This is a genomic window from Pseudarthrobacter linnaei (assembly GCF_055412825.1).
On the sequence record NZ_JBVAYX010000029.1, the window covers coordinates 1 to 43,721 of the forward strand.

Annotated in this window: 39 protein-coding genes; 18 read left to right on the forward strand and 21 right to left on the reverse strand. The window is 68.0% G+C overall.

Going from position 1 to position 43,721, the window contains the following annotated elements; genetic code table 11:
* The 4 genes from ACZYZ3_RS17365 to ACZYZ3_RS17380 form a co-directional block, all read right to left on the reverse strand.
* On the reverse strand, positions 1–1,066 hold a 1,066-nt coding region (locus ACZYZ3_RS17365; RefSeq protein ID WP_463965050.1), incomplete at its 3' end, for an ABC transporter transmembrane domain-containing protein.
* A gap of 6 nt (positions 1,067–1,072) precedes the next feature.
* Positions 1,073–2,122 carry a cytochrome d ubiquinol oxidase subunit II gene (gene cydB, locus ACZYZ3_RS17370; protein WP_463965051.1) on the reverse strand — a complete coding sequence of 350 codons (1,050 nt, stop codon included), beginning with the start codon at positions 2,120–2,122 and terminating at the stop codon, positions 1,073–1,075.
* 33 nt (positions 2,123–2,155) lie between these two features.
* The gene (locus ACZYZ3_RS17375; RefSeq protein ID WP_463965052.1) at positions 2,156–3,757 is read right to left on the reverse strand and encodes a cytochrome ubiquinol oxidase subunit I; all 1,602 of its coding nucleotides are present in this window, start codon (positions 3,755–3,757) and stop codon (positions 2,156–2,158) included.
* A gap of 138 nt (positions 3,758–3,895) precedes the next feature.
* Positions 3,896–4,099 (reverse strand): aquaporin, encoded by a 204-nt coding sequence (locus ACZYZ3_RS17380; RefSeq protein ID WP_463965053.1) that lies wholly within the window; start codon positions 4,097–4,099, stop codon positions 3,896–3,898.
* Between the two features lie 34 nt (positions 4,100–4,133).
* Here ACZYZ3_RS17380 and ACZYZ3_RS17385 point away from each other — a divergent pair, with 34 nt between their 5' ends.
* The 4 genes from ACZYZ3_RS17385 (at position 4,134) to ACZYZ3_RS17400 (ending at position 6,651) form a co-directional block, all read left to right on the forward strand.
* Entirely contained in the window at positions 4,134–4,325 is a 192-nt protein-coding gene (locus ACZYZ3_RS17385; RefSeq protein ID WP_463965054.1) for a hypothetical protein, read from the forward strand.
* A 37-nt stretch (positions 4,326–4,362) separates the two neighbouring features.
* Positions 4,363–5,112 (forward strand): DUF2252 family protein, encoded by a 750-nt coding sequence (locus tag ACZYZ3_RS17390; protein WP_463965087.1) that lies wholly within the window; start codon positions 4,363–4,365, stop codon positions 5,110–5,112.
* Between the two features lie 147 nt (positions 5,113–5,259).
* Positions 5,260–5,646 (forward strand): BlaI/MecI/CopY family transcriptional regulator, encoded by a 387-nt coding sequence (locus tag ACZYZ3_RS17395; protein ID WP_463965055.1) that lies wholly within the window; start codon positions 5,260–5,262, stop codon positions 5,644–5,646.
* 6 nt (positions 5,647–5,652) lie between these two features.
* Positions 5,653–6,651, forward strand: coding sequence for a M56 family metallopeptidase (locus ACZYZ3_RS17400; RefSeq protein ID WP_463965056.1), 999 nt, complete (start codon positions 5,653–5,655; stop codon positions 6,649–6,651).
* Between the two features lie 159 nt (positions 6,652–6,810).
* Here ACZYZ3_RS17400 and ACZYZ3_RS17405 read toward each other — a convergent pair whose 3' ends face one another.
* The 4 genes from ACZYZ3_RS17405 to ACZYZ3_RS17420 form a co-directional block, all read right to left on the reverse strand.
* Positions 6,811–7,143, reverse strand: coding sequence for a zinc-binding metallopeptidase family protein (locus ACZYZ3_RS17405; protein WP_463965057.1), 333 nt, complete (start codon positions 7,141–7,143; stop codon positions 6,811–6,813).
* A 9-nt stretch (positions 7,144–7,152) separates the two neighbouring features.
* The gene (locus ACZYZ3_RS17410) at positions 7,153–7,737 is read right to left on the reverse strand and encodes a M28 family peptidase (protein WP_463965058.1); all 585 of its coding nucleotides are present in this window, start codon (positions 7,735–7,737) and stop codon (positions 7,153–7,155) included.
* Positions 7,734–8,027, reverse strand: a complete 294-nt coding sequence (locus tag ACZYZ3_RS17415) for a hypothetical protein (RefSeq protein ID WP_463965059.1) — start codon at positions 8,025–8,027, stop codon at positions 7,734–7,736. Before ACZYZ3_RS17415 ends, ACZYZ3_RS17410 begins: the two co-directional genes overlap by 4 nt.
* Positions 8,028–8,317: 290 nt before the next feature.
* A complete protein-coding gene (locus ACZYZ3_RS17420) occupies positions 8,318–10,426 on the reverse strand; it encodes a DNA gyrase/topoisomerase IV subunit B (protein ID WP_463965060.1) in 2,109 nt (702 codons plus the stop codon).
* Between the two features lie 238 nt (positions 10,427–10,664).
* On the opposite strand from ACZYZ3_RS17420, the gene ACZYZ3_RS17425 reads away from it, so the two are divergent.
* Entirely contained in the window at positions 10,665–10,886 is a 222-nt protein-coding gene (locus tag ACZYZ3_RS17425) for a DUF7455 domain-containing protein (protein WP_463965061.1), read from the forward strand.
* A 188-nt stretch (positions 10,887–11,074) separates the two neighbouring features.
* On the opposite strand, the gene ACZYZ3_RS17430 is transcribed toward ACZYZ3_RS17425, so the two are convergent.
* The 4 genes from ACZYZ3_RS17430 to ACZYZ3_RS17445 all read right to left on the reverse strand — a co-directional run bounded on the left by ACZYZ3_RS17430 (position 11,075) and on the right by ACZYZ3_RS17445 (position 16,616).
* A complete protein-coding gene (locus ACZYZ3_RS17430; RefSeq protein WP_463965062.1) occupies positions 11,075–12,409 on the reverse strand; it encodes an RNA polymerase sigma factor in 1,335 nt (444 codons plus the stop codon).
* A 388-nt stretch (positions 12,410–12,797) separates the two neighbouring features.
* Positions 12,798–14,144, reverse strand: a complete 1,347-nt coding sequence (locus tag ACZYZ3_RS17435; RefSeq protein WP_463965063.1) for a DUF4192 family protein — start codon at positions 14,142–14,144, stop codon at positions 12,798–12,800.
* 166 nt (positions 14,145–14,310) lie between these two features.
* Positions 14,311–15,642, reverse strand: coding sequence for an MFS transporter (locus ACZYZ3_RS17440; RefSeq protein WP_463965064.1), 1,332 nt, complete (start codon positions 15,640–15,642; stop codon positions 14,311–14,313).
* A 35-nt stretch (positions 15,643–15,677) separates the two neighbouring features.
* Entirely contained in the window at positions 15,678–16,616 is a 939-nt protein-coding gene (locus tag ACZYZ3_RS17445; protein ID WP_463965065.1) for a proteasome assembly chaperone family protein, read from the reverse strand.
* 291 nt (positions 16,617–16,907) lie between these two features.
* Between ACZYZ3_RS17445 and ACZYZ3_RS17450 the strand changes: the two genes are divergently transcribed.
* The 4 genes from ACZYZ3_RS17450 to ACZYZ3_RS17465 all read left to right on the forward strand — a co-directional run bounded on the left by ACZYZ3_RS17450 (position 16,908) and on the right by ACZYZ3_RS17465 (position 22,494).
* Positions 16,908–18,434: a leucyl aminopeptidase gene (locus tag ACZYZ3_RS17450; RefSeq protein ID WP_463965066.1), complete on the forward strand. Its 1,527-nt coding sequence runs from the start codon at positions 16,908–16,910 to the stop codon at positions 18,432–18,434.
* A gap of 251 nt (positions 18,435–18,685) precedes the next feature.
* The gene (lpdA, locus tag ACZYZ3_RS17455) at positions 18,686–20,071 is read left to right on the forward strand and encodes a dihydrolipoyl dehydrogenase (protein WP_463965067.1); all 1,386 of its coding nucleotides are present in this window, start codon (positions 18,686–18,688) and stop codon (positions 20,069–20,071) included.
* 126 nt (positions 20,072–20,197) lie between these two features.
* The gene (gene sucB, locus ACZYZ3_RS17460; RefSeq protein ID WP_463965068.1) at positions 20,198–21,982 is read left to right on the forward strand and encodes a 2-oxoglutarate dehydrogenase, E2 component, dihydrolipoamide succinyltransferase; all 1,785 of its coding nucleotides are present in this window, start codon (positions 20,198–20,200) and stop codon (positions 21,980–21,982) included.
* Positions 21,983–22,143: 161 nt separating this feature from the next.
* Entirely contained in the window at positions 22,144–22,494 is a 351-nt protein-coding gene (locus ACZYZ3_RS17465; RefSeq protein WP_463965069.1) for a hypothetical protein, read from the forward strand.
* A gap of 107 nt (positions 22,495–22,601) precedes the next feature.
* On the opposite strand, the gene ACZYZ3_RS17470 is transcribed toward ACZYZ3_RS17465, so the two are convergent.
* Complete coding sequence (locus ACZYZ3_RS17470; protein WP_463965070.1) at positions 22,602–22,823, reverse strand: VOC family protein; 222 nt, start codon at positions 22,821–22,823, stop codon at positions 22,602–22,604.
* Positions 22,824–22,936: 113 nt separating this feature from the next.
* On the opposite strand from ACZYZ3_RS17470, the gene ACZYZ3_RS17475 reads away from it, so the two are divergent.
* Entirely contained in the window at positions 22,937–23,365 is a 429-nt protein-coding gene (locus tag ACZYZ3_RS17475) for an OsmC family protein (protein WP_463965071.1), read from the forward strand.
* Positions 23,366–23,512: 147 nt separating this feature from the next.
* Here the strand turns inward: ACZYZ3_RS17475 and ACZYZ3_RS17480 are convergent, their stop codons facing one another.
* Positions 23,513–27,112, reverse strand: coding sequence for a S41 family peptidase (locus ACZYZ3_RS17480; protein WP_463965072.1), 3,600 nt, complete (start codon positions 27,110–27,112; stop codon positions 23,513–23,515).
* A 74-nt stretch (positions 27,113–27,186) separates the two neighbouring features.
* Here ACZYZ3_RS17480 and ACZYZ3_RS17485 point away from each other — a divergent pair, with 74 nt between their 5' ends.
* The gene (locus ACZYZ3_RS17485; RefSeq protein WP_463965073.1) at positions 27,187–28,089 is read left to right on the forward strand and encodes a TIGR01777 family oxidoreductase; all 903 of its coding nucleotides are present in this window, start codon (positions 27,187–27,189) and stop codon (positions 28,087–28,089) included.
* Between the two features lie 56 nt (positions 28,090–28,145).
* Here the strand turns inward: ACZYZ3_RS17485 and ACZYZ3_RS17490 are convergent, their stop codons facing one another.
* Positions 28,146–29,993 carry a serine/threonine-protein kinase gene (locus ACZYZ3_RS17490; RefSeq protein WP_463965074.1) on the reverse strand — a complete coding sequence of 616 codons (1,848 nt, stop codon included), beginning with the start codon at positions 29,991–29,993 and terminating at the stop codon, positions 28,146–28,148.
* Positions 29,994–30,101: 108 nt separating this feature from the next.
* Between ACZYZ3_RS17490 and lipB the strand changes: the two genes are divergently transcribed.
* The 4 genes from lipB (at position 30,102) to ACZYZ3_RS17510 (ending at position 33,123) form a co-directional block, all read left to right on the forward strand.
* Positions 30,102–30,770, forward strand: a complete 669-nt coding sequence (lipB, locus tag ACZYZ3_RS17495; protein ID WP_463965075.1) for a lipoyl(octanoyl) transferase LipB — start codon at positions 30,102–30,104, stop codon at positions 30,768–30,770.
* Positions 30,767–31,774, forward strand: a complete 1,008-nt coding sequence (gene lipA / locus ACZYZ3_RS17500; RefSeq protein WP_463965076.1) for a lipoyl synthase — start codon at positions 30,767–30,769, stop codon at positions 31,772–31,774. Before lipB ends, lipA begins: the two co-directional genes overlap by 4 nt.
* Positions 31,775–31,863: 89 nt before the next feature.
* Entirely contained in the window at positions 31,864–32,625 is a 762-nt protein-coding gene (locus ACZYZ3_RS17505) for a DUF4191 domain-containing protein (protein ID WP_463965077.1), read from the forward strand.
* A gap of 114 nt (positions 32,626–32,739) precedes the next feature.
* Positions 32,740–33,123 carry a DUF3817 domain-containing protein gene (locus ACZYZ3_RS17510; RefSeq protein WP_463965078.1) on the forward strand — a complete coding sequence of 128 codons (384 nt, stop codon included), beginning with the start codon at positions 32,740–32,742 and terminating at the stop codon, positions 33,121–33,123.
* 153 nt (positions 33,124–33,276) lie between these two features.
* Here the strand turns inward: ACZYZ3_RS17510 and ACZYZ3_RS17515 are convergent, their stop codons facing one another.
* Positions 33,277–33,714: an RDD family protein gene (locus tag ACZYZ3_RS17515; protein ID WP_463965079.1), complete on the reverse strand. Its 438-nt coding sequence runs from the start codon at positions 33,712–33,714 to the stop codon at positions 33,277–33,279.
* A gap of 295 nt (positions 33,715–34,009) precedes the next feature.
* Here ACZYZ3_RS17515 and glnA (ACZYZ3_RS17520) point away from each other — a divergent pair, with 295 nt between their 5' ends.
* On the forward strand, positions 34,010–35,434 hold the full coding sequence (gene glnA / locus ACZYZ3_RS17520; RefSeq protein ID WP_463965080.1) for a type I glutamate--ammonia ligase: 1,425 nt from the start codon (positions 34,010–34,012) through the stop codon (positions 35,432–35,434).
* Between the two features lie 93 nt (positions 35,435–35,527).
* Here the strand turns inward: glnA (ACZYZ3_RS17520) and ACZYZ3_RS17525 are convergent, their stop codons facing one another.
* The 5 genes from ACZYZ3_RS17525 to glnA (ACZYZ3_RS17545) all read right to left on the reverse strand — a co-directional run bounded on the left by ACZYZ3_RS17525 (position 35,528) and on the right by glnA (ACZYZ3_RS17545) (position 41,299).
* Entirely contained in the window at positions 35,528–35,728 is a 201-nt protein-coding gene (locus ACZYZ3_RS17525) for a death domain-containing protein (protein ID WP_463965081.1), read from the reverse strand.
* Positions 35,729–35,833: 105 nt separating this feature from the next.
* Positions 35,834–36,349, reverse strand: a complete 516-nt coding sequence (locus ACZYZ3_RS17530; protein WP_463965082.1) for a GNAT family N-acetyltransferase — start codon at positions 36,347–36,349, stop codon at positions 35,834–35,836.
* A gap of 54 nt (positions 36,350–36,403) precedes the next feature.
* Positions 36,404–36,820 carry a VOC family protein gene (locus ACZYZ3_RS17535; protein WP_463965083.1) on the reverse strand — a complete coding sequence of 139 codons (417 nt, stop codon included), beginning with the start codon at positions 36,818–36,820 and terminating at the stop codon, positions 36,404–36,406.
* 117 nt (positions 36,821–36,937) lie between these two features.
* The gene (locus ACZYZ3_RS17540) at positions 36,938–39,949 is read right to left on the reverse strand and encodes a bifunctional [glutamine synthetase] adenylyltransferase/[glutamine synthetase]-adenylyl-L-tyrosine phosphorylase (protein WP_463965084.1); all 3,012 of its coding nucleotides are present in this window, start codon (positions 39,947–39,949) and stop codon (positions 36,938–36,940) included.
* Between the two features lie 9 nt (positions 39,950–39,958).
* Positions 39,959–41,299 carry a type I glutamate--ammonia ligase gene (glnA, locus tag ACZYZ3_RS17545; RefSeq protein ID WP_282383217.1) on the reverse strand — a complete coding sequence of 447 codons (1,341 nt, stop codon included), beginning with the start codon at positions 41,297–41,299 and terminating at the stop codon, positions 39,959–39,961.
* 265 nt (positions 41,300–41,564) lie between these two features.
* Here glnA (ACZYZ3_RS17545) and panB point away from each other — a divergent pair, with 265 nt between their 5' ends.
* Positions 41,565–42,533, forward strand: coding sequence for a 3-methyl-2-oxobutanoate hydroxymethyltransferase (gene panB, locus ACZYZ3_RS17550; RefSeq protein ID WP_463965085.1), 969 nt, complete (start codon positions 41,565–41,567; stop codon positions 42,531–42,533).
* Positions 42,534–42,835: 302 nt separating this feature from the next.
* The gene (locus ACZYZ3_RS17555) at positions 42,836–43,171 is read left to right on the forward strand and encodes a hypothetical protein (protein WP_463965086.1); all 336 of its coding nucleotides are present in this window, start codon (positions 42,836–42,838) and stop codon (positions 43,169–43,171) included.
* Positions 43,172–43,721 lie beyond the last annotated feature (550 nt).

Below are 43,721 nucleotides of genomic sequence, written 5' to 3' on the forward strand. Positions count from 1 at the left end.
CAAGGGAGGCGGCGTCCGCCCCGGTTGCGGCGGCAAGGGAGGCGGCGTCCGCCCCGGTTGCGGCGGCAAGGGAGCCGGCGGAGGCGGCGTCCGCAGCGGGCCCGGCGGGCGCGGCGGGCCGCAGCGGCGTGGGCTCGGGCGCCTCGAGAACGGCGGTGGTTTCGGTGAGCGCGGCACGGCCGTCGTCGCTGGCATGGTGAGCGGTGCCCAGTTCCCGCAGCGGCAGGTAGCAGTCGGGGGCGAGAATCAGGGCCAGCAGCCCGGCTTCCAGCGCCATGTCGCCATGGACCAGCCGGACGCCGATGAACACCGCGACGACGGCCACGGAGATGGTGGCGATGAGTTCCAGTGCGAGGGCGGAGAGGAAGGCGGTCCGCAGGGTTCCCATGGTCCGGTGGCGGTATTCCTCGGAGAGATCCTCGAATGCCTTGCGCTGTGCGGCGGCCCGGCCGAGTCCCACGAGGACCGGCAGGCCCTTGGCGAGCTCCAGCATGTGGCCGGAGAGCCGTGACAGGGCCGACTGGGCTTCCCGGACGCGGTCATCGGTGTAGCGGCCGATCAGGACCATAAAGAGCGGGACCAGCGGCACGGTCAGCACGATCACGGCGGCGCTGATCCAGTCGGCGTACAGGATGCGCGCGCCCAGCAGCAACGGGATCGCGGCGCAGTTCACCAGGGCGGGCAGGAACTGGGTGTAGTAGCTGTCCAGGGCGTCCAGTCCCCGGGTCGCCAGGATCGCGAGGCCGCCGTCGGTGGGGCCGGCGGAGCGGGTGCCGTTGCGCAGCGCACGCTCAAGCAGCTGCGAGCGCAGCTCCTCCTTCACGCCCAGCGCCGCCCGGCGAGACGCAACCGCCTGTGCCCAGACGGTCAGGGACCGCAGCGCCACTCCCGCCACCCCCCAGTACAGCTGCCCGCCCCACGCCGGGTCGCCGGCCATCAGCCCCGCGAGCATGGACGCGACCGCCTGCGCGATCAGCACCAGGGAGAGGGCCTTCAGGGCCGCGAGCAGGCCCAGCAAGTAGAGGGCGGCACGGTTGGCGGGGCCCGGGGGGAACTGCGGTCTCATCGGATGCTAGTCCTTGGGTGCCAGGGCTTTGGCGGCGATAGCGGGGAGGAAGCTGTGGGCCTCGGGGATGTGTGCGTCACTGACCCGGCGCCGGAACACCCAGTAGGTCCACGCCTGGTAGGCGAGCACCAGCGGCAGCCCGATGCAGGCGACGATGCTCATCAGCCCCAGGGTGTAGTCCGAAGAGGAGGCATTGGAGACCGTGAGGTTGAACTCCGGGTTCAGCGTGGAGGGCAGCACCACCGGGAACGCGGCACCGAAGATCGAAGCGCTGCCGAGGAGCAGGAAGGCGCCCAGGGACAGGAAGGCGCGGCCTTCGGCACCGGTGCGGGCGAAGTTCCACGCCAGGACGGCGGCGACGACGGCGGCGACGACGGCCAGCGCGGTCCACACTTCGCCGCTGAGCAGCTGCAGGCTGATCGCCCAGCCCGCGATCGGCAGCAGCAGGACGGGCAGGAGCCGGACGAACCACCTGCGGGCGCGGTGCCGGACGTCGCCGTCGGTCTTGAGGGCCAGGAACGCCAGGCCGTGCAGCAGCGAGAAACCGACGACGGCGAGGCCGCCCAGCACCGCATAGGCGCTGAACCACGCGAACGGGCCTCCTTCGCGGTCGCCGTTGGCGTTGATCGGAAGTCCCGTGGTGGTCAGCCCCAGGGCTGCGCCGATGCCGAAGGCCGCCACGAGGGAGCCGAGGGCGATCGCCCAGTCCCAGCGGGCACGCCACCGGGGGTTGTCCACCTTGCCGCGGTATTCGAAAGCCACAGCGCGGAAGATGAGGGCGACGAGGACCAACAGCAGCGGCAGGTAGAGCGCGGAGAACAGCGAGGCGTACCACAGCGGGAAGGCCGCGAAGGTGGCACCGCCCGCGGTCAGGAGCCAGACCTCGTTGCCGTCCCAGACCGGGCCGATGGTGTTGAGCAGCACGCGGCGTTCGGTGTTGTTCCGGGCAAAGACCTTCATCAGCATCCCGACGCCGAGGTCAAAGCCTTCAAGGAAGAGATAGCCCGTCCATAGCACCGCGATGGCGATGAACCAGATGGTAGGAAGGAGATCCATGCTGAGTATCCTCTGCGTTTTTGGGGTGAAGGCTTAGTAGGCGAAGGCCAGGACGTCGTCGGCGTCCCCGGGCCTGCCGGGGCCACCGGACCTGGGGGTGGCATCCTCGTTCTCGTCCGCGGGCTCGTGCGCCAGTTCCGGCATGGCCGCGACCACCCCGCCGCGGATGTACTTGACTAACAGCTTCACCTCGACCACCAGCAGCACCGCATACACGGCCGTCAGCACCACGAGGGAGGTCAGGACCTCGCCGGCCGAGACGCCGGGTGAGACGGCGGCGGCGGTGAACATAAAGACCTGGTCGATCCCGCTGGGGTCCGGGTTGGGGGCGACGACGAACGGCTGGCGGCCCATCTCGGTGAAGATCCAGCCGGCGGCGTTGGCTCCGAACGGGGCCAGAATCCCGAACACGGCCAGCCGCATGAGGCCGCGGGAGGCGGGCACCGTCCCGCTGCGGGTGACCCAGAGGGCAACCAGCGCGGCCAGGGCAGCCAGTCCGCCGAAGCCGATCATCATCCGGAAGCCCCAGTAGGTGACCTCCATGACCGGGACGTACTGGATCTCCTGCCCGGCCCGATCCCCGTAGATGGGATTGTCCGGCAGGTTCGTGCCGTAGTCGGCCTTGTACTGGTCCAGCAGGCTGTTGACGCCCTTGACCTCGGTGGTGAAGTCACCCTTGGCAAGGAAGGACAGGATCCCGGGGACCTCGATGAGGGCGACGATGTCATCGCAGTTCTTGGAGCCGAGGTTGCCGATGCTCAGGATGGAGAAGCCGGTGCCGTCGTGGCAGGCCGCCTCCGCGGCGGCCATCTTCATGGGCTGCTGTTCGAACATGAGTTTGCCCTGCAGGTCCCCGGTGATCGCGGTACCGGCAAAGGAGATCATGGCGACGACGGCGCCGATCCGCAGGGAACGGATCCAGACGGCGTGGTCGGTGCGGTCCCGGCCGGGGATGGCGGCCTCGCCGGGAACGACTCTGCCGTCCGCGCCGACGGTGTCGATCCCGTCGTGCCGGCGGCGCCACAGGTGGTACCAGGCGATGCCGAGCAGGAAGGCGCCGGCGACGGCGAGGGCGCCGAAGATGGTGTGCGGGACGGCGACGAGGGCCGTGTTGTTGGTAAAGACCGCCCAGGCATCGGTCATCACGGGACGGCCGTTGACCATCTCAACGCCCACCGGGTGCTGCATCCAGCTGTTCGCGACAATGATGAAGTAGGCGGAGAAGACTGAACCGATCACGGCGATCCAGAGGCAGGCCAGGTGGACGGCGGGCTTGAGCTGCTTCCAGCCGAAGATCCACAGACCCAGGAAGGTCGACTCGACGAAGAACGCCAGCAGGGCTTCCATGGCCAGCGGCGCCCCGAACACGTCGCCCACGAAGCGGCTGTACTCACTCCACGCCATGCCGAACTGGAATTCCTGCACGATGCCGGTGGCGACTCCCATGATGAAGTTGATCAGGAAGAGCTTGCCCCAGAACTTGGTCATCCGAAGGTATTCCGGCTTGCCGGTGCGGTACCACATCGTCTGGATCCCGGCGACGACGAGGCCCAGGCCGATTGTGAGCGGCACCATCATGAAGTGGTAGACGGTGGTGATCCCAAATTGCCAGCGGGCAATTTCCAAGGCGTCCAAGGCATTCCTTCTTAGCTAGGAGCAACTTCTACATCACGTAGAAAGGTTCTTCTACAGAGTGTAGAACACGCCTGGATTGTCCACTGCATCCAGAGTCCCACGTCACCCCTGCTGCCGAACGGACGCTCCAACTTCCTGCTAGGGTTGCCCGCCCTTCGCCGTCTCGGTAAAGAGGGCTCCCTGCGCGGCGCCGGAGCCCGACTTGCCGCCGCCCGCGCCGCGCCAAATGAAGGCGAGACCGACGGCGGCCACGGCGCCGGCCAGTGGACCGGCGACATACACCCAGTAGCCCGTGAAATTGCCGCCGGCGAGATCGGACCCGAACGTGCGTGCGGGGTTCATTGATGCGCCGGAGATAGAGGAAGAAAGCCGCGATGTGACACTGACCGCGGTCCGCCCCCACCGGGAAGCAATGGCCCAGTTCGCGCAAATGGGCACGCTGGACATCTGGTACGCCCGGCTGTCCGAGGAACAGCTGCTGGAAACCATCAACCTGGCCGTGTCGACCCAAAAGGGCAAGGGCCTCAAGAAAGCAGCCCAGGGGATGAAAAAAGGCGGCGCGGGCTAATGTTGCCAAAGCCCATACCAGGGACAGCCTGCAGGCTCTGTCCAAGCTCGCCGAGCTTGTGGACGGGAAGTACCGAATCGTCAGCCAGCCACGGATTGTCATCCCGGCCCGGGAGCTCGGCGCATCGTTCAGCCTGTCCGCCGATGAACTTGACCACGTGATCCGCGAGCAGCTCCGTTCCTACCGGGCCACACTGCAGGAGGACCGACGCCACCACCTCGAGCGCTTCGAAATCGTCGGCGTCGCCCGCAAGGTCGTCGGCGTCGGCAGCGTCGGCACCCCGGCGTTCATCGCCTTGCTCCTGGGGCGCGATCAACAGGACCCGCTGTTCCTGCAGGTCAAGGAGGCCACACGATCAGTGCTCGAGGACCACTTGCCAAAGAGCACCTTCAAACAGCCGGGCGAGCGCGTGGCGCAGGGGCAGGGGCAGGGGCAATGGATGATGCAGGCCGCGAGCGACATCTTTCTGGGGTGGACCAAAGGCGCGCAGGAAAACCGGTACCTGTACTGGCGCCAACTGCGTGACATGAAGGGCTCAGCTCTGGTGGAAGGCATGAAACCGCTCGACATGACCTTGTATGCCGGTGTATGCGGCTGGACGCTGGCCCGCGCCCACGCCCGCTCGGGTGACGCGGTCGCGATCGCCGCCTACCTGGGCAAGAATGACAAGTTCGATGTGGCGGTCACCGACTTCTCCGAGCGCTACGCCGACCAGAACGACCGGGACTACCAGGCCTTCGCCGACGCGGTCCGCTCCGGCCGGCTGGAAGCAATCGAGGGCCTCTAGTTCAAAATCGCTCACGACACGCCCGGGCCGGGTACTTCTACCTCATGTAGAAACTATCCGCAAAACACGGTAAATTTGAAGCAGGAGTATTCAACTACCGCCCGGCAGAGTCGATTCGCCGGGCGGCCCTCACGAAGGATGTACGGAATGGCAAGTCTCGGTGAACTGGAACGGGCAGTGATGGATCTGCTCTGGGCAGGCCATGAGGCTGCGACCGCGAACACCCTGCGGGATCTGCTCGCACAGAGCACCCGCCCTGAAAACGGTACTGCAGGCCACGAGGGCAAGGACTTGGCCGTCACCACCGTACTCACCGTGCTCTCCCGCCTGGAGCGCAAGGGACTGGTCGAGCGCGAACGCGGCACCCGCCCGCACCGCTACCAGGCAATCTCCAGCCGTGAGGACCACACCGCTGAGCTGATGCACGAGGTGCTGGGCTCCGCACCCGACCGCGAGGCCGTGCTGGCCCGCTTTATTGGTTCCGTAACCGACACCGAGGCAGAAACGCTGCGCAAGCTGCTGGGACTCAGCTAGCGCCCAATGTTCTGGACCTCATGGTTTCTGGCGGTCCTGGCGATAGCGCTGGCCTGGCCGGTGCCTATCCTGTTGTCCCGCGCCCAGTGGCCGGCACGTTCGCCGTTCACGGCGATGCTGCTCTGGCAGGCGATTGCCCTCGCCGGCGGGCTGTCCATGATCGGCGCCATGCTGGTCTACGGACTGGAACCGGTCGGTGACAACCTGCTGGCCGGCCTTAAGGCCCTTGCCGGGATGGTCTTCAACAATGCCCCCACCACCGCGCTGGGCTTCTGGCACATCTTTGCGCTTTCGGCCGCGGCGCTGCTGACAGCCCATCTGGTCTTCACGCTGCTGCTGACGTACTACAAGATCCAGCGCCAGCGGCACCGGCACCGCGAACTGCTGGCCCTGCTCGCGTCCCCGTCCGCTGACGGCCCGCGGACCATGGTGATCAACGTCGACTCCCCGGTCGCGTACTGCCTGCCGGGAGGGGCACGTTCGGTTACCGTGCTCTCCGACGGGCTTATGGCGGCCCTGGAACCCGCCGAACTCCGTGCGGTCCTGAACCATGAGAACGCCCATTTGGACCAGCGCCACCATTTGCTGCTCTGGGCTTTTGCGGCCTGGCGGCAGGCGCTGCCGTGGCTGCCCACCACGCGGCTGGCGCAGGAAGCCGTCAGCTCGCTGATCGAGATGCTCGCCGACGACGTCGCGCTGAAGACTGAGAGCAAGGCCACCCTGATCAAGGCGATCGCGATTGTGGCGAGCGGCTCCCCCGGCTCGCACACTGCCCGGATGGCCTTCGGCGAACCGGAACTCTCCGACGTGGAGTTCGGCCAGCCCGGCGCTACCGGAGGCGCCGGCGGTGCCGGTTCGGCCCGGACGACGGCGTCCCGCGTCAGCCGTCTGCTCTCGCCGCAGCCTCCGCTTCCGGAACCACTGCGCGCGGCAGTCCTGGCGGCCTGCCTGCTGCTGCTGGCGGTCCCGACGGCCCTGCTGATTGTCCCCGGACTGCTGGGCTGAGCGCCTCCGGACTGCTGGGCTGAGCGCCTCCGCGGCAGCCGGCACCGAACGCTGCCTCTGGCAGCGGCCGAGCCCGGGCGGTACGCGCGCAAGGGCCGGGCCGCCCCACCCGAAGGCGGAGCGGCGCGGCACCCGTCGCGCGGCTGTGGCCGTTGGCTACTAGAGCAGCTTGTTGGCCTTGTCTTCGAGGTCCACGTTGCCGGCCCCTTTGCCCTTGGACGTGCCGTTGACCGCCGAGGTGGTCAGGCCAAAGGTGAGCGTTGTGTGGGCAATCGCGTAGTCGGACCTTCCGTCGAATTCAGTCGGCAAGACGGGCAGGTTCTGGGACTTGAAGTAGTCCAGGAACACCTTTTCCACCAGCGCGGATCCGTTGGGCCCCTTCTCGCCGAACGCCGAGCCGTCGCCGTCGTAGACGTAGCGGACGAAGTTCGGCGAACCGACCATGTCGAAGTTGAGGTCGACGGCATGTTCCTTGACCTGGCGGGCCGTCAACTGGGAGACCTAGTACTCCGACCCGATCAGCCCGGCCTCTTCCCCTCCCCAGAAGGCGAAGCGCACCCTGTTCGTCGGTGCCTGCCCGCTCGCCTTCAGCTGGATCGCGGTTTCCAGAATAAAGGCCGTCCCGGGGCCGTTATCGTTGATGCCGGGTCCCTCCGGCACTGAGTCCAGATGCGCTCCCACGACGACAGTCCGGTCTGCACGTCCGGCGGTATCGGCCAGGATGTTGAAGGACGCAGTCTCGGTTATGGTGGCGCTGACTGCGAGGTGCATCGTCACGTTTGGCAGCGACGCGAGTTCGGCGCCGGTGTCGAAGCTCGTGCTCACCACCGGGATCTCCGGCGGGGGCGCTCCGAGGGTGCCGCCGAAGAGGCCGAGGCGGTCATCCCCCGCGACGACGTTGCCCTGGTTGAAGATGATGGCCCCGGCGGCCCCGGCCGCGGCGGCGTTGTCAGCCTTGATCCGGAAGCTGCAGGTGCCGCGCTGGATCAGGGCGATGTTTCCCGGCGTGAAGCCGGCGAAGTCGCCCGCTTCGCAGCCGCTGGTCGACGCGCGGTCACCGGCGAGGTTCAGGTCGACGGCCGTCACCGGGGGGCGGTGACGTCCCCGTTACCGGAGTAGTCCATGTCCAGGAAGTCGTCGCCATAGGCAAAGACGGTGGGCGTCGGCGAAACCCGCGCCAACGTGGCTCCGAGGGTGGCATACCGCTCGTAGGTGAAAGGTTGGCGGACCGTGGTGTAGCCGGCTGCTATCAGCTTCTGTTCGATGTACTGGGCGGAGGCCTCGTAACCCGAGGTCCCGGCCGCGCGGTTACCGCCATTTGTGTTGGCTATGTCCTGCAGGGCCTGCAGATGAGCCGTGATGATCTGTGCCGTCACCGCGGTGCGCAGGGCCTCCGAGTTAGTGCCGGTTGCTGCAAGCGCCGGCGGCGCGAAGCTGACCGCCAGCCCGATCGTGGCGGCGATGGCCGCGCGCTGGATATTCCGAGTTTGTTTCGTAGGGGTCTCCTGGATTCAGGCTGCGGAATCCGGCCCCGGGCGTCATTGCCCGGGGCCGTGCGACGACACTATCGGATAGAGGCATAGCGGGTTAGAGGGCATTTGGCCACTGGCGTGATCCGGCAACGGCATGGAGAATGCCAGCCGCCACCGCGCCGCCGGGGCCGGGGTCAGGCGTCGATGCGCTCCCGGTCCAGGCCGGCCGCCCCGGCGATGATGAAGTCCTTGCGCGGCGCGACGTCGGATCCCATCAGCAGGTCGAAGGTCTCTTCGGCGTGCTTGGCATTTTCGATGCCGACCTTGCGCAGGGTGCGGTGCCGCGGGTCCATCGTGGTCTCGGCCAGCTGCTCGGCGTCCATCTCTCCCAGGCCCTTGTAACGCTGGATCGGCTCCTTGTACCGCTTGCCTTCCTTGGCGAGCCTCGCCAGCAGGACGTGCAGTTCCGCCTCCGAGTAGGTGTAGATCATCTCGTTGGCCTTCTGCCCGGCGTTGACGACCTCCACCCGGTGCAGGGGCGGGACGGCCGCGAAGATCCGACCCTCCTCGATCATCGGCCGCATGTAGCGGAAGAACAGCGTGAGCAGGAGCGTGCGGATGTGGGCGCCGTCGACGTCGGCGTCGGTCATCAGGATGACCTTGCCGTACCGGGCCGCGCTGATGTCGAAGCTCCGGCCGGAACCCGCGCCCACCACCTGGATAAGGGCGGCGCATTCGGCGTTGGAGAGCATGTCGCCCACCGAGGCCTTCTGGACGTTGAGGATCTTGCCGCGGATGGGCAGCAGCGCCTGGAAGTCGGAGGAGCGCGCCAGCTTGGCGGTGCCGAGCGCCGAGTCGCCTTCGACGATGAACAGCTCCGAACGCGCGACGTCGTCAGTGCGGCAGTCCGCGAGCTTGGTGGGCATCGAGGACGTCTCGAGGGCATTCTTACGGCGCTGGGTTTCCTTGTGGACGCGGGCCGAGATGCGTGACTTCATCTCGCTGACGACCTTTTCCAGCAGCAGCGCCGACTGGGCCTTGTCGTTGCGCTGGGACGAGGTCAACTTCGCGGTGATCTCCTGTTCCACGACCTTCGCGACGATGGCCCGTACCGCCGAGGTGCCCAGGATTTCCTTGGTCTGGCCCTCGAACTGCGGCTCTGCGAGCCGGACGGTGAGCACGGCGGTAAGTCCCGCGAAGATGTCATCCTTCTCGATCTTGTCGTTGCCGGCCTTCAGCTTCCGGGCGTTGGTCTCGACCGCCTTGCGGAAGGTCTTGAGGAGCGCCTGTTCGAACCCGGTCTGGTGGGTTCCGCCCTTGGGCGTGGAGATGATGTTGACGAAGGTCCGCACCGTGCTGTCGTAACCGATGCCCCAGCGGAGGGCGACGTCAACCTCGCAGTCCCGCTCGACCTCGGTCAGCTGGCTGTGGCCCTTGTCGTCCAGGACCGGAACGGTCTCCTTGAACTTGCCGGAACCATGCAGACGCCAGACGTCCGTGACGGCGGGGTCGGCGGCGAGGTACTCGACGAACTCGGAGATGCCGCCGTCGTGGTGGAAGACCTCCTCATGCCCGGCGAACTCGCCCGGGGTACCGGGGAGCTTGCGCTCGTCCCGGACGGTGAGTTTCAGGCCCGGGACCAGGAAGGAGGTCTGGCGGGCGCGGGCGGCGAGTTCGTCGTAGGAAAACTTGGCGTCCGGGGTGAAGATCTGCCGGTCCGCCCAGTAACGGATCCGCGTGCCCGTAACGCCGCGCTTGGCCTTGCCCACGACGTCCAGGACGGATCCGTCGACGAATGGCGAGAAGACCGACGCCGGGTCCGGCCGGGTGCCGGAGTCCTTAAAGCGGCCGGGCTCGCCGCGGCGGAAGGACATCTTGTAGGTCTTGCCGCCGCGGTCCACTTCCACGTCCAGCCGGGCGGACAGGGCGTTCACGACGGAGGCGCCCACGCCGTGCAGCCCGCCCGAGGCCGTATAGGACCCGCCGCCGAACTTGCCGCCGGCGTGCAGCTTGGTGAACACAACTTCGACGCCGCTGAGCCCGGTTTTCGGTTCGATGTCCACGGGGACGCCGCGGCCGTCGTCGTGGATCTCCACCGAGTTGTCCGCGTGCAGAATGATTTTGATGTCATGGCCGAACCCGGCGAGGGCCTCGTCGACCGAGTTGTCGATGATTTCCCAGAGGCAGTGCATGAGTCCGCGGGAGTCGGTGGAACCGATGTACATGCCCGGTCGCTTGCGGACGGCCTCGAGGCCTTCCAGTACGGAGAGGTGCCGGGCGGTGTAGTCAGAACTTGGTGCCACGGGGCGGAAACTCCTTCAGGAACGGGACCGTCGCCAATGGACGGACAGAGCATTTTGGCGCTCTTCCTAGGGTAGTCGGAGTGCCGGCGTCCGGCGTGCTGCCACTCCTCCGGCGCCGCGCACGCCGGAACCCGTTACCGAGACGTGATACGCGTACAGCGAAAGTGGGCCATCCGTGCCGTGGTTTCGCTGCGAATGCTGGTTATATAGGTATATCGATCTACCAAGGAGGCCGAACATGACAACAGCAGTTGCGGACCGCACACTCAGCACCGTCGACCGGTGCGATCGTTGCGGAGCACAGGCGTATGTCCGGGTTGTTCTCGGCGCCTCCGGCGGTGAGCTTCTTTTCTGCGGCCACCACGCCCGCGCCGTAGAACCGACGCTCAGGCCGCTCAGCTCTGACTGGCACGACGAGACGGGCCGCCTTCACGAGAAGCCGGCAGTCCCGGTCGATTAGAGTCCGGTCGCATAGACCACGTGAGAAAGAGCCCCTCCGGTTCCGGAGGGGCTCTTTCCGCGTTATTGACCAATACGGCCTCACTCAAAGAACAGCGCACCTCACTTAACGAACAACGCGGGGTCACTTCCGGCCCAATCCTCCGGGGAGGATGGGCGGGAGGTGACCCCGCGTTGTCTGGTGCGTGCCTAGTCCAGGTAGTCCCGGAGGACCTGGGACCGCGACGGGTGCCGCAGCTTGGACATGGTCTTGGATTCGATCTGGCGGATCCGCTCACGAGTGACGCCGTAGACTTTGCCGATTTCGTCTAACGTCTTCGGCTGTCCGTCGGTCAGGCCAAAGCGCATCGCGACCACGCCGGCTTCACGTTCGGAGAGGGTGTCCAGCACGGAGTGCAGCTGTTCCTGCAGCAGGGTGAAGCTCACCGCGTCGGCGGGGACCACTGCCTCGGAGTCCTCAATGAGGTCACCGAATTCAGAGTCGCCGTCCTCGCCCAGCGGGGTGTGCAGGGAGATCGGCTCGCGACCGTACTTCTGGACTTCGACGACCTTTTCGGGTGTCATGTCCAGTTCGAGGGCCAGCTCTTCGGGAGTGGGTTCGCGGCCGAGGTCCTGCAGCATCTGGCGCTGCACGCGGGCGAGCTTGTTAATGACTTCCACCATGTGCACCGGGATGCGGATGGTGCGGGCCTGGTCGGCCATGGCACGCGTGATGGCCTGGCGGATCCACCAGGTGGCGTAGGTGGAGAACTTGAAGCCCTTGGTGTAGTCGAACTTCTCGACCGCACGGATCAGGCCCAGGTTGCCTTCCTGGATCAGGTCCAGGAACAGCATGCCACGGCCGGTGTAACGCTTGGCCAGTGAGACCACGAGGCGGAGGTTGGCCTCCAGCAGGTGGTTCTTGGCACGCTTGCCGTCGTGGATGACGAATTCGAGCTCACGCTTGAGCTTCGGATCCATGGTTCCGTCGTCGGCGTTGATCTTTTCCTCGGCAAAGAGCCCGGCCTCGATGCGCAGGGCGAGGTCGACTTCCTGCTCGGCGTTCAGCAGGGCGACCTTGCCGATCTGCTTCAGGTAGTCCTTGACCGGGTCGGCGGTGGCCCCGGCGGACATGACCTGCTGCACGGGGGCGTCGTCGTCGTCGGCGTCGGAGTAGACAAAGCCGGAGCCGGTGGTGGCCGCGGCGGCCTTGGCGGGGATTTCCTCCCCGTCCTCGCCGATCTCGACGGCCTCCACGACGACGTCGTCGAGGTCTACCTCGACTTCCTCATCGGTGTCATCGTCACCGTTGGCTTTGCCGGCGGCTTGCGCCGCGGCTTTAGCGCCGGGCTTGGGCCCGCGCTTCTTGGGTTCAGGCTTGGCGACTGCCGATGCGGTGGTGTCACCTTCGGCCAAGGCGGCGTCTTTGACAGCCTTGTTGGCTGCACGCGTGGCGGCGCGCTTGGCGCTCGTCGCCGCCTTCTTCTCCTCGGGGGACAATACGGCCTGGTCGGCGGGTTCCTTCTTCGCGGAAGACGGGGTCACAGAAAACCTTTCTAGCGGCGGTCTGTGGAATCACCATACGGGCAACACCACTATGACCCTGTCAAGTCCGTGTTTCACATCAAGCGCAATCACGACCAGCAGAGCCACTAAGTAGAACTCCTGGGGTGATCGTAATGTTCCCTGTTTCCACGGTCCACTACAAGCACTTAATACACGGACCCAACCGGGTCTCGGCAACCATTGTCTCACGGTTTTCTCAATCGGGTCCGACGCAGCGCGCGGGCCCGCGTTATCCGGCGGCACCCCCGCTGTCGACAGCGTTGGCCCGGCGTTGACCCGGTGGTGGCCCGGCGTTGACCCGGTAGTGGCCGGTGGTGGCCCGGCGTTGGCCGGTGGTGGCCCGGCGTTGGCCGGTGGTGGCTTGGTATCAGGCAACGTCCGGCTCGAACCGCTGCCAGGCCGCTTCCCTCCTGGCCGCCCAGCCGCAGAGCGTCCCGCGGCGGACCAGCTCCGCCAGTAGTTCGGCCAGCCGGTAGCCCGGGAGCTCCTGGTCCGCGCGGCGGAAGAGTGCATCGGCGAAGGACCCTTTGCCGCGGCACCACTCAATCCAACCCCTCCCGGTCAGCGCGGCGGCTCCCGCCTCACCGCCTGCGGCGCCCAGCTGCTCCAGCACCCGGTCCAGGCGCGCCATCAAGGCCCAGTCCGGCAGCGGGGGCGCCAGCCCCAGCAGGACCTCGCCGTACCCGGGAACGTTCTGCCGCGTATGGCCGGCACCGCTGCCGCCGCCTCCTCGCCCGCCACTCCCTCCGCTGCCGCCGCCTTCCCGCCCACCGCCCGCTCCCCGGGTGCCCTCTCCCCTGGGCACAGGGCCGCGCGGCGGGAAGCCTTCCAGCGGGGGCAACGGAGCCAGCGGCAGTGAAGACGGCGCGGTGGCAGGTAAGGGGCCGCCCCCGCCGGGATCCGGGGGCCCGCCGTCGAACAAGCCGAAGTCCTGGGCCCCCCGTTCAGCGGCCTCCGGCCCGGCAGCGGCCATCACCAGCACCGCGTCGCGCCAGGACGGGACGCACAGGGATGCGCGCAGGTAGCCGGTGAGCGCTGTGGACAGTGTCGGCTCGTGGGCCTGCAGCACCCGCGCCCAGACGTCCAGGACCTGGCCGAACTGGTGCCTGTCCCGCAGGTGCGCGGAGAACAGCTGCGCCCAGACCCGCTGGGCCTCCAAGACGGCGGGATCCGGCGGACCCGGCGGCGGCGTGAGCAGGGCGGCGCCGGGAGCCGCTCCCACGGTGCTGCCGCGGTAGACCATCTCGGCATTGAGCCGGCTGTTCCTGATCTCCTCCACAGGACGCCCGGGCGGTGCGCAGCACGACGGGTCCAGGCAGTAAGCGTTGCGCCAATAGTCAGCGCCGACGAGCCAGGCATCCCGCACCGGCATGCCGGCGTCGGCCAGCGTGTTGTCCAGCGCCGCCAGGAGTTCCGCCCACGGCGCGCCGTCCCCGTCGGTTTCGGTGAAGAGGGCCAGCAGCGAGCCGTCCGCCTCGGCGTCGGCCGCCAGGTAGGACGCCACCGAACGGGCAAAGCCTGCCGGCCCGGGAGTGCCGGACCAGTCCGGTCTGCCGCCGCCGCCCGGGAGGTCAACCCGGAGCGTGGCGCCGAGCCGTTTGCCCTGCATGGTCATGGCCACGAGGCTGCGGGCCGGCCAATAGCCCAGCGAATGCGGGATGAAGCCGAGGATGTCCTCCGGGCCGGTGATTCTCAGGTGATCGGGAGCCGTCATGTAGCCAGCTTCGCGGCCCGGACAGGGCGGCGTCAGGGCCTGGTTGTCCTATGTGGACAACCCGGGTGGCAACCCAGGCGGCCAACCCAGACGGACAACCCGGGCGGAGAATCCGGGTGGACAACCTGGCGTGGGCCGCGGCCGGAGTCCGGTTCGGGCACCGCGGTCAGGGCGTGCGGCGCCGGTCCGCACTGCGCCGGCGCTGTTCGGCGAGGGCCGCCAGTAGCGGCGGCACCCGGACCCCCTGGGCCTCCATCTGCTTCCGCACCTTCCGACGGCTGACAACGATGGCTCCCGCCCCTCCGGCCAGCAGCAGGAACTGCACGCTCAGGGCGATCCGGAACGGATCGAGCCCATAGAGCTCGCCCCGCGAGAACCCGGTGGCGTGCAGCACGTCTAGAACCAGGCCGATCAGGTAGATGGCGATGAGGGAGGCGATAAAGCCTCCCACGTTCACAATCCCGGTCGCGGTGCCGATCCGGTGGGCCGGGTTGAAAGTGCGGGCAAAATCGAAGCCGATCATGGAACCGGGGCCGCCGATGGCGAGTACCACCACCAGCCCGGCCAGCAGCCACAGCGGGGAGCGTCCCGGAACGAGCAGCACCGCCGCCCAGGCTGCCGCAGTGGCGGCGGAAATCAGCAGCACCATGGTGGACCGCCGCAGCGGGTGCCGCGCGACGAAGCTGCCCATCAACGGCCCGGCGGCGATGGCCGCGGCCACGTAAAGCGTCATGAGCGCCGATACGGCCGGCGTTTCCAGGCCCTGCGCCGAGATCAGGAAGGGGTAGCCCCAGGTCATCGCGAAGACGGTGCCGCTGAACTGGACGGTGAAGTGGCTCCAGAGCCCCAGCCGGGTGCCGGGCTGCCGCCAGGCGTGGGAGATGGAGATTCCGGTAGCGCGCAGCCCCTGCGACGGTTTCGGTGCCGGGTGCCCGGGCGGCCGGTCCTGCAGCAGGACCAGCACGAGGACCACGGCGAGGACGGACATGGCCGTGAGCGTGAGGAACGCGGGGGTCCAGCCGGCGAGGTGCAGGATCAGGGCGAAAGGCACCACGCTAAAGAGCTGGCCGAGCTGGCCGGACATTCCGGTCAGCTGGGTGAGCAGCGGGACGCGGGCGGGGGCGAACCAGATCGGGATCAGCCGGATCACGGCGATAAATGTCATCGCGTCGCCGGCGCCCACCAGGACCCGGCCCAGCACCCCTCCGGGGATATTCTCGGCAAAGGCCAGCTGGAGCTGCCCCAGACCCATCAGGACGGCGCCGCCGGCGATCATCGCCCGGGAGCCGAAGCGGTCCACCAGAGTGCCGACCGGAATCTGCAGCGCCGCATAGACGAGGAGCTGCAGCACGGTGAAGAAGGAGATTTCCGCCGCGCTGGCGTGGAAGCGCTCCGTGGCCTCCAGCCCCACCACACCGAACGAGGTGCGCTGGCTGACCGCCACAAGGTACGCGAAGACCCCGACGATCCAGATCAGCCAGGCGCGGGGTGAAGTCACTCCCCCATTATGCCCAGCGCAGAGACAAATAGTATTTATTCGCCGGGTTCTTTTCGGGCCAGGTAGGCCTCGACGGCGGCGCCGAGGTCATCGGCGTTGGGCAGCTGGTCGTTCTCATCGGCGAGCAGGGACCGGCGCACGGTTCCTTCGGCGTTCTCGTCATAGCGGGTTTCGAGCCGTGAAACCACCTGCTGCACCTCCTCCGAAGCCTCAATCTGCTCGGCGATCTGGCGCCCGACGTCCCGGCCCGCTTCGCGCAGCCGGTCGGCGGGGAGCATCAGCGAGGTGGCCGCCCCGAGGTGCTCGAGTCCGGCGACGGCGGCGGTCGGGTACTCGGCCTCGGCAAGGTAGTGCGGCACGTGCATCACGTAGCCGGCGACGTTGCGCCCGGCCTCCGTGAGCCGCAGTTCCAGGATGTGGCCGACGGCGGCAGGAACCTCGACGGTCGGTTTCCACACCGAGATGCCCTCGATGAGGTCGGGTCGGTTGCCGTGCACCGTCACTCCGACGGGACGGGTGTGCGGGACTGGCATGGGGATGGAATGGATCCACGTGACGAGGTTGACGTCCAGTTCCTCGACGATTCCCACAACGGCGCGCGCGAACCGCTCCCATTGCAGGTCAGGTTCGAATCCGGCCAGGAGCAGGAACGGGCTGCCGAGCCCGTCGACCATGCGGTACAGCGCCAGGCGCGGCGCCTGGTAGTCCTGCAGGTGGTCCTCGACGAAACTGATCTGCGGGCGGCGGGACCGGTAGTCGATCAGCTGGTCGGCGTCGAATTCGGCCACCATCTCGGAGTCCAGGGTGTCCAGCAGTTCGGCGGTGATCTGCCGGACAACGTGTCCTGCGTCGGCGAACCCGGTGAAGCCCATGACGAGGTTCAGCCCGCGGAGCTCGGGGCTGTGGAACAGCGCGTCATCACGCAGGTAAAGCGACTCGGGGTCCAGCAGGGAGCCGGAAATCCGTTCTCGCACGGCATGTTCCTCTCATCGTAGTCAGTGGGGCAGCCGGACGGGCCCTGCGGGGCGGCGGCGCTGATACTGGGTACAACACAGCGGAGTACCGGGGCATTCCTGACCGGGGTGTGCTCCAGCTCTCATTCAATTGAACACCCGCGCCGCGGAGAGACTACGATCGGAGCTGGCCTTATGACGGCTTGAAGACACTTGGGTTACGTCTCAGACCGGCAGCGGCCCAGGCTCCAAGGCAGGGCGCCGGACATGCAGTTCCTGCCGCAAAAACTCAGAGAATTGAGGACTGTCCTCGTGGTCAAGAATACTGAAATTAAACTTAGTGCAGTCGCAGGGGACCTAAAGAAGTCCCCCAGCGATGCCCTTGTCATCGGCGTCGGGCAGGGCACGGACGGCCCTGTCCTGCTCAGCAATCCCCTGACGGCCAAGGCCGCCGAAGCCCTGGCGGAATCACTGAGTGTTCTTGGCATCACCGGGGCAGCCGACCAGGCCCACCGCCTCCCGGGCCTGAGCGAAACCGGCGCGAAAGTCCTCGTGCTGGCCGGCGTCGGAAAAGTTTCCGCCGCGCAGCCGCTCACCGAAGAGGCGCTCCGCCGCGCCGCTGGCTCGGCCGTCCGCCAGCTGGCCGGCCTCGGCACGGTCACCCTGGCCCTCCCGACGGCATCGCTCGGCGACGTTGCCGCCGTTGCCGAGGGCGCCGCGATGGGCGCCTACTCCTTCACCGAATACCGCTCCTCCAAAGAGGGGCTGAAGGATCCGGTCAAGAACGTCGTGATTGTCACGGACTTTGCCGCCAACAAGGCCCTGTTGCCGGTACTGGACCGCGCCGCCCTGATCGGCAAGGCCGTCAACGCGACCCGCTCCCTGGTCAACCAGCCGCCGAGCCACCTCTACCCGGAATCCTTCGCGGACGCCGCCAAGGAACTGTCCAGGGGACTGCCCGTCAAGGTCACCGTATGGGACGAGAAGCGCCTGGAAAAGGAAGGCTTCGGCGGCATCCTCGGCGTCGGAAAGGGTTCCACCCGGCAGCCGCGCCTGGTCAAGGTCGAATATTCCCCCGCCCGGGCCACCGCCAAGATCGCCCTCGTGGGCAAGGGCATCACCTTCGACACCGGCGGCATCTCGATCAAGCCTGCACTCGGCATGGGAGACATGAAGTCTGACATGGCGGGCGCCGCCGTCGTCCTTAACAGCGTGCTGGCCATCGCCGGCCTCGGCCTGCCCGTCAAGGCGACCGCCTGGCTCTGCATCGCCGAGAACATGCCCTCCGGCGCCGCGCAGCGACCGGCCGACGTCCTCACCATGTTCGGCGGCAAGACCGTCGAGGTCCTCAACACCGACGCCGAGGGCCGGCTGGTCATGGCGGACGGCATCGTCGCCGCGAGTGAGGAGTTCCCGGACGCCATTATCGACGTCGCCACCCTCACCGGCGCGCAGCTGGTCGCCCTCGGCAACCGCACCGCCGGCGTGATGGGCGCCGACTCCGTCACCGGCCCGCTCAAGGCGGCCGCGGACCGCGCCGGCGAGCTTCTCTGGCCGATGCCGCTGCCCGAAGAGCTGCGCCCCAGCCTCGACTCGCAGGTCGCGGACATCGCCAACATCGGCGAACGCCACGGCGGCATGATGACTGCCGCCGTCTTCCTGCGCGAATTCGTGGGCAAGGGCAAGGACGGCGAGCCGATCCCCTGGGCCCACATCGACATCGCCGGCCCGTCGTTCAACAACGGCAGCCCCTACGGCTACAACCACAAGCAGGGCACGGGCTGCACCGTGCGGACGCTGGTGGCCTACGTCGAGGACATCCTGGCCAAAACCCCCTAGGCGCCATCCGACCAGCCGTCCGCGGCATGCCGGCCGGGGCAGCGCGCTCCGGCCGGCAGGCCGCGTGACACTGGACACAAGCGCTCCACAATCGCCACGGCAAGGTGGAGCATGTATTAGTGGTTCGCTAAGGTGAACACCGGTAGTCACAAATGAAAGGGAACTTACCTGCTGGCATAATCACGGCAGGGAAGTTCCAAGACCAGATGATGCGTACTCTCGTGTCATCGTTCACGCGAGGGAGCGTTTTAGTGGCCGATCAGGCAACTGCGCAAGAATTCGACATCCTGGTACTCGGCGGCGGCAGCGGCGGCTACGCAACTGCCCTGCGTGCCGTTCAGCTCGGCCTCACCGTCGGCCTCATCGAAAAGGGCAAACTCGGCGGCACCTGCCTGCACACCGGCTGCATCCCCACCAAGGCGCTGCTGCACTCCGCGGAACTGGCCGACCACGCCCGGGACTCGGCAAAGTACGGCGTCAACGTCACCCTTGACAGCATCGACATCACCGCTGTCAACGCCTACAAAGACGGCATCATCGCCGGCAAGTTCAAGGGTCTGCAGGGTCTCATCAAGGCCAAAAAGGGCATCACCGTGATCGAGGGCGAAGGCAAGCTCCAGGGCACCGACACCATCGTCGTGAACGGCACCGCGTACAAGGGCAAGAACATTGTCCTCGCGACCGGCTCCTACTCGCGTACGCTGCCGGGCCTGGAAATCGGCGGCAAGGTCATCACCTCCGAGGAAGCCCTCACCCTGGACTTCATCCCCAAGAGCGCGATCATCCTGGGCGGCGGCGTAATCGGCGTCGAGTTCGCTTCCGTCTGGAAGTCCTTCGGCGTCGACGTCACCGTCATCGAGGGCCTGCCCTCGCTGGTCCCAAACGAGGACGCAACGATCGTCAAGGCCTTTGAGCGCGCCTTCAAGAAGCGCGGCATCAAGTTCTCCACCGGCACCTTCTTCCAGGGCGTGGAGCAGAACGCCGACGGCGTGAAGGTCACCCTCGTGGACGGCAGGACCTTCGAAGCGGACCTTATGCTCGTCGCCGTCGGCCGCGGCGCCGTCACGGCCAACCTCGGCTACGAGGAAGCCGGCGTGACCATTGACCGCGGCTTCGTCATCACCAACGAACGCCTGCACACCGGCGTTGGCAACATCTACGCCGTGGGCGACATCGTCCCGGGTCTCCAGTTGGCACACCGCGGCTACCAGCAGGGCATTTTCGTCGCCGAGGAAATCGCCGGCCTGAAGCCGGTTGTCGTCGAAGACGTCAACATCCCCAAGGTCACCTACTCCGAGCCCGAAATCGCCACGGTGGGCTACACGGAAAAGGCCGCCAAGGCCAAGTTCGGTGACGACCAGATCCAGACCCAGGAATACAACCTCGCCGGCAACGGGAAGAGCTCCATCCTGGGCACGTCCGGCCTGGTCAAGCTGGTCCGCCAGAAGGACGGCCCCGTCGTCGGCATCCACATGATCGGCGCCCGGATGGGCGAGCAGATCGGCGAGGCCCAGCTGATCGTGAACTGGGAAGCCTACCCGGAGGACGTGGCCCAGCTGGTCCACGCACACCCGACCCAGAACGAGTCCCTGGGCGAGGCCCACCTGGCTCTGGCCGGCAAGGCCCTGCACGGCTAACAGTTCCGCCCGCACCACCGCAAGAACTTCGTGCTTAGTGCACCCGGCCCGAAATGCCGGGTGCACTAAGCTCGACCAAGGCAGCAATCATCCGCACTAAAGATCAATAAGGAGAACGGGGACGACATGTCTGAATCCGTTAACTTGCCCGCCCTCGGTGAGAGTGTCACCGAAGGAACCGTCACCCGCTGGCTCAAGCAGGTAGGTGACCGGGTAGAGGTGGACGAGCCGCTGCTCGAGGTTTCCACCGACAAAGTAGACACCGAGATCCCCTCTCCGATCGCCGGCGTGATCGAGGAAATCCTCGTCGCCGAAGACGAGACCGCTGAAGTTGGCGCACCGCTGGTGCGCATCGGCGACGGCTCCGGTGCGGCCGGCTCGGGCGAAGCCCCCGCCGCCGAGGCACCGGCAGAGGAAGCACCGGCCGAGGAAGCGCCGGCAGCCGAAGCTGAAGCACCCGCCGCCGAGACGCCGGCCGCCGCCGAAGCGCCCGCCCCCAAAGCTGAAGCACCCGCCGCCGAGGCCGCTGCTCCCGCCGGTGAAGGCCACGAAGTCACGCTCCCGGCCCTGGGCGAGAGCGTCACCGAAGGCACCGTCACCCGCTGGCTCAAGAGCATTGGCGACGCCGTCGAGGTTGACGAACCGCTGCTTGAGGTGTCCACCGACAAGGTCGACACCGAGATCCCGTCACCGGTCGCCGGCACGCTGCAGGAAATCCGTGTCGCCGAGGATGAAACGGCTGAGGTCGGTTCCGTCCTCGCCGTGATCGGTTCCGGTGCGGCCCCCACGGCGGCTCCCGCCAAGGAAGCCCCGAAGGAAGCGGCAGCAGCCCCGAAGCAGGAAACTGCCCCGGCTGAGGCCCCCAAGCAGGAGGCACCGAAACAGGAAGCCCCCAAGCAGGAAGCCCCCGCACCGGCACAGGATGCGGCCCCGGCTGCGACCGCTGCCGCTCCCGCTGCCCCGGCCGCCGCGGCCGCGGAATCCGGCTACGTCACCCCGCTCGTCCGCAAGCTGGCCAACCAGCAGGGCGTGGACATCTCCTCGCTGGCCGGCACCGGCGTCGGGGGCCGCATCCGCAAGCAGGACGTGCTGGCGGCGGCAGAAGCCAAGGCCGCTCCGGCGCCCGCCGTGGCTGCCCCGGCTCCGTCCGCTGCTCCGGCGGCGCGTCCCTCCGCTGACCAGTCCTCGCTGCGCGGCACCGTGCAGAAGGCCCCGCGGATCCGCCAGGTCATTGCCCGCCGCATGCGCGAGTCGCTGGATATCTCCGCCCAGCTGACCCAGGTGCACGAGATCGACATGACCAAGGTGGCCAAGCTGCGCGCCAAGGCCAAGGACTCCTTCCAGGCCCAGAACGGCTCCAAGCTGACCTTCCTGCCCTTCATCGCCAAGGCTGTCGCCGAGGCCCTGAAGCAGCACCCGAAGGTCAACGCCTCCTACGACGAGGACAAGCAGGAGATCACTTACCACAACGCCGAGCACCTGGCAGTTGCGGTAGACACGGACAAGGGCCTGCTGGTTCCGGTCATTGCCGACGCCGGCAACTTGAACCTCGCCGGCCTCGCCGGCAAGATCGCCGACGTCGCGGACCGCACCCGCAAGGGCAAGATCGGCCCGGACGAACTCTCCGGTGGAACCTTCAGCATCACCAACATCGGTTCCGTGGGCGCCCTGTTCGACACTCCGGTCATCAACCAGCCGCAGGTTGCCATCCTCGGCACCGGGGCGATCGTCAAGCGCGCCGTCGTGGTCTCCGATGAGAACGGCGATGATTCGCTGGCCATCCGCTCGATGATGTACCTCTGCCTGACGTACGACCACCGGCTGGTCGACGGCGCCGACGCAGGACGCTTCCTGCAGACGCTGAAGGCACGCCTTGAGGAAGGCGCCTTCGAAGCCGACCTGGGGCTCTAGCCTCCAACGGCACAGAACACCTACGGCGACGGCGGTGCGGATACCGGCGGGAAACCACCGGAACCCGCGCCGCCGTCGCCGTTTTAATGGCCGGCCGGGTTCGTCCCCGGACCGGGCGGGTCTTACTACGGAGCGTAGAATCTTCTGGCTAGACTGATGCCATGGATATCGTTTATAACTTCGTGGTCTTCCTGCACATCGTCGGCGCCGCCATGATCGTGGGCATCTGGATCGGCCAGATGAAACAGCCCACCGTTCACCCGCGCCAGTTCGACGGCGCGATGCTGCAGCTGCTTACCGGCGTCGCCCTGATGGGCCTCATCCCGTTCCTGGACATCGACGCCAACTACGCCAAGCTCGGCGTCAAGCTTGCCGTGGCCCTGGCCGTGGGCGTCCTGGCCTTCATCGGCCGCCGCAAGTACAAGAAGGGCGAGGACGTCGGCGCGGGCCTCGCCCACGCTGTCGGCGGGCTGGCCCTGCTCAACGTGGCCATCGCCACCCTCTGGAAGTAGCCCTCCCGCCGGCAACAGCCCTCTCTCCAGCAGTGACGGCGACGCACCCCCGGGGGTGCGTCGCCGTCGTCGTTCTCCCGCGAGCTCAGTCGCCGGCGATGCAGAATTCATTGCCCGACCTGCTGGAACGCCAGTTGCGGGGCTCCGGGGCCGGCGGGCCGGAGCCAGACGAACTGTTCGAAGCGCGCCGAAACCGGGGTGCCCAGCAGCGCCGCCCAGAATGCTGCCAGGCGCTCTGCGTCCACCGCGTTGACCATGATCGTGGCGATGCGCGCCGCGGGCGCCGCGCAGGCGACGGTGATGACCATGTCGACACTGTACGTGGTCACAATCCTCCGAGAGCGGACACCGGTGCGCCGGGGCCGCCGAATCCCTAGGATGGGACACGGCATGATCCGGCTTCGCCGGGTCTGCGGGATTTCTACGAACTTGAGGAGTGGACATGGCAGCTACACGCACCGCACACACTGTATGGAATGGCGACCTGATGTCGGGCGCAGGCAATACCACGCTGGACAGCTCCGGCCTGGGTAACTTCGATGTCACCTGGAAGGCGCGCGCCGAGGCCTCCGAGGGCAAGACCAGCCCCGAAGAGCTCATCGCCGCAGCACACTCGGCCTGTTTCTCCATGGCGTTCAGCCTCGCCGTCGCCCAGGCCGGCCACACGCCCGAGGAAGTCAACACCAAGGCCGATGTCACCTTCGTGCCCGGTACCGGCATCACGGACAGCCACCTGACCGTCAGCGCACGGATCCCGGGGATCACGGAGGACGAATTCCAGCGGATCGCCGAGGAAGCCAAGGTGGGCTGCCCCGTCTCGGCCGCCCTGACCGGCATCAAGATCACCCTGGACGCCACCCTGGCCTCCTAGCCTCCTAGCCTCCGACGCGTATACAGCGAAGGCCCCCGTTCCCTGGGTCAGGGAACGGGGGCCTTCGCTGTGCGCGGGCTGCGCCGGGCGCCGGCCTGGTTGGCGGGCTGGCGCCGCGCCTGGTCGCCGGGGCGCCGGGGCGCCGGCCTAGTTGCCGGGCTGGCGGGCCGGCAGCGGGGCGGGCCGGACCTGGCGGTAGCCCTCCCGCAGGGGCGGCCGGTCGGTGGGCAGCTCCTGGATCATTTCCTTGAGCGCGCCGATGCCGTATTCCAGCTGCGGGTCGGTGCCGGCGGCGTATGCGTGCGGCGGGAAGGTCACCTCGATGTCCGGCGCCACGCCGAAGTTCTCGACCCCCCAGCCCACGCCGCCGGAGAACCAGGTGGCGTAGCGCGGCTGGGTCACACCTGTCCCGTCGGCCAGGGCGAAGCGGTTGTCGATGCCGACGACTCCGCCCCAGGTCCGGGTGCCGATGACCGGGCCGATCCCCCGCAGCTTGGAGACCTGGGTGATGATGTCGCCGTCGGACCCGGCGAATTCGTCGGTCAGGATGATGACCGGTCCGCGCGGTGCGTGGTGCGGGTACGTCCGCGGCCGCTCCCCGCGCGGCATGCTCCAGCCGGTGACCTTGCGGCCGATGAGCTCGGCGACGAGCTGGGAGGTGTGCCCTCCGCGGTTGCGGCGGACGTCGACGATCAGGCCGTCAAGGGCCGTCTCGGTGTCGAGGTCGCGGTGCAGCTGGGCCCAGCCGTTGGCCATCATGTCGGGGATGTGCAGGTAGCCGAACGTCCCCTGTGAGGCCTGCCGGACGGTCCGGCGGTTAGCGGCCACCCATTCCTGGTACCGCAGCCGCTCCTCGTCCTTGACCGGGACCACGGCAACACGGCGCTGCTTGCCTGCCTGGCTTCCGTGCCCGGCGCCGTTGAGCAGCGTGAGCTCGACGGCGCGTCCCGCGGCGCCGACCAGCTGCATGGCCGGCGTGCGCGCTTCGGTCAGCTCGATGCCGTCGATCGCCAGCAGCACGTCGCCCACCTTCGCGTCCGCGCCGGGGCGGGTCAGCGGCGAGGTGGCAAGCGGGTCGGAGGACTCGCCCGCAAGGATGCGGGTGATCTCCCAGCCCGATCCGGTGAAAGCGAGATCCGCGCCGAGCCGACCCTGGCCATTGCTGCCGTTTTCGGTCACAGCAAAGGGACGGACGTAGGCGTGGGAGGTGCCCAGTTCACCGTGGAGCTCCCAGAGCAGGTCCACCAGGTCGTCGTGCGAGCCGAGCCGGTCCACAATCGGGCGGTAGCGGGCGTGCACCGAGTCCCAGTCCTGCCCGGCCATGTCTTCCGTCCAGAAGAAGTCGCGCTGGAGCCGCCAGGCCTCATCGAAGGCCTGGCCCCAGACGCTGAGCGGGTCGAGCTGCACGCGGATGCGGCTGAGGTCGACGTTGACCAGCTGCCCGGATTCCTCGTCCGCCTTCGCGTTGGCGGGCGAAACGCGGATCTGTTTGTCCTGCAGTACCACGACCTTCCCGCCGTCGCCGGAGAGCCGGTAGCTGTCCAGCGCGTCCACTATGGTGGTGGTTTTGCGCCGGGCCAGGTCGAAGCGGACGAGGCAGGGCGCCGCGTTCTTGTCCTCAAGGCTGGCCCGGCCGTCGCCGGTGACGCCGAAAAGCTCGTGGTCGAGCCAGAGCAGGGCCCCCTCGGTCGCGGTGAGGGCGGAGTAGTTGCCCTGCGGCACCGGCACGCTGATGACGCGGTGGGCCAGGCCTTCGGCGTCGACCCGGACCGCGGGCACCGGGTCCTGGCCGGCATTCTCGGCTGAAGCACCGGTGCCGGCGTCGGCGTCGGCGTCGGCGTCGGCGCTATCCTGCAGGTCAACACTCGGGCCGAAGGGCGAGGGGGTGTCTGCGGCGAGGGCCACGAGGTAGGGCTTGATCGGGCTCGGGAAGGACAGGTCGAAGGAATGACCGTCGTAGACCGGGTCGAAGCTGCGGTTGGAGAGAAACGCCAGGTACTTGCCGTCCGGGGTGAACGACGGTGATTCGTCGCGGAAACGCCCGTCGGTGACCTCGATGATGGTGCGCTTCCCGTCCGCCGCGGCGAGAGCGTCGTCCGCGCCGGTGATGCGCAGCCGGCTGCGGGAACCGAAGGACGTCACCGGCTCGGACCAGCCCAGCCAGGCCGAGTCCGGGGACCAGCTGAAGCCTTCGATGCTGCCCTCGCCGATGCTGCTCACGAGGGACAGGGCGCCGCTCCGGGTGTCGGCCAGATAGATGTCGCCGAAGGCGGTGCCGACGGCGAGCCAGTTGCCGTCCGGGCTGGCCTCGATGGCGCTGGTCCTGGTCGGCTTGGGGAAATCGATCCTGGTCAGCCTGCCGGACGGTTCCTGCGGCACCGGAACGTTGCCTTCCGCAGACCCGGCGGTGTCGGCGGCGTCGCCGGCGGCGTCGTCCGAGGTGGTGTGTGCTGGCGGACGCGCTGCCGGGATTGCGGCTACCGGGCCCGGCCGGGTGAGGGCCGCGGCCGGGACCGGGCTGGGCAGGGGTGTGCCGGCGTCGGGCTCCTGGCCCGGACTGGCTGCCTTCTGCAAGGCCGGCGCGGCCGGCTGCCGGGGCTCGTGCCCGGCGGGGTGTCCGGCGGCCGCGGTTCCGGAAGCCAGGGATCCGGTCTCCAAAGGCGCGGCGATCGCCTTCAGGTACAGGGCTTCGACGCCGTCATGGTCGGCAACGTAGGCGATCCGGCCCGCGCCAAAGGGGCGGGGCAGGCGGGCCCGGACGCCAGGGGTGGCTTCCAGGACACGCGAGGGACCGTCCTTGTGCCGCAGCCAGTGCAGGGTGCCGTGGGACTCGACGGCGCTGGAGCCGCCGGTACGGTCCGGAATGACATCGCCGAGGTGCTTTGACGGCTTCAGCGGCGCTCCGCGGCGGGCCTGGGACGCGGATCCCAGCGAGATCTCAAGTTTGACGGCCGCCGAGCCCAGGTCAGGGAGCAGCCACAGCTCACCGGCGGATTCGAAGATGACACGCTGGCCGTCGGTGGCGGCGTGCCGGACGTAGAAGTCCTCGTGGTCAGTATGGCGGCGCAGTTCGGAGCCGTTGGGCAGCACTGAGTAGAGGTTGCCGTAGCCCTCATGGTCGGAGAGGAAAGCGATCCGGCCATTAACCCACATCGGGTCGGTCAGGTTGCCGTCCAGTTCGGCGGCGAGGCGTTCGAATTCGCCGTTTCCGTCGGCGTCGATCCAGAGCTTGCCAGCAGCGCCGCCCCGGTAGCGCTTCCACCACGCGGGCTCACGGGAGAGCACACTGGCAAGGACGACGGGGCGTTCGTCGCCGACCACCGGTCCGAAGGCAACGGACTCCACCGGGCCGAGCGGGAGTTCGGCGGCCCAGCCGCCGGTAACCGGCAGGCTGTAGGCGTGGGCGAGGCGGCTGTCGGCCTGGCGGAAGGCGCTCGTGACCAGGACGTCGCCGTCGGGGGTGAAGCCCTTGACTTTGGTGGTGGCGTGGCCGAAGTAGCTCAACTGCCGGTAGCCGCCGCCGTCGACGTCTGCCGTGACAACTTCCGGGGCCGTACCCTGAATGACCGTCCATACCAGGCGCTTGCCGTCAGGCGTGAAGCGGGGGTTTCGGGCCGGCAGCTGCAGCGAGGAAACGCGCCAGGCGCGGCCCCCGCCGAGGGGCGCAATCCAGACGTCGTCCTCGGCCACGAAAGTGACCAGATCGCCGTGCAGATGCGGGAAACGGAAGTAACTCGAAGAGGTCATCGTTAGATCATAGTCAAGGCGGGCCCTCCCGCCGGGGAGGTATCCCTGCCGAGCCGGGCATGGTGAGATGGATCATGCGAATCATTATTGCCGGAGCCTCAGGGCTGATCGGAACGGCCATTTCCAGCAGCCTGCGCAGCGCCGGGCACGACGTCGGCACTCTGGTCAGGCGGGCGCCCGCCGCGCCGACCGAGTTCCAGTGGAACCCCGCGGCGGGCACCATCGATGAGACCGCACTGAAAGGGGCCGACGCCGTCGTCAGCCTCTCCGGCGCCGGCATCGGCGACCGGCCCTGGACCCGCTCCCGCATCAACGAACTCCGCAACTCCCGGCTCGGGCCGACGTCGACCCTGACGGCGGCGATGGGGCGGCTGGACACCCCACCGGCAGTCTTCCTCAGCCAGTCGGCCTCCGGCTACTATGGCAACGCCGGCGCGGCTGTGCTCCGGGAGAACGCCCCCGCCGGCGTCGGCGTGCTCGCCCGGATCTGCATCGAGTGGGAAGCGGCCGCGCACAAGGCTCCGGCCGGCGTACGGGTGGTCACGCCGCGCACCGGCGTCGTGCTGAGCCGATCCGGTGGCGCCCTGGGACGGCTCATGCCGCTGCTGCGCCTGGGCGTGGGCGGGCCGCTGGGCAACGGCCGGCAGTACTGGCCCTGGGTCACGCTCCCCGATGTAGCCGGCGCCTTTGGTTTTCTGCTGACCAGCCGGCTGTCCGGGCCCGTGAACGTTTGCGCACCGGAGGTCGCGGACGTGAACTCGCTGACCGCGGCGCTGGCCGCGGCCCTGCACCGGCCGGCGGTGCTCCGCGTCCCCGCCCCGGTGCTGCGGCTGGTGATGGGCAAGCTTGCCGAGGAACTGCTGCTCTCCAGCCAGCGGATGGAACCTGCAGCCCTGAGCGAGGCGGGTTTCGAATGGCAGCACCCCTCGCTCACCGAGGCTGCCGCGTGGGTGGTGGATCGCGGCCCGAAGTCCTGAGACCCGCCCGTTGCTGATCCCTGCCAGTTGCTGATCCCTGCCCGTTGCGACAGGGACTAGCCGCCAGCACCGGCGGAGATTCCGGCGGCGGGGGCCTCCCTGTCGATGCCCATGTCGGCTGGGGCCCCGGCGGGGGGAAGGATGTCCTGGATCAGCCAGCGTCCCCCGACCGTCGCCAGGACGAGCCGCAGCCGCTGTTCCGGTGCGGCCGCGGCGTCCGCCAGCACCGCCCCGTCCGCGTCGCGTTCCTGGTAGGCGGGTGTGCTCGCGGTGACGGCCACGACGGCCAGGGTACGGCCGCTGTCCCCCGTCGGTGCCGCGTCCTGGGCCACCTGGCCCAGGACGGTCGTGAAACCTGCCAGCACCCGGCCCGTTTCCTTGAGCCTGGCGCTGATCCGCCCGTCCGCCGCGGCCGCCGCGGACGCTGGCACGTTGACCTGCTCCAGCAGGCCGAAGTCCCCCGAGCTGAGAGCCAGGGAGCGGAGCCGGGCCAGTCCGCGGACCGCTTCCTCGGGGTCGGGCGAGGCGAGCTGTGCCTGCACATCGGGCGGAAGGGCCGCAGCGGCACCGCTACCAGGCCCCGGAGACCCGGGCGCCGCGCCAGAGCCCGGGACCGCCGCCGCCGGAGCGGGCTCCGCAACGGACCCGGCTTCGTTGACAGCAAATCCCGGGAACGGGCCGGGCAGCCCGGCCCGGGCAAACCCCCACGCGGCGGCAAGGGCACCCATGAGGACCAGGCCCACGGCTACCGCCCGGAGACCGCGGCGGCCCGGCCATGCCGGGTGGGTGGCGGAAGGCTGGCCGGAGCCGGGCCGGAGGGACCCGGTCCGGAAGGAGCGCCGGCCGGTGATGCCCCGGCGGGCCGGGCGGCGCGCGCCAAAGCCGCCTGCCCCGCGCCCGGCGCCCGCACGGACGGACGGTGGAACCCCGGCACCAGGCGACCCGGCGGCTGGCAGCGGGGCGTCCGCGCGCGGCCTGCGGAGGCGGCCCGGCAGGGTCCGGAGCCGTTCGACCCGGCGGCCCTGTGCCGTACCGGGCCGGGTGCGCCGGGTCAGCAGCTGCGGAATGACCGTGGGGTGGACCGAAACCGACAGGTCCACCGGCGCGGGCACGGCGCTGCGGTGAACGGCGGAGGCCAGCTCGGCGGCAGAGGGCCGAAGCCTCCGGTCCTCATGAAGTCCGGATTCCAGGGCCGCGGCCAGCGCAGGCGGAACCCCAGGGACCAGCAGCGGCAGCGGCGGCCGCTGCGCGTCCGGCTCAGGGGCACGCCCGGTCAGGCAGTACCAGCCCAGGGCCGCCAGGGAATACACGTCCCGTTCCGGTTGCAGCCCGGCCCGGACGGCGTCCACGGGCGCCGGGTCGCGGAAACCCTCCGTTCCGGCGTCGGGCACCGCCGTGGCGTCAGCCACCATGCGGGCGACGCCCAGATCGGCCAGCAGCGGTTTGCCGTGGGCGGTGAACAGTATATTGCCGGGAGCGGTGTCGCCGTGGGTGAAGCCGTGACCATGCAGGTAGGCGAGGGCCCGGGCGATCGGGGTCAGGACGGTGACGGTCTCCCCCGGCCCCAGGCTCCCCCGGCCGGCCACGAGCTGCCCCAGCGAGCCGCCCGCGGCGTAATCCATGATCAGCCCGAGACTCCCGGCACACGGCCCGTCCAGCCGGACGACGTCGTATGCCTTGACCAGGTGCTCGTGGTCAAGGACGGACAGGGTCCGCACCTCGCGCCGGACTGCCTCCTCCCCTTCGCCGTCGCGGGCAAAGAAACACTTCAGTGCGTACTCGCGGCCGCTCGCCTGCTCGGTCACCAGCCAGACGGTGGCGCCGCCGCCGCGCCCGAGGCAACGGCCGACGTCGTATCCGGGAACCTCGGGCTCCGCGGCGGCGGAGGGTGCGTGATCTTCCATACCCAAGGAATAGCGGATCCCGCGGAATCCCGCAGAAGTTATCCACAGGGGGTGAGAGCTTCGCCACAGAATCGGCCGCTGCGAGAGCCGGGGTCTAAGCTGGATGCCATGACTCTTGAGTTCTCGCAGCTGGGTCTCGACCCGGAATTCGTCGATTACACGCGCGGCTGGGACATCCAGCGCGAACTCCATGGGAGGGTCCTCGCCGGCACCGCCCCCAGCACGGTCCTGCTGCTGGAGCACGCCGCCGTCTATACGGCAGGCAAACGCACCGAAGACCACGAACGCCCCTTTGACGGCACACCCGTGGTCCCGGTGGACCGCGGCGGCAAGCTCACCTGGCACGGCCCGGGACAGCTTGTCGGCTACCCCGTCATCAGGCTCAGGAACCCGGCCGGGATCCGCGACTACGTGGAGCGGCTGGAAGCCGTCATCATCGCCGTGCTGGCCGACTACGGCATCGAGGCGGTCCGGATCAAGGGCCGTGCCGGCGTCTGGATCGAGCAGGACGAGAAGGGACCCGCGCGCAAGATTGCCGCGATCGGCATCCGCGTCCACGGGGGCGTCACCATGCACGGCTTCGCGATCAACTGCAACAACGACCTGGCGCCGTACGCCCAGATCATCGCCTGCGGGATTTCCGACGCCGGCGTCACCACCATCGCCCAGGAGACGGGCCGGGACGTCACCCCCGCCGACCTCGTGTCGCGGATCATCGAGGAACTGCGCAACAATGAAGAAGCGCTAGTTGCAACCCATGAAGGAGCTCTACTGTGACCCTGGCACCAGAAGGCCGGAAAATGCTGCGTATCGAGCAGCGCAATGCGGCCACCCCGGTGGAACGCAAGCCGGAATGGATCAAGGCCAAGGTCCAGATGGGGCCTGAGTACGTGCAGCTCAAGAACCTGGTCAAAAAAGAGGGCCTCCACACCGTGTGTGAAGAAGCCGGCTGCCCCAACATCTTCGAATGCTGGGAAGACAAGGAAGCGACCTTCCTGATTGGTGGCTCCGAGTGCACCCGGCGCTGTGATTTCTGCCAGATCGACACCGGCAAGCCCTCCCCCGTGGACGTTTTCGAACCCACAAAGGTCGCCCGCTCGGTCCTGGCGATGCAGCTCCGCTACGCCACCGTCACCGGTGTGGCCCGCGACGACCTCGCCGACGAGGGCGTCTGGCTCTACGCCGAAACGGTCCGCAAGATCCACGAACTCAACCCGGGCACCGGCGTCGAGCTCCTGATTCCCGATTTCTCCGGCAAGCCGGAGCACATCGAAGCGATCTGCGACTCCAAGCCCGAAGTGTTTGCCCACAACGTCGAGACCGTCCCGCGGATTTTCAAGCGCATCCGTCCGGCTTTCCGCTACGACCGCTCCCTGGACGTCATCACGCAGGGCCGCAACCTCGGCATGGTTACCAAGTCCAACCTGATCCTGGGCATGGGCGAGACCCGCGAGGAAATCTCCGAGGCACTCAAGGACCTGCACGATGCCGGGTGCGACCTGATCACCATCACCCAGTACCTGCGCCCGTCCGAGCGGCATCTGCCCGTTGACCGCTGGGTCAAGCCGCAGGAGTTTGTGGACCTGCAGCAGGAAGCCGACGAGATCGGTTTCCTGGGCGTCATGAGCGGTCCGCTGGTGCGTTCCTCCTATCGCGCGGGCCGGCTCTGGGCCACCGCGATGCGTAAAAAGGGCCTGGAAATCCCCGCCCAGCTGGCCCACATCGAAAGCTCGGGCAGCACCCGCCAGGAAGCCAGTTCGCTGCTCGCGGCGCGCGCCTGAATCCAGTTGTCGCGATTGCGGCGAAGGGCCGGCACCGGAGGAATTCGGCGTCCGGCCTTTCGCCGTCCATCACGTAGAATTAAGGCACTATGGCGAATTCCCCTGATTCCAGCAACTCCACTCCGGCTTCTGAAGCTCCGAAGCGCGGTCTCTTTTCCCGCAAGCCCAAGGTGGCCAAGGTCAAGAAGCCGAGCCGCCTGAAGCAGATCCGCGAAGTCTTCCAGATGACCCGCCAGCACGATCCGATGGTCCCGTGGCTTATGCTGCTGGCGTTCCTCGGTGTCGTGGCTGTCAGCTTCGTCATCGGATTCCTGTTGGATAACTGGATCACCGGACTGCTCATCGGCCTCCCGCTGGGTCTTCTCGCGGCCACGCTGATCCTGTCCCGCCGCGCCGAGCGCGCCGCCTTCGCACGGATTGAAAACCAACCCGGAGCATCGGGCGCCGCGCTGGGCACGCTCAAACGCGGCTGGATCGTCGAAGAGCAGCCCGTCGCGGTGAACCCGCGCACCCAGGACGCCGTTTTCCGTGCCATCGGCCGTCCCGGCGTTGTCCTGGTCAGCGAGGGCCCCAGCCACCGGGTCAAGCCGCTGCTCGACGCCGAACGCAAGCGGCTCGCGCGCATCCTGCCCAACGTCACCATCCACGTGATCGAAAGCGGACGCGGCGAGGGCCAGGTCCCCATCAGCCAGGTCTCCAAGAAGATGACCAAGATGAAGAATGAACTGACCAAGCTCGAGGTCAGCACGGTCTCCAAGCGCATCTCTTCGCTCGGAAGCCGCCTGCCCATCCCCAAGGGCATTGATCCCTACAAGGCCCGCCCGGACCGCAAGGCGGCCCGCGGACGCTAGGCCACACGCCAGCCCGCAGGAACGCCCCGGTAACCGCCTTCCAGGCCGGCAGCCGGGGCGTTTTCTTTGCCCAGCTCACAATGTCCCCTCGGGACAGAACCCGGAGACTCCACCATGAAACGTCCGTCCACTTCTGCCGTGATCCGCATCTTCCGGGTCCTGGCCATCGCCGAGGCCTTCAGCTGGGCCGCACTGCTGGTGGGGATGTTCCTCAAGTGGGTCATCCGGACCACGGAACTCGGGGTCGAGATCGCGGGCCCGATCCACGGCGCGCTGTTTGTCGGCTACGGGATCGCGGCACTGAGCCTGTGGGGCCTGCAGCGCTGGCCGTTCCGGGTGGCCCTGTTCGCGGGGGTGTCAGCGGTGTTCCCGTTTGCCACAGTCTGGTTTGAGCGCTGGGCGGGCCGCCACGGGTACCTGACGGTCACGGCTAAGCAGGATGCTGCGCAGCCTGCACATCCGGCGCAGGAGCCGGCCGGCGAAACGGCCGGGGTTTAGCTACTTCGGGACCGTTCGGGGGTTCCCCCTGCCGGACGGCCCAAGACCGGCACAACACCAACGTCCATATGACGCAGTGGCCGCGATACCGGGAGGCGGGTTCTAGCGGTCGTTCACGGCGAACCGACGAAGCAAGGCGGCTCGCGGCGGAAGCTACATCCGGACCAGGACGGTGTCCATGGCCCTGTCGTGGAGCCCGCGGTGGTCCGGGTCGAAGATGACGGCCGGGATTACGAGGCATACAAGGAGGCTGCGGACCAGTGCCGGCACGGGGCCCGCGGGGCCGCCGCCGAGCCGGACCACGTGGATCCCCACCACGCGGTGGCCGATGCTGTAGCCCAAGGTGCCGACCAGCAGCGCCTGCTCAAGCGCAAACACGGCCAGGGTCGCCCAGGGATCGCCGGCGAAGGCGTAGTTGCTGATCAGCAGCGCAATGGCCCAGTCAACGCAGATGGCGGCGATGCGGCGGCCGGCCCGGGCGATGGATCCCGGCCCGGACTCGGGCAGGCCCAGCCGCTCCCCGGGGTACTTTGAAATGCCGGACGTGTCAGGCCCGCTGAGCCATGAACCTATGTCTTTACGATCAACCACCCTCCAAGACTATCGGCAATGGATGCCTCCCCGCACTGTTCAGTGTGGTCATTCAGGGGCCACACTCTGGTCACGGATAGGCCACGTTGTGGACAGCGACTACCGTTTACCTGTCAGGGCATTCTGTAACCTGCCGGAAACAAAGCGGACACCGCGGGGAAACCCCGTGTCCTTAGGGTGGTAACAGTTGCTAGCGGCATAGGAGCGGGGAGACTTTTTGTGTTTTTCCCGCTGCCGGACTGCGCTGGACCACACGGCCTGACGGCCAGATATTTCCCATGCATAAGGAGCATAGATGTTCAAGACTGCGGACGAAGTCCTCAAGTTCATCAAAGACGAAGACGTTAAGTTCGTCGATATTCGCTTCACCGATCTCCCTGGCATTCAGCAGCACTTCAACGTGCCCGCCAAGAGCGTTGACGCCGACTTCTTCGTCAACGGCCAGCTCTTCGACGGATCTTCGATCCGCGGTTTCCAGGGCATCGCCGAGTCGGACATGCAGCTCATCCCGGACGTCACGACGGCGTTCCTCGACACGTTCCGCATGGAGAAGACCCTTGCGCTGAACTTCTCGATCGTGAACCCACGCACCGGTGACCCGTACCACCGCGACCCCCGCGGCGTTGCCGAAAAAGCCGAGGCCTACCTGGCTTCCACCGGCATCGCCGACACCGCATTCTTTGCACCTGAGGCAGAGTTCTTCGTCTTCGACAACGTCCAGTACGAGTCCTCCCCGCAGGGCAGCTTCTACAAGATCGATTCCGAGGAAGCACACTGGAACACCGGCCGCGAAGAAGTGGGCGGAAACCTCGGCTACAAGACCCCGGTCAAGGGCGGCTACTTCCCCGTCTCCCCCACCGACAAGCAGGCCGACCTTCGCGATGCCATGTGCATCGCCCTGGACGAGGCCGGCCTTGAGGTCGAGCGCAGCCACCACGAAGTCGGCTCCGCCGGCCAGGCTGAGATCAACTACAAGTTCACCACCCTGACCCACGCGGCTGATGACCTGCAGAAGTTTAAGTACGTCATCAAGAACACCGCCGATGCCTGGGGCAAGTCGGTCACCTTCATGCCGAAGCCCGTCTTCGGTGACAACGGCTCGGGCATGCACTGCCACCAGTCGCTGTGGACCGGCGGCGAGCCGCTGTTCTACGACGAGAAGGGTTACGCCGGGCTGTCCGACATGGCCCGCTGGTACATCGGCGGCCTGCTGAAGCACTCCTCCGCCGTGCTGGCCTTCACCAACCCGACGGTGAACTCCTACCGCCGCCTGGTCAAGGGCTTCGAAGCTCCGGTCAACATGGTTTACTCGCAGGGCAACCGCTCCGCTGGCATCCGCATCCCGATCACGGGCTCCAACCCGAAGGCCAAGCGCATCGAGTTCCGCGCTCCGGACCCCTCTTCCAACCCTTACCTGGCCTTCGCTGCCCAGCTGATGGCCGGCATTGACGGCATCCGCAACCGTATCGAACCGCCCGCCCCGATCGACAAGGACCTCTACGAGCTCCCCGCAGAGGAAGCCAAGGACATCCCCAAGGCTCCCGGCACGCTCGAGGAGGCCCTGGATGCCCTGGCCGAGGACAACGAGTTCCTCCAGGCCGGCGGCGTCTTCACCCAGGACCTGATCGACACCTGGATCGAGTACAAGTACGAGAACGAGATCCGTCCGCTCTCGCTGCGCCCGAACCCTTACGAGTTTGAGCTGTACTACGGCGTCTAGCTGGACGCTGTTCCCCCAGGGACTGCACGACGGCGGCCCCCACCTCACGGTGGGGGCCGCTTGTCTTTGTGCCGTTGCCGCCCGCAGCCCGGTTCAGCGCTTCCCGTACTTCCTGTGCACGGCCTGCTTGCTGACGCCGAGACAGGTTGCGATGGCTTCCCACGACAGACCCGCCCGGCGCGCGCGCAGTACCATTTCCGTCTCGGTGCGGGCCACTTCCTTGCGCAGCTCGGCGACCTCGTACAGCGCCTCCGCCGGGCCCTTGCCGTCCATAGAACCGATCAGTGTTCTCACCGGGTACCTCCTTCGTCAACATTAGGTGACAACCCACTCGGGGGTCAAGGTAAGTTGACGGAATACCGGATCCCAGCCTCAGGACCGGCATTTCCCCTCTGCGGGTCAGAAGGGCCGGTACATGGTCCGCTGCGGGCCGGCGTCGCCGCCCAGGTACTGGCCGCGGTCCTCGAACCCGGCCTTGCGGTAGGCGGCCTGCCCGGCCGGGTTGTGTTCGTTGACCGAGAGCACGACGCCGGCCTGACCGCCGCCGAGGGCTGCCGTCAGTTTCCCGGCGGCCCGCACCGCGGCCGCCGCTGCCAGCGTGCCCAGGCCCTTGCCCTGCTGCCGGCGGTCGATCAGGAAACCACGCAGCAGCCAGACCGAGTCGTCGTCCGCCCAGCCGGCCAAGGTCGCGGCTCCGGTCTGCAGGGTCAGGACCCCGACGGCGGATCCGTTGGCGTCGATAGCGAAGGGGTGGCGGGACACCTCTTCCAGGCCGATCAGCACCATCCGCAACGGCTCGCCGACAAACAGGCGCTGGCCTTCCCGGACCTCGAGTCCGGCAATCTCCCCGAGCTTGATGGCGCGCGCGTCGTCGTCGAGGTCCTTCAGCGGCAGCAGCCACACATGTTCAGCCATAAAGGAAGCCTACCCACGCCGGGCGGGCGCTCTGCCTCCGGTGCCTCGGTCAGCTCACAGTGCAGCGTCCTTGGGCGGCCCGGCCGGGTCCATCCAGAAGACTTCCCACAGATGGCCGTCCGGGTCCTGGAAGCTGTGGGTGTACATAAAGCCGTAGTCCTGCGCTTCCTCGGACGGGGTTCCGCCGGCGGTGAGTGCCGTTTTGACCAGCTCGTCCACTGCTTCGCGGCTGTCCAGGGAGAAAGACATGATCGCTTCGGTGGTGCTGCGGGCGTCAGCGATGGGCTTGGACGTGAAGGTCTTGAAGTAGTTCTCCACCAGGAGCATCACAAAGGCGTCCTTGTTGATGATCATGCACGTGGCGTTCTCATCGGTGAAGTCGGGATTGAAGGAAAACCCCAGCGCGGTGAAGAACCCGACCGATGTGTCGAGGTCCTTCACGGGAAGATTCAGGAACATTTGCTTGGCCATGGGCCCAAAGTAGCACCGGCGCCCTGCGCGTGTCAGCCCTTGACGGCCACCGCCTGAGATCCCGCCGGCCCCGGCGGGATCCCGCCAGGATCCCGCCAGGGAGCCCGACTGGCATCGCTACTGGCCGTAGAAAACCCGCTCGAACACGCTCCGGGCGCGGCGGCTGAGCCTCAGGTAGTCCTCCTCGAGTGCGGCGGCGTTGCCCTGCCCGTAGCCGCACCAGCGGGCCACCGCTTCCAGGTCCCGGCGGGAGGATGGCAGCACATCCGAGGCTCGGCCGGTCCAGATCACGTTGGCGGACCGGATCCGGCTCGCCAGGCGCCAGGCGCGGAGCAGGATCACCACGTCCTCCGCGTCGAGGATCCCGACGGCGGCGGCCGCCTCGAGCGCCTCCACAGTGGAGGTGGTCTGCAGCTCGGGGTGCTGTCCGGCGTACTGCAGCTGGAGCAGCTGGGTCAGCCATTCGACGTCGCTCAGGCCACCACGGCCCAGCTTCAGGTGCCGGGCCGGATCCGCGCCGCGGGGCAGCCGCTCCGCTTCCACCCGGGCCTTGACGCGCCGGACCTCGCGCGCGTCCTGCTCGGAGAGCGACTCGGGGTAGCGGATCGGGTTGATCAGGGCCACGAACGCGGCGGCCAGTGCGTCGTCGCCGGCCATCGGGCGGGCACGCAGCAGCGCCTGCGCCTCCCACACGAGCGACCACCGGCGGTAATACTCCGCATAAGACTCCAGCGACCGCACCATCGGCCCGCTCTTGCCCTCCGGACGCAGGTCCGCGTCCACCATCAGAACGCGCTCGGCGAGGATGGCGGGCTTGAGCGGCTGGGTCAGCAGGCTGGAGAGCCTACTGACGATCTGCAGGGCCTGCTGCTGGGCCTCGTCCTCCGGGACTCCGGCAAGGCCGCGGTGCACGTACATGACGTCCGCGTCCGAGCCGTAGCCGATCTCCCGGCCGCCCTGCCGGCCCATGGCGACCACCAGAACATGCGTCTTGAGCGGCTCGTCCGCGGTGACCATGGTTTCTGCGACCCGCAGTGCACCCAGGACAGCGGCCCGGTCGGTGTCGGCCAGCGCTGCGCCGACCTGGTCCTGGTCCAGCAGACCCGCACTGTCGGCGATTGCGATCCGCAGGATCTCGCGGCGGCGGATCAGCCGGATCAGGCGCATCGCGCTTTCCGGCTCCGCGTGCCGGGACATCTTCGAGACAATCTCCAGCCACTGCGCCTCGAAGGGCAGGGGCACCAGTTCCTTGTCCGAGCCAAGCCAGGCCACGGATTCGGGTGAGACTTCCAGCAGGTCCGCGATCAGGCGGGAGTTGGACAGCACGTGGCAGAGCCGCTCGGCCGCCGCCGTCGAGTCCCGGAGCATCCCGAGGTACCAGTGCGTGGTGCCGAGAGATTCGCTGACCCGCCGGAAAGCCAGCAGCCCGGCGTCGGGGTCCACGCCCTCCGCGAGCCAGCCGAGCAGGATCGGCAGGAGCTGGCGCTGGAGCGCGGCGCGGCGGCTGACTCCGCCGGTGAGGGCTTCGATGTGGCGCATGGCGCCGCTGGGATCCAGGTAGCCCAGGGCGGCGAGGCGCCCCTGCGCGGCTTCCGGGCTGAGCCTGGCCTCCTCGCTGCTGAGCGCCGCCGCAGTGTTGAGCAGCGGGCGGTAGAAGATGCGTTCGTGCAGCTCACGGACGGAGCGTTTGGTCTTGCGCCAGGCCTCGGCCAGGGCATCAGGTTTGGGCCGTTCACTGGAGAAGGGCCCGAGTACGGCCTTGGCGAGGGCCCGCAGCGAGGCTTCCTTGACCGGCATGAGGTGGGTGCGGCGCATTTGGAAGAGCTGGATCCGGTGTTCGAGGAGCCGGAGGTAGCGGTAGTCGCGGTCGAACTCGGCGGCGTCGGAGCGGCCGATGTAGCCGCCCGCGGACAACGCGGCGATGGCCGAGGTGGTGTCGCGGCAGCGCAGCGTCTCGTCGGACTTGCCATGCACCAGCTGCAGCAGCTGGACGGTGAATTCGACGTCACGCAATCCCCCGCGGCCCAGCTTGATCTGCCGCTGCTCCTCCTCGGCGGGGATATGCTCGGTGACCCGGCGGCGCATCGAGCGGACGGACTCCACGAAGCCTTCCCGGCCGGCGGAGGACCAGATCAGCGGCGCGACGGCGGCCTCGTAGCGGGCGCCGAGGTCGGTGTCCCCGGCAATGGTCCGGGCCTTGAGGAGGGCCTGGAATTCCCAGCTCTCGGCCCAGCGGGCGTAGTAGCTCTCATGTGAGGCAAGGGTCCTGACCAGCGGCCCGGACTTGCCCTCCGGACGCAGGTTGGCGTCGACCTCCCACAGCCCGGGTTCGCGGCCGACGGACATGATCGCCCGGGAAATGCCGGAGGCCAGGGCCGTGCCGATCGTGTTGGCGCGCGAATCGTCGAGCTCGCCGGACTCAATCACGTAGATGACGTCGACGTCGGAAATGTAGTTGAGTTCGCGGGCACCGCATTTGCCCATGCCGATGACGGCCAGTCCGACGTCGGCCACCTCGGTGGCACTGAAGTGCTCGGCGGCCTCGGCCCGCGAGACGGCCAGGGCCGCCTCGATCGCGGCGCCGGCGAGATCCGCCAGCTCCGCGCCCGCGGCGGGCATGAAGTCCAGCGGATCGGCGGCGCAGAGGTCCTTGACGGCGAGCTCGACGAGGCCGCGCCGGTATTCCGTGCGGAGCGCCACGTAGCCTTCCTGCCCGGTCAGCGCCGCGACCGGGCGGGCGGATCTCGGATCGGCCTGCACGGAGCGCAGCAACCGGGCGCGCAGTTCTGCGGCGTCCGCGGCGCGCGGTTCCGGGCTGGCGGTCACCTCGAAGGCATCAAGGTGCTCCGGGTGGCGGATCAGGAACTCCCCCAGCGCCTCCGAGGCGCCCAGCACCCGGTACATGGGTTCGCTGCGTTCCGGGTCCGCGACCGCCAGCTTCCGCAGGTCCGGGTGCTTTTCGATCAGCCGGACCAGCGACTGCAGTGCCGTGTCCGGGTTCGCGGCCAGCTGCAGCCCGGAGAAGAGGAGGTCCTGGTCCAGGCCCTCCAGTTCCGGGGCGGCCAGCCACCGCTCGCCGTTTTCCAGATCGCTGAAACCGGCGGCGATGAGGCGTCGTGCCAGGCTCACCGGGGCCGCCTAAAGGATGCCGAGGTTGCGCTGCAGCTCGTAGGGCGTGACCTGGAGACGGTAGTCCTGCCACTCGGCACGCTTGTTGCGCAGGAAGTGTTCGAACACCTGCTCACCCAGGATCTGCGGCATGAGTTCGGAGTCCTCCATCGAGCGGATGGCGTCGTGCAGACTGGCCGGGAGCGGATCGTGGCCCATCGCACGGCGCTCGGCCGAACTCAGCGACCAGATGTCGTCCTCGGCGGCGGCGGGAAGCTGGTAGCCCTCCTCGATGCCCTTGAGTCCGGCGCCCAGCAGCACGGCGTAGGCCAGGTAGGGGTTGGCTGCCGAGTCGATGCCGCGGTACTCGATCCGCGCGGACTGTCCCTTGCCGGGCTTGTACAGCGGGACGCGGACCAGTGCCGAGCGGTTGTTGTGGCCCCAGCTGAGGTAGCTGGGTGCTTCTCCGCCGCCCCAGAGCCGCTTGTAGGAATTCACGAACTGGTTGGTGACCGCAGTGAATTCCGGGGCGTGCTTGAGGATGCCGGCGATGAACTGCCGGGCCGTCTCGGAAAGCTGGAACTCCGCACCTGCCTCGTAGAAGGCATTCGTGTCGCCCTCGAAGAGCGAGAAGTGGGTGTGCATGCCGGAACCCGGGTGGGCCGTGAACGGTTTCGGCATGAAGGTGGCGTACGTGCCCTGCTGGAGCGCGACCTCCTTGATCACGGTGCGGAAGGTCATGATGTTGTCCGCGGTCTGCAGGGCATCCGCGTAGCGCAGGTCGATCTCGTTCTGGCCGGGGCCGGCCTCGTGGTGGCTGAACTCGACGGAGATCCCCACCGATTCCAGCATGGTCACGGCCGTGCGGCGGAAGTCCTGTGCCACTCCGCCCGGAACGTGGTCGAAGTAGCCGCCCTCGTCCACGGGGACGGGGGCGCCGTCCGGACCCGGCTGCTGGGACTTAAGCAGGTAGAACTCAATCTCGGGGTGGGTGTAGCAGGTGAAGCCCATGTCCGCGGCCTTGGCCAGGTTGCGCTTGAGGACGTTGCGCGGATCAGCGGCGGAGGGTTCGCCGTCGGGAGTCAGAATGTCGCAGAACATCCGGGACGTCGCTTCGGTCTCGCCGCGCCACGGCAGGATCTGGAAGGTGGCGGGGTCCGGCTGGGCCAGCATGTCGGACTCGAAGACACGGGCGAGGCCCTCGATGGAGGAGCCGTCAAAGCCCAGGCCCTCCTCGAACGCCCCTTCGACTTCGGCCGGGGCCAACGCCACGGACTTCAGCGATCCCACGACGTCGGTGAACCACAGCCGCACAAACCGCACGTCGCGCTCTTCGATCGTCCGCAGGACAAACTCTTGCTGGCGGTCCATAGTGGCCTCTTTCCGGTTCTTTCGTCCGTGCCCCAGGCCCGTCGTGCGTGGGTCCCGCAGCTGCTCACCGTTCACTTTACTAATCATTGCCACCGATTGCTGGCGCAGCTGCCCCGCGTAACACAGCGTTAACGCGTGGAACCCCGAATTCGACGCCCCGGACCGGCCCCCGGGTCCTTCTGCCGGGGGCCGTGTGACGTGACTCATGTGCCCACGGACTGGAGCCCAGTAGCTAGGACGCGCGGTATCGCACTACGCTCTTGCCATGGCCTCAAGCACAAGTCCCGATTCCAGCATGCCTAAAGAACTAGCCGCCCCTTACGGCAGCGGCCCGGCTCCCGCGGTCACGTACGCGGCCGCGGCGGGCCAGGTTGCCGCCCCGGCGTCGGGCCAGGCTGCGGCCTCGGCGGCGGGCCAGGAACCCGGCGCCCGGAAGCCGGTGGCGAAGATCCGCACCCACCACCTGCGCCAGGCCAAGCTCAATGGTGAGCGCTTTGCCATGCTGACCGCATACGACCAGTACACGGCGGAAATCTTCGACCAGGCCGGCATCGAGGTCCTCCTCGTGGGCGACTCGGCCTCCAACAATGTCTTCGGCAACGAAACCAGCCTGCCCGTCACCGTGGATGAGCTGCTCCCCCTGTGCCGCGCCGTCACCCGCTCGGCCAAGCGCGCGCTCGTGGTGGCGGACCTTCCCTTTGGCAGCTACGAGGTCTCCGCCCAGCAGGCGGTGGCCACCGGCGTCCGGTTCCTGAAGGAAGGACTCGCCCACGCGGTCAAGATCGAGGGCGGGAAGTTCTATGCCGAAACCGTCCGGGCCATGGTCCAGGCCGGCATTCCCGTGATGGCGCATATCGGATTCACGCCGCAAAGTGAGCACGCCCTCGGCGGCTACCGGGTGCAGGGCCGCGGCGATGACGCCCAGCGACTCATCGACGACGCCGTCGCCCTCACCGACGCCGGCGCGTTCTGCGTCCTGATGGAAATGGTGCCGGCGTCGACGGCGGCTGCCGTCGACGCCGCCGTCGACGTCCCCACCATCGGCATCGGCGCCGGCAACGCGACCACGGGCCAGGTGCTGGTGTGGCAGGACATGGCGGGACTGCGTGGCGGCCGGATGGCCAAGTTCGTCAAGCAGTACGCGGACCTGCGCACCTCACTCAGCGACGCCGCGAAGGCCTACGGCGAGGACGTGCGCTCCGGCCAGTTCCCCGGCCCCGAGCACTCCTTCTAGGCGGCCACCGCGGGCCGATCCTCCCAGCCGCCCCGGGCCGACTTCTCAGGCCACCGCTTCGGGCCGCCGCTCCGGAATGACATTCCAGGCCGCCGCGGGCCGACCTTTCAGGCAACCCGCTCCGGGCCGCCGCTCCGGGTTTGCAGCGCCACCTCATCCTTCACGGGCGATGCGGAGTCCCGCCCGGGCAGGCTGGCCATAGAGGGCCTGCATCGGGCCCCGGCAGATGTTCCGCCATTCCGGCCGGATTCGTGCGCGACGCGATGGGCCGGACACCGGCGGGCACAACTGGAGGAGTAGCCATGGACTCAATTACGACTGACTTCTGGGACATCCTGCTATGGAGTTTCTGGTTCTTCATCTGGATCGCGGCCCTGATGATCTGGTTCCACTGCCTGTTTGACTTGTTCGGCGACCGATCGCTCAGCGGCTGGGGTAAAGCCGGCTCAGTGATACTGCTGGTCTTCGTGCCTTGGCTTGGCGCCCTCATCTACCTGATCGCCCGGGGCCGCAGCATGACCGAGCGGCAGATGGCCATCGTGGCCGAACAACAGGCCGCCCAGCAGGAGTACATCCAGCAGGTCGCCGGCAAGTCGGCCAGCCCGGCCAGCCAGCTCGCCGACGCCAGACATACATGATCAGGGCCTGACCGACAACAGCGGTAAGAAGCGCCGCCAGCCAGCCAACTCGGGCCGAGATCTCCACCAGCGCGGGGCGGAGGACCAGACCGGCCACGGCGGCATAGTCCCACCAACTGGATGCAGAGAACCCCTGGAGCCGCGCGCCGGTGACGATGAGGGCTGCCGTCGAGGCGGCCCAGACAAGGGCCAGCCTGGCCAGGTCGGTGACTCGGACGCCGCGGGTGCGGGTATGGCTCGTCGGCATTTTCCCAGTATGGCCCGCGGCAACCGGCGGCCACTCCTCCGCACCGGGTGAGAAAAATCAGCCCCGCGGGAGGGGTACCCGCCGGGGCTGCCCGGGGACGCTCCCACCGGCAGGGCGGCGTCGGTACCTCGGTCCGCGGCCGTGCCGGCGTCGGCCCACACCGCGTTCCGGCTTCCTCATTCAATGTCGGTGGCACCTTCTAGTCTGAAGGCATGGAAAGCACGGTGTGGAGTGCGGAGGGCAGGGAGGCCCTGGCGGCTGTCGCCGCGTCCGTTGCTGCGCTTGCGGCCTTCACCGGCGCCC

Coding starts and splice junctions, on each gene's coding strand:
- cydB (WP_463965051.1), bottom strand. CDS start 2,122: ATGGATCTCCTTCCTACCATCTGGTTCATCGCCATCGCGGTGCTATGG.
- ACZYZ3_RS17380 (WP_463965053.1), bottom strand. CDS start 4,099: ATGAACCCCGCACGCACGTTCGGGTCCGATCTCGCCGGCGGCAATTTC.
- ACZYZ3_RS17395 (WP_463965055.1), top strand. CDS start 5,260: ATGGCAAGTCTCGGTGAACTGGAACGGGCAGTGATGGATCTGCTCTGG.
- ACZYZ3_RS17400 (WP_463965056.1), top strand. CDS start 5,653: ATGTTCTGGACCTCATGGTTTCTGGCGGTCCTGGCGATAGCGCTGGCC.
- ACZYZ3_RS17425 (WP_463965061.1), top strand. CDS start 10,665: ATGACAACAGCAGTTGCGGACCGCACACTCAGCACCGTCGACCGGTGC.
- ACZYZ3_RS17435 (WP_463965063.1), bottom strand. CDS start 14,144: ATGACGGCTCCCGATCACCTGAGAATCACCGGCCCGGAGGACATCCTC.
- sucB (WP_463965068.1), top strand. CDS start 20,198: ATGTCTGAATCCGTTAACTTGCCCGCCCTCGGTGAGAGTGTCACCGAA.
- ACZYZ3_RS17465 (WP_463965069.1), top strand. CDS start 22,144: ATGGATATCGTTTATAACTTCGTGGTCTTCCTGCACATCGTCGGCGCC.
- ACZYZ3_RS17475 (WP_463965071.1), top strand. CDS start 22,937: ATGGCAGCTACACGCACCGCACACACTGTATGGAATGGCGACCTGATG.
- ACZYZ3_RS17480 (WP_463965072.1), bottom strand. CDS start 27,112: ATGACCTCTTCGAGTTACTTCCGTTTCCCGCATCTGCACGGCGATCTG.
- ACZYZ3_RS17485 (WP_463965073.1), top strand. CDS start 27,187: ATGCGAATCATTATTGCCGGAGCCTCAGGGCTGATCGGAACGGCCATT.
- ACZYZ3_RS17490 (WP_463965074.1), bottom strand. CDS start 29,993: ATGGAAGATCACGCACCCTCCGCCGCCGCGGAGCCCGAGGTTCCCGGA.
- lipB (WP_463965075.1), top strand. CDS start 30,102: ATGACTCTTGAGTTCTCGCAGCTGGGTCTCGACCCGGAATTCGTCGAT.
- ACZYZ3_RS17505 (WP_463965077.1), top strand. CDS start 31,864: ATGGCGAATTCCCCTGATTCCAGCAACTCCACTCCGGCTTCTGAAGCT.
- ACZYZ3_RS17510 (WP_463965078.1), top strand. CDS start 32,740: ATGAAACGTCCGTCCACTTCTGCCGTGATCCGCATCTTCCGGGTCCTG.
- glnA (WP_463965080.1), top strand. CDS start 34,010: ATGTTCAAGACTGCGGACGAAGTCCTCAAGTTCATCAAAGACGAAGAC.
- ACZYZ3_RS17530 (WP_463965082.1), bottom strand. CDS start 36,349: ATGGCTGAACATGTGTGGCTGCTGCCGCTGAAGGACCTCGACGACGAC.
- ACZYZ3_RS17535 (WP_463965083.1), bottom strand. CDS start 36,820: ATGGCCAAGCAAATGTTCCTGAATCTTCCCGTGAAGGACCTCGACACA.
- glnA (WP_282383217.1), bottom strand. CDS start 41,299: ATGGACCGCCAGCAAGAGTTTGTCCTGCGGACGATCGAAGAGCGCGAC.
- panB (WP_463965085.1), top strand. CDS start 41,565: ATGGCCTCAAGCACAAGTCCCGATTCCAGCATGCCTAAAGAACTAGCC.
- ACZYZ3_RS17555 (WP_463965086.1), top strand. CDS start 42,836: ATGGACTCAATTACGACTGACTTCTGGGACATCCTGCTATGGAGTTTC.